The 57671-nt window shown below is 67.3% G+C and carries 44 protein-coding genes (2 of these 44 cut by a window edge); 31 read left to right on the top strand and 13 right to left on the bottom strand.

All coding sequences use genetic code 11. The annotated features are described in order from the left end of the window. From QZM67_RS23975 to QZM67_RS23925, 11 genes are all read left to right on the top strand, one after another. A protein-coding gene (locus QZM67_RS23975; RefSeq protein WP_301807075.1) for an SLC13 family permease crosses the window boundary here: on the top strand, nt 1–999 show its 3' portion. The gene continues 132 nt to the left of window position 1, outside the view; the window shows 999 of its 1131 coding nt (coding positions 133–1131); its start codon lies beyond the left edge, outside the window; its stop codon occupies nt 997–999. 568 nt (nt 1000–1567) lie between these two features. Next, nucleotides 1568–2092, top strand: coding sequence for an ATP synthase subunit I (locus tag QZM67_RS23970; RefSeq protein ID WP_301807073.1), 525 nt, complete (start codon nt 1568–1570; stop codon nt 2090–2092). Between the two features lie 109 nt (nt 2093–2201). Beyond that, nucleotides 2202–3053 carry a F0F1 ATP synthase subunit A gene (gene atpB / locus QZM67_RS23965; RefSeq protein WP_043184890.1) on the top strand — a complete coding sequence of 284 codons (852 nt, stop codon included), beginning with the start codon at nt 2202–2204 and terminating at the stop codon, nt 3051–3053. 75 nt (nt 3054–3128) lie between these two features. Next, nucleotides 3129–3401: a F0F1 ATP synthase subunit C gene (gene atpE / locus QZM67_RS23960; RefSeq protein ID WP_021160442.1), complete on the top strand. Its 273-nt coding sequence runs from the start codon at nt 3129–3131 to the stop codon at nt 3399–3401. 129 nt (nt 3402–3530) lie between these two features. Continuing rightward, nucleotides 3531–4001, top strand: a complete 471-nt coding sequence (locus QZM67_RS23955; RefSeq protein WP_011350523.1) for a F0F1 ATP synthase subunit B — start codon at nt 3531–3533, stop codon at nt 3999–4001. A 2-nt stretch (nt 4002–4003) separates the two neighbouring features. Then, nucleotides 4004–4543 carry a F0F1 ATP synthase subunit delta gene (locus QZM67_RS23950; protein WP_043184892.1) on the top strand — a complete coding sequence of 180 codons (540 nt, stop codon included), beginning with the start codon at nt 4004–4006 and terminating at the stop codon, nt 4541–4543. A gap of 44 nt (nt 4544–4587) precedes the next feature. After that, on the top strand, nt 4588–6129 hold the full coding sequence (gene atpA / locus QZM67_RS23945) for a F0F1 ATP synthase subunit alpha (RefSeq protein ID WP_021160444.1): 1542 nt from the start codon (nt 4588–4590) through the stop codon (nt 6127–6129). A 69-nt stretch (nt 6130–6198) separates the two neighbouring features. Beyond that, nucleotides 6199–7074, top strand: a complete 876-nt coding sequence (gene atpG, locus QZM67_RS23940) for a F0F1 ATP synthase subunit gamma (protein WP_175023463.1) — start codon at nt 6199–6201, stop codon at nt 7072–7074. A 66-nt stretch (nt 7075–7140) separates the two neighbouring features. Further along, on the top strand, nt 7141–8535 hold the full coding sequence (gene atpD, locus QZM67_RS23935) for a F0F1 ATP synthase subunit beta (RefSeq protein ID WP_301807066.1): 1395 nt from the start codon (nt 7141–7143) through the stop codon (nt 8533–8535). 156 nt (nt 8536–8691) lie between these two features. Further along, the gene (locus QZM67_RS23930; RefSeq protein ID WP_006477288.1) at nt 8692–9117 is read left to right on the top strand and encodes a F0F1 ATP synthase subunit epsilon; all 426 of its coding nucleotides are present in this window, start codon (nt 8692–8694) and stop codon (nt 9115–9117) included. A gap of 258 nt (nt 9118–9375) precedes the next feature. Continuing rightward, nucleotides 9376–11103 carry an AMP-binding protein gene (locus tag QZM67_RS23925; protein WP_301807063.1) on the top strand — a complete coding sequence of 576 codons (1728 nt, stop codon included), beginning with the start codon at nt 9376–9378 and terminating at the stop codon, nt 11101–11103. Nucleotides 11104–11825: 722 nt separating this feature from the next. Here QZM67_RS23925 and QZM67_RS23920 read toward each other — a convergent pair. Continuing rightward, nucleotides 11826–12626, bottom strand: coding sequence for a transporter substrate-binding domain-containing protein (locus tag QZM67_RS23920; protein WP_175023461.1), 801 nt, complete (start codon nt 12624–12626; stop codon nt 11826–11828). A 149-nt stretch (nt 12627–12775) separates the two neighbouring features. On the opposite strand from QZM67_RS23920, the gene hemE reads away from it, so the two are divergent. From hemE to QZM67_RS23900, 4 genes are all read left to right on the top strand, one after another. Further along, complete coding sequence (gene hemE / locus QZM67_RS23915) at nt 12776–13870, top strand: uroporphyrinogen decarboxylase (RefSeq protein ID WP_301807061.1); 1095 nt, start codon at nt 12776–12778, stop codon at nt 13868–13870. Between the two features lie 454 nt (nt 13871–14324). Beyond that, nucleotides 14325–16586: a primosomal protein N' gene (locus QZM67_RS23910; RefSeq protein WP_301807059.1), complete on the top strand. Its 2262-nt coding sequence runs from the start codon at nt 14325–14327 to the stop codon at nt 16584–16586. 383 nt (nt 16587–16969) lie between these two features. Beyond that, nucleotides 16970–20902, top strand: a complete 3933-nt coding sequence (putA, locus tag QZM67_RS23905) for a trifunctional transcriptional regulator/proline dehydrogenase/L-glutamate gamma-semialdehyde dehydrogenase (protein ID WP_301807057.1) — start codon at nt 16970–16972, stop codon at nt 20900–20902. Between the two features lie 84 nt (nt 20903–20986). Then, nucleotides 20987–22126 carry a branched-chain amino acid ABC transporter substrate-binding protein gene (locus QZM67_RS23900; RefSeq protein ID WP_089449654.1) on the top strand — a complete coding sequence of 380 codons (1140 nt, stop codon included), beginning with the start codon at nt 20987–20989 and terminating at the stop codon, nt 22124–22126. Between the two features lie 118 nt (nt 22127–22244). Here the strand turns inward: QZM67_RS23900 and QZM67_RS23895 are convergent, their stop codons facing one another. Both QZM67_RS23895 and QZM67_RS23890 read right to left on the bottom strand, forming a co-directional pair. Next, the gene (locus QZM67_RS23895; RefSeq protein WP_301807221.1) at nt 22245–23753 is read right to left on the bottom strand and encodes a class I adenylate-forming enzyme family protein; all 1509 of its coding nucleotides are present in this window, start codon (nt 23751–23753) and stop codon (nt 22245–22247) included. A 63-nt stretch (nt 23754–23816) separates the two neighbouring features. Further along, the gene (locus tag QZM67_RS23890) at nt 23817–25469 is read right to left on the bottom strand and encodes an acyl-CoA dehydrogenase family protein (protein WP_175023457.1); all 1653 of its coding nucleotides are present in this window, start codon (nt 25467–25469) and stop codon (nt 23817–23819) included. Between the two features lie 121 nt (nt 25470–25590). Here QZM67_RS23890 and QZM67_RS23885 point away from each other — a divergent pair, with 121 nt between their 5' ends. The 4 genes from QZM67_RS23885 (at nt 25591) to QZM67_RS23870 (ending at nt 30089) form a co-directional block, all read left to right on the top strand. Beyond that, nucleotides 25591–26268 (top strand): TetR/AcrR family transcriptional regulator, encoded by a 678-nt coding sequence (locus QZM67_RS23885; RefSeq protein ID WP_301807055.1) that lies wholly within the window; start codon nt 25591–25593, stop codon nt 26266–26268. A 376-nt stretch (nt 26269–26644) separates the two neighbouring features. After that, the gene (locus QZM67_RS23880) at nt 26645–27799 is read left to right on the top strand and encodes a pyridoxal phosphate-dependent aminotransferase (protein WP_089449657.1); all 1155 of its coding nucleotides are present in this window, start codon (nt 26645–26647) and stop codon (nt 27797–27799) included. 57 nt (nt 27800–27856) lie between these two features. Further along, nucleotides 27857–28645 (top strand): ABC transporter substrate-binding protein, encoded by a 789-nt coding sequence (locus tag QZM67_RS23875; RefSeq protein ID WP_089449658.1) that lies wholly within the window; start codon nt 27857–27859, stop codon nt 28643–28645. Nucleotides 28646–28658: 13 nt separating this feature from the next. Beyond that, nucleotides 28659–30089: an FAD-binding oxidoreductase gene (locus QZM67_RS23870; RefSeq protein WP_301807052.1), complete on the top strand. Its 1431-nt coding sequence runs from the start codon at nt 28659–28661 to the stop codon at nt 30087–30089. Between the two features lie 45 nt (nt 30090–30134). On the opposite strand, the gene QZM67_RS23865 is transcribed toward QZM67_RS23870, so the two are convergent. Both QZM67_RS23865 and cadR read right to left on the bottom strand, forming a co-directional pair. After that, complete coding sequence (locus tag QZM67_RS23865) at nt 30135–30707, bottom strand: PadR family transcriptional regulator (protein ID WP_175023453.1); 573 nt, start codon at nt 30705–30707, stop codon at nt 30135–30137. Between the two features lie 68 nt (nt 30708–30775). Beyond that, nucleotides 30776–31207 (bottom strand): Cd(II)/Pb(II)-responsive transcriptional regulator, encoded by a 432-nt coding sequence (gene cadR / locus QZM67_RS23860; protein ID WP_011350541.1) that lies wholly within the window; start codon nt 31205–31207, stop codon nt 30776–30778. A gap of 80 nt (nt 31208–31287) precedes the next feature. Here cadR and QZM67_RS23850 point away from each other — a divergent pair, with 80 nt between their 5' ends. Beyond that, nucleotides 31288–33921 carry a heavy metal translocating P-type ATPase gene (locus QZM67_RS23850; RefSeq protein WP_367620451.1) on the top strand — a complete coding sequence of 878 codons (2634 nt, stop codon included), beginning with the start codon at nt 31288–31290 and terminating at the stop codon, nt 33919–33921. A 10-nt stretch (nt 33922–33931) separates the two neighbouring features. Next, on the top strand, nt 33932–34297 hold the full coding sequence (locus QZM67_RS23845) for a zinc ribbon domain-containing protein (protein ID WP_175023451.1): 366 nt from the start codon (nt 33932–33934) through the stop codon (nt 34295–34297). A gap of 84 nt (nt 34298–34381) precedes the next feature. Here QZM67_RS23845 and QZM67_RS23840 read toward each other — a convergent pair whose 3' ends face one another. After that, nucleotides 34382–35260 (bottom strand): GyrI-like domain-containing protein, encoded by an 879-nt coding sequence (locus QZM67_RS23840; protein WP_301807045.1) that lies wholly within the window; start codon nt 35258–35260, stop codon nt 34382–34384. Between the two features lie 276 nt (nt 35261–35536). On the opposite strand from QZM67_RS23840, the gene QZM67_RS23835 reads away from it, so the two are divergent. From QZM67_RS23835 to eutC, 4 genes are all read left to right on the top strand, one after another. Next, nucleotides 35537–37000, top strand: coding sequence for a mechanosensitive ion channel (locus tag QZM67_RS23835; RefSeq protein WP_089449663.1), 1464 nt, complete (start codon nt 35537–35539; stop codon nt 36998–37000). 349 nt (nt 37001–37349) lie between these two features. Next, complete coding sequence (gene eat, locus QZM67_RS23830) at nt 37350–38762, top strand: ethanolamine permease (RefSeq protein WP_175023449.1); 1413 nt, start codon at nt 37350–37352, stop codon at nt 38760–38762. 93 nt (nt 38763–38855) lie between these two features. Beyond that, entirely contained in the window at nt 38856–40253 is a 1398-nt protein-coding gene (locus QZM67_RS23825) for an ethanolamine ammonia-lyase subunit EutB (RefSeq protein ID WP_301807043.1), read from the top strand. After that, complete coding sequence (gene eutC / locus QZM67_RS23820) at nt 40250–41044, top strand: ethanolamine ammonia-lyase subunit EutC (RefSeq protein ID WP_175023447.1); 795 nt, start codon at nt 40250–40252, stop codon at nt 41042–41044. The genes QZM67_RS23825 and eutC overlap by 4 nt, the downstream gene beginning before the upstream one ends. Before the next feature lie 89 nt (nt 41045–41133). On the opposite strand, the gene QZM67_RS23815 is transcribed toward eutC, so the two are convergent. Then, nucleotides 41134–42018: a LysR family transcriptional regulator gene (locus QZM67_RS23815; RefSeq protein WP_175023487.1), complete on the bottom strand. Its 885-nt coding sequence runs from the start codon at nt 42016–42018 to the stop codon at nt 41134–41136. 156 nt (nt 42019–42174) lie between these two features. On the opposite strand from QZM67_RS23815, the gene QZM67_RS23810 reads away from it, so the two are divergent. Then, nucleotides 42175–43788 (top strand): MFS transporter, encoded by a 1614-nt coding sequence (locus QZM67_RS23810; RefSeq protein WP_301807040.1) that lies wholly within the window; start codon nt 42175–42177, stop codon nt 43786–43788. A 99-nt stretch (nt 43789–43887) separates the two neighbouring features. On the opposite strand, the gene QZM67_RS23805 is transcribed toward QZM67_RS23810, so the two are convergent. After that, complete coding sequence (locus QZM67_RS23805) at nt 43888–44316, bottom strand: pyridoxamine 5'-phosphate oxidase family protein (protein ID WP_301807038.1); 429 nt, start codon at nt 44314–44316, stop codon at nt 43888–43890. Nucleotides 44317–44636: 320 nt separating this feature from the next. On the opposite strand from QZM67_RS23805, the gene QZM67_RS23800 reads away from it, so the two are divergent. From QZM67_RS23800 to QZM67_RS23790, 3 genes are all read left to right on the top strand, one after another. Next, nucleotides 44637–46163, top strand: coding sequence for an aldehyde dehydrogenase family protein (locus QZM67_RS23800; RefSeq protein WP_089449674.1), 1527 nt, complete (start codon nt 44637–44639; stop codon nt 46161–46163). Nucleotides 46164–46459: 296 nt separating this feature from the next. Beyond that, entirely contained in the window at nt 46460–47014 is a 555-nt protein-coding gene (locus QZM67_RS23795; RefSeq protein WP_301807036.1) for a hypothetical protein, read from the top strand. A gap of 216 nt (nt 47015–47230) precedes the next feature. Continuing rightward, nucleotides 47231–48265, top strand: a complete 1035-nt coding sequence (locus QZM67_RS23790) for a helix-turn-helix domain-containing protein (protein WP_175023443.1) — start codon at nt 47231–47233, stop codon at nt 48263–48265. A 213-nt stretch (nt 48266–48478) separates the two neighbouring features. Here QZM67_RS23790 and QZM67_RS23785 read toward each other — a convergent pair whose 3' ends face one another. Both QZM67_RS23785 and QZM67_RS23780 read right to left on the bottom strand, forming a co-directional pair. Further along, a complete protein-coding gene (locus QZM67_RS23785; RefSeq protein WP_301807033.1) occupies nt 48479–49576 on the bottom strand; it encodes a glycosyltransferase family 9 protein in 1098 nt (365 codons plus the stop codon). After that, nucleotides 49573–51276, bottom strand: coding sequence for a thiamine pyrophosphate-binding protein (locus QZM67_RS23780; RefSeq protein ID WP_301807032.1), 1704 nt, complete (start codon nt 51274–51276; stop codon nt 49573–49575). Before QZM67_RS23780 ends, QZM67_RS23785 begins: the two co-directional genes overlap by 4 nt. A 367-nt stretch (nt 51277–51643) precedes the next feature. Here QZM67_RS23780 and QZM67_RS23775 point away from each other — a divergent pair, with 367 nt between their 5' ends. Further along, complete coding sequence (locus QZM67_RS23775) at nt 51644–51880, top strand: antitoxin (protein ID WP_175023440.1); 237 nt, start codon at nt 51644–51646, stop codon at nt 51878–51880. Beyond that, on the top strand, nt 51880–52281 hold the full coding sequence (locus QZM67_RS23770; RefSeq protein ID WP_301807029.1) for a type II toxin-antitoxin system VapC family toxin: 402 nt from the start codon (nt 51880–51882) through the stop codon (nt 52279–52281). The genes QZM67_RS23775 and QZM67_RS23770 overlap by 1 nt, the downstream gene beginning before the upstream one ends. Before the next feature lie 69 nt (nt 52282–52350). Here QZM67_RS23770 and QZM67_RS23765 read toward each other — a convergent pair whose 3' ends face one another. The 3 genes from QZM67_RS23765 to gcvP all read right to left on the bottom strand — a co-directional run. Next, complete coding sequence (locus QZM67_RS23765) at nt 52351–53739, bottom strand: L-serine ammonia-lyase (protein WP_089449682.1); 1389 nt, start codon at nt 53737–53739, stop codon at nt 52351–52353. 30 nt (nt 53740–53769) lie between these two features. Beyond that, a complete protein-coding gene (locus QZM67_RS23760) occupies nt 53770–54906 on the bottom strand; it encodes an alginate lyase family protein (RefSeq protein ID WP_089449683.1) in 1137 nt (378 codons plus the stop codon). Nucleotides 54907–55057: 151 nt separating this feature from the next. Further along, on the bottom strand, nt 55058–57671 hold the 3' portion of the coding sequence (gene gcvP / locus QZM67_RS23755; protein ID WP_089449684.1) for an aminomethyl-transferring glycine dehydrogenase. Its footprint extends 314 nt past the window's final position; 2614 of the gene's 2928 nt are visible here — the last part of the coding sequence; the start codon falls outside the window, past its right edge; it ends in the stop codon at nt 55058–55060.

Here is a 57671-nt window from a genome sequence, read left to right as displayed (position 1 = left end):
GATCGCGTCGACTGGCAGACGGTCGCGACGCTCGCGGGCCTCTTGATGCTGACCAAGGCACTTGAGCTGTCCGGCTGCCTGATGTGGCTCGCGCACCGCATCGTGCATCACGTGCACTCCGAGCGCGGGCTGGCGATGCTGCTCGTCGGGTTCGCCGCGGTGCTGTCGATGTGGCTCACCAACGATGTCGCGCTGTTCGTCGTCGTGCCGTTGATGGTGTCGCTGCGTGCGCTGACGCCGCTGCCGTTCCGGCGGCTCGTGATCGTCGTCGCGCTGGCTGTCAATGCGGGGTCCGTCGCGACGCCGCTCGGCAATCCCCAGAATCTTTTCCTGTGGCAATTGAGCGGCGTGTCGTTCGGCCGCTTCGTGGTGACGCTCGGGCCGCTCGCGATCGCCCTGATGGCGCTGCTGTTCGTGCTGACTGCGTGCGCGTTTCGCGCGAAGCCGCTCGATCTGTCAGGCGACGTCGCCGCCATTCCCGTCCAACGCATGCACGCGTTGATCGCGGCGGCGCTGTTCGCGGTATTCGTGCTGCTCGCCGATGCGCATCATCCGCTGCCGGGCCTGCTTGCCGTCGCGATCGTGTTGCTTGCCATCAAACGTGACGCAGTCCTTAAGATCGACTGGCTGCTGCTGCTGATCTTCGTACTGATGTTCGTCGTGCTGCGCAGCGCGGCGGCGCTGCCCGTCATCCATGACGCGATTGCGCATGCACGTCTCGACTCACCGCTGCGCGTCTTCGCGGCGGGTGCCGTGCTGTCACAGGGCATCAGCAACGTGCCGGCCGCGATCCTGCTGTCGGAGTTCACGCATGACTGGCGCGCGCTTGCATTCGGCGTATCGGTCGGCGGTTTCGGTTTCGCGATCGGCTCGCTTGCGAACCTGATCGCGGTGCGTCTCGCGAAGGAGCCGCGCATGTGGCTGCCGTTCCACCTGGTCTCGATTCCGTTCGCGCTCGCCAGCGCGGCACTCGGCGCGTGGCTGCTCGTTCACGGTTGAGCGAGGCGGGTTCGTACGGCACAGGCGTGCCATTCGGGTGGCGGGGAGGGCGCACAGCATTCGCGCTGGTTGCGGGGCTGTGGGTAAGTGCGGCAAACCACAGTCGATCGACTGTGGTGGCATGACAACTGATTGGATAAATCCGCGCGCCAGCGTCGGTCGGGATTTCGCGTATCCGATGCGGCTGGCGGCCACAGTGTTTTGTCTGTTCGGCGTTTCGCGCGCAGCGCGAGCCCGGAGCCACGTCACAGTGTGGTTTTTGGGTGGCGATCGTGCCGCCCCGCCAGCGCCCGCAGCGGGCATCGCTTCCTCGCCATTTCATCGACACCGGATTTTTTCGAGCAAGAAATACCGGTGCAAAAAAGCGACCTTACAACTGTCATCGTACGTCGTCGAATCGCAGGTTTTTTCACATCATGAGGTGACGTTTTACGCTGGTTTTTGTCGCGTCTAAAGCCTTGAATCACTTGCAACTATCGCTTACAATCGCCCGGATTTGTTAGCTAGGCACCCCTGAAAGCTTTCAGAAAGCTTGGGGCCGGGTTCAAGGATTTTGCGGAAGATTGCGATGGCGGGTCAGGCGCCGGACGACAGGCACGATGATCAGCGCACGCAACGCACCGCTTCAGCGGCCGGCGGGCGGCGCGAATTCGACGATGACTGGGATGCCGAGCAGCAAGAAAACAATATCGTTCCGCTCACACGGGTAGAAGCCGAAAAGCTGTTCGGCCCGGACGTGAGCAAGCCCTCGCGCGTGACCCCCTATAAGGTGGTATTCGCGCAAGTGGTTCTGTCCCTGGTTGCAACGCTGGCGTGGTGGCTGTTTTCGAAGTCGCCGGGCGCCGCTGCGCAATCCGCGTTTCTGGGCGGAGCGATCGGCTGGGTGCCCAGTGCGGTTTTCGTGGCACGACTGAAGGCAGGTGGCTCGGCCACCGTGATGAGCTGGGTGATGGGCGAAGCCCTGAAGCTCGCTCTGACGATCGGGATGTTCACTGCAGTGGCGTTCGGCTGGTCCGGCGTGCACTGGGTGCCGTTCCTCGTCACGTACCTCGTCGTGCTGAAGACGTACTGGATCGTGCTGGCCTGGCGGTAAGGAACAAGCAGCGTGTGGTTTCGACAACGAACCGCACCGGCCCGTTCCCGCAATAGCGTGTTGCGGAACTGGCAAAACGATTTTCGACAATTTGGGTGGCATTAACGATATGGCAGCTAGCGAAGGCACGCGCGGTCCGGATCCGTCCGAGTACATTGCGCACCACTTGCAGAATTTCTCCACCTCGCATCAGACGTCGATTTTCGACATTCACGTCTGGAATATCGACACGCTGTTCTGGTCGATCGTTTGCGGCATCGTGACGATCCTCGTGCTGCGTCTGGCCGCCCGCAAGGCGACGTCGGGCGTGCCGGGCCGTTTCCAGTGCGCGATCGAGATGCTCGTCGAGATGGTCGAAGACCAATCGAAGGCCATCGTTCACGGCAATCGTACCTTCATCGCTCCGCTCGCGCTCACGGTGTTCGTGTGGGTCGCGCTGATGAACTCCCTCGACTTCCTCCCGGTCGACCTGCCGGGCCGCGTGATCGGCCTGCTCGGTCTGTCGGACGTGATTTCCCACCATCGCATCGTCCCGACGGCCGACCTGAACGGCACGCTCGGCATCGCGCTCGGCGTGTTCGTCCTGATGATCTACTACAGCATCAAGATCAAGGGCGCGGGCGGCTTTGTGCATGAGCTGCTGTCGGCACCGTTTGGCGCCCACCCGCTGCTGTGGATCCCGAACCTCGCGCTCAACATCGTCGAATATCTCGCGAAGACCGTCTCCCTCGGTATGCGACTGTTCGGCAACATGTACGCGGGTGAGCTGTTGTTCCTGTTGATCGCCCTGCTCGGCAGCATGTGGAGCTTCGGTGGCGACGCAACGTTCCTCGGCTTCGTTGGCCACGTGATCGCGGGCAGCGTCTGGGCAATCTTCCACATTCTGATTGTTCTGTTGCAGGCATTCATTTTCATGATGCTGACGCTGGTGTATCTCGGCCAGGCGCACGACAAGCACTAAGCGCGGCGTGCAAGAAAGAGTTTCCGTTTTAGTTTTTTAAATCTCAGTTCCAAGTCTTTTCACAAAGGAGTGATCATGCAAGCTTACATCGCCAACATCCAGGGTCTGACCGCCATCGGTATCGGCATCATCATCGGCCTGGGTGCAATCGGCGCCTGTATCGGTATCGCGCTGATGGGTGGTAAGTACATCGAAGCCTGCGCACGTCAGCCGGAACTCATCAACCCGCTGCAAACGAAGATGTTCCTGCTGGCTGGTCTGATCGACGCGGCATTCCTGATCGGCGTGGGTGTTGCAATGCTGTTCGCGTTCGCGAACCCGCTCCTGTCGAAGCTCGTCGCAGGCTAAGGTTCCTCGGAAATATGCGTCCGGCGCAAGCCGGCGCAGGGCGGAACGGAGACTTGGGGCGCTGATCGAATGCAACTCGATGAGCGCCTTACCGTTTCATTTTTCCGGAATAGCAGATAAGGAAACACCGTGAATCTCAACGCAACTCTGTTTGCGCAAATGGTCGTGTTCCTGGTCCTCGCGTGGTTCACGATGAAATTCGTGTGGCCGCCGTTGATCAACGCCCTCGACGAACGTTCGAAGAAGATCGCCGACGGCCTCGCCGCCGCCGAGAAGGGCAAGGCAGAACTCGACGCCGCGCACAAGCGCGTGGACCAGGAACTCGCGCAGGCCCGCAATGACGGCCAGCAGCGCATCGCCGACGCTGAAAAGCGTGCCCAGGCGGTCGCCGAGGAAATCAAGTCCAACGCCCAGGCTGAAGCCGCCCGCATCATCGCCCAGGCGAAGGCGGAAGCAGAACAGCAAATCGTGAAGGCGCGCGAAGCGCTGCGTGGCGAAGTCGCTACGCTGGCCGTGAAGGGCGCCGAGCAGATCCTGAAGCGCGAAGTCGATCAAACGGCCCACGCCCAACTGCTGAATCAACTGAAAGCCGAGCTCTGATCATGGCCGAACTTGCAACCATCGCCCGCCCTTACGCAGAAGCGCTGTTCCGCGTGGCCGAGGGCGGTGACATCGCCGCCTGGTCCACGCTCGTGCAAGAGCTGGCCCAGGTTGCGCGTCTGCCGGAAGTGCTGTCGGTCGCGTCGAGCCCGAAGGTGACGCGCACGCAAGTAGCCGAGTTGCTGCTTGCTGCGGTGAAGTCGCCGCTCGCGGCTGGCGCCGAAGCGAAGAACTTCGTGCAGATGCTGGTCGACAATCATCGCATCGCGCTGCTGCCGGAAATCGCCGAGCAGTTCGAGGCGCTCAAGAACGAACGTGAAGGTGCAGCCGACGCCGAGATCGTGAGCGCGTTCCCGCTGAACGGCGCGGATCTCGAGAGTCTCGTCTCGGGCCTCGAACGCAAGTTCAAGCGCAAGCTGAAACCGACGATCGCAGTCGATTCGTCGCTGATCGGCGGCGTGCGCGTGACGGTCGGCGACGAAGTGCTCGACACCTCGGTTCGCGCGCGTCTCGCATCGATGCAGGCTGCGTTGACCGCCTGAGCGCCACGCCGGCACGCAACAGAATTGACTATCAGGAGCGAATAATGCAACTCAATCCCTCTGAGATCAGCGAGCTGATCAAGAGCCGGATCCAGGGCCTTGAAGCGAGCGCAGACGTTCGCAACCAGGGCACTGTGATCTCCGTGACCGACGGTATCGTGCGTATCCACGGCCTGTCGGACGTGATGCAGGGCGAAATGCTCGAGTTTCCGGGCAACACGTTCGGCCTCGCGCTGAACCTCGAGCGCGACTCGGTCGGCGCGGTGATTCTCGGCGAATACGAACACATCTCGGAAGGCGACATCGTCAAGACGACGGGCCGCATTCTGGAAGTCCCGGTTGGTCCGGAACTCGTCGGCCGCGTGGTCGATGCGCTCGGCAACCCGATCGACGGCAAGGGCCCGGTCAACGCAAAGCTGACCGACGCGATCGAAAAGATCGCCCCGGGCGTGATCTGGCGTAAGTCGGTGTCGCAGCCGGTGCAGACGGGCATCAAGTCGATCGACGCAATGGTGCCGATCGGCCGTGGCCAGCGTGAGCTGATCATCGGCGACCGTCAGTGCGGCAAGACCGCAGTGGCGCTCGACGCGATCATCAACCAGAAGGGCAAGGACCTGATCTGTATCTACGTCGCGATCGGCCAGAAGGCTTCGTCGATCATGAACGTGGTTCGCAAGCTCGAAGAAACGGGCGCGATGGAATACACGATCGTCGTCGCCGCTTCGGCTTCGGATTCGGCTGCGATGCAGTACCTCGCACCGTACGCCGGCTGCACGATGGGCGAATACTTCCGCGACCGCGGTCAGGACGCGCTGATCATTTATGACGACTTGACCAAGCAAGCTTGGGCATACCGTCAGATCTCGCTGCTGCTGCGCCGCCCGCCGGGCCGTGAAGCTTACCCGGGCGACGTGTTCTATCTCCACTCGCGTCTGCTCGAGCGTGCTGCTCGCGTGTCGGAAGAGTACGTCGAGAAGTTCACGAACGGCGAAGTGAAGGGCAAGAGCGGCTCGCTGACGGCACTGCCGGTCATCGAAACGCAGGCTGGCGACGTGACCGCGTTCGTTCCGACGAACGTGATCTCGATTACCGACGGCCAGATCTTCCTGGAAACCGACCTGTTCAACGCAGGCATCCGCCCGGCAATCAACGCCGGCGTGTCGGTGTCGCGAGTCGGTGGCGCCGCTCAGACGAAGGTCGTGAAGAAGCTGTCGGGCGGTATCCGTACCGACCTCGCGCAGTATCGTGAACTGGCAGCATTCGCCCAGTTCGCATCGGACCTCGACGAAGCGACCCGCAAGCAGCTCGAGCGCGGCCGCCGCGTGACGGAACTGCTGAAGCAGCCGCAGTACCAGCCGCTGCAGGTGTGGGAACTGGCCGTGTCGCTGTACGCCGCAAACAACGGCTACCTCGACGACCTCGACGTCAAGCAAGTGCTGTCGTTCGAGAAGGGCCTGCGCGAAAACCTGAAGACCAGCCACGCTGACCTCATCAAGCGCATCGAAGACACCAAGGATCTCTCGAAGGACGACGAAGGCGCACTGCGCTCGGCGATCGAATCCTTCAAGAAGTCCGGTGCCTATTGATCCGCGAGTGACACACTGAGGCCGCGCGGGTGCTGATGCACCCGCGCCGCTTCGGTCAAGGAGCAAGCTATGGCTGGAATGAAGGAAATTCGCGGCAAGATCAAGAGCGTGCAGAACACGCGCAAGATCACGAAGGCGATGGAGATGGTGGCCGCATCGAAGATGCGTCGCGCGCAGGAACGCATGCGCGCCGCTCGTCCGTATGCGGACAAGGTCCGTGCCATCGCTGCGCACATGAGCCGCGCGAACCCGGAGTACCGCCACCCGTTCATGGTGGCGAACGAAGGCGCGAAGACGGCCGGCATCATCCTCGTCACGACGGACAAGGGTCTGTGCGGTGGTCTGAACACCAACGTGCTGCGTGCGACGGTGCAGAAGTTCAAGGAGCTGGAAGAGAAGGGCCAGAAGCTCGAAGCCACCGCGATCGGTAGCAAGGGCCTCGGGTTCCTGAACCGCTTCGGCGCGAAGGTGATGTCGCAGGTCGTGCACCTCGGCGACACCCCGCATCTGGACAAGCTGATCGGCGCCGTGAAGACGCAGCTCGATCTGTACTCGGAAGGCAAGCTGTCGGCGGTTTATATCGCTTACACGCGCTTCGTCAACACGATGAAGCAGGAAGCCGTGATCGAGCAGTTGCTGCCGCTGTCGTCGGAACACTTCGAAGCCGATGACGGTACGCCGGCCACGTCGTGGGACTACATCTACGAGCCGGACGCGCAGGCAGTCGTCGACGAACTGCTCGTGCGTTACGTCGAGGCGCTGGTGTACCAGGCCGTCGCGGAAAACATGGCGTCCGAGCAATCGGCGCGCATGGTCGCGATGAAGGCCGCGTCCGACAACGCGAAGACGGTGATCAGCGAACTGCAGCTCGTGTACAACAAGAGCCGTCAGGCCGCGATCACGAAAGAACTGTCGGAGATCGTCGGCGGCGCAGCCGCTGTTTAAGCGCGCGCCCGGGACGACAACTGCGCCTTTGCGCGAGTAAAGAATCAGGTATTTAAAGGAAAAGCGATGAGTACTGCTGCTTTGGTAGAAGGCAAGATCGTACAGTGCATCGGCGCCGTTATCGACGTGGAATTCCCGCGCGACAGCATGCCGAAGATCTACGACGCGCTCATTCTCGATGGCTCGGAACTGACGCTCGAAGTCCAGCAACAGCTGGGCGACGGCGTGGTCCGTACCATTTGTCTGGGTGCATCCGACGGCCTGCGCCGCGGCCTGACCGTGAAGAACACGGCAAAGCCGATCTCGGTGCCGGTCGGCAAGCCGACCCTCGGCCGAATCATGGACGTGCTTGGCCGTCCGATCGACGAAGCTGGCCTGATCGAAAGCGAAGTGACGCGTTCGATCCACCAGAAGGCTCCGGCGTTCGACGAACTGTCGCCGTCGACCGAACTGCTCGAAACGGGTATCAAGGTTATCGACCTGATCTGCCCGTTCGCAAAGGGCGGCAAGGTTGGCCTGTTCGGCGGTGCTGGCGTGGGCAAGACCGTCAACATGATGGAGCTCATCAACAACATCGCGAAGGAACACGGCGGTTATTCCGTGTTCGCGGGCGTGGGCGAGCGTACCCGTGAAGGGAACGACTTCTACCACGAAATGAAGGACTCGAACGTTCTCGACAAGGTCGCGCTGGTGTACGGCCAGATGAACGAGCCGCCGGGCAACCGTCTGCGCGTCGCGCTGACCGGTCTGACGATGGCCGAGCACTTCCGTGACGAAGGCCTCGACGTGCTGTTCTTCGTCGACAACATCTACCGTTTCACGCTGGCCGGTACCGAAGTGTCGGCACTGCTCGGCCGTATGCCGTCGGCAGTGGGCTATCAGCCGACGCTGGCTGAAGAAATGGGCAAGCTGCAAGAGCGCATCACGTCGACCAAGAAGGGCTCGATTACGTCGGTTCAGGCCGTGTACGTCCCTGCGGATGACTTGACCGACCCGTCGCCGGCTACGACCTTCGGCCACCTGGACGCAACCGTCGTTCTGTCGCGTGACATCGCTTCGCTGGGTATCTACCCGGCGGTCGACCCGCTCGACTCGACGTCGCGCCAGATCGACCCGAACGTGATCGGTGAGGAGCACTACTCGATCACCCGTCGCGTTCAGCAGACGCTGCAGCGCTACAAGGAACTGCGCGACATCATCGCGATTCTGGGTATGGACGAACTGTCGCCGGAAGACAAGCTGTCGGTCGCGCGCGCTCGTAAGATCCAGCGTTTCCTGTCGCAGCCGTTCCACGTCGCTGAAGTGTTCACGGGCTCGCCGGGCAAGTACGTGCCGCTGAAGGAAACGATCCGCGGCTTCAAGATGATCGTCGACGGCGAGTGCGACCACCTGCCGGAACAGGCGTTCTACATGGTCGGCACGATCGACGAAGCCTTCGAAAAGGCCAAGAAGATCTCGTAAGGATTCGAGTGAGTCGAACGGCGCGTGCGGGTCGGGTTGTCGGTCTTCATTGACCGATAGTCAGGCCGGTCGCGCCGACCGCAACACGCTCAATCCGCCGTGCATGGGACGAGAGCAGGCGCCGCAAGGCGTTCGCTCTCGCCGACAGGAGTCCATATGGCAACCATCAAAGTAGACGTCGTCAGCGCGGAAGAGCAGATCTTCTCGGGCGAGGCGAAATTCGTCGCGCTGCCGGGCGAAACGGGTGAGCTGGGCATTCTGCCGGGTCACACGCCGCTGATCACGCGGATTCGTCCGGGTGCGGTGCGCATCGAAGTCGAGGGCGGCAACGACGAATTCGTGTTCGTCGCGGGCGGCATTCTCGAAGTGCAGCCGGGTGCGGTGACGGTGCTCGCCGATACCGCGATCCGCGGCAAGGACCTCGACGCGGCGAAAGCCGAGGAAGCACGCAAGCGTGCCGAGGAAACGCTGCAGAACGCGAAGTCGGATCTCGACCTCGCGAAGGCGCAGTCCGAGCTCGCGACCGCGATGGCGCAGCTCGAGGCGATCCAGCGTCTGGCGAAGATTCGCAGCCGGCACTGAGCCGCGCCGCGTATCCCGCGAAAGAAAGCAGCCTTCGGGCTGCTTTTTTTTCGTCCGTCGTTTTCGTCTGTTTTTTTTGCGGGCCGGATCATACCGTCCGGTCGTGCTATTTCATCCGCGCGCCGGGGTTTGATGTCAGAGTATCGTCAGCGAAGCTGGGCATCATCCGCGATATGGCCTGGGCGTGCGGTGCCGGCGGCAGGGGCAGCGGCGGCACACGTGCCGGGCCTCGATCAGACAAAAAGGACGGAGACATTCATGGCAGCAGACCTTGGCGTGGGCGCGCTGATCGCGCCCGAAAACGGATTGTCGTACGTGCGCGGCACGTCCGACGTGCCGCTCTCGGAAGCGACGATCGGCCGGTTCCTGCTCGACACGGCCGGCCGCTTTCCCGATCGTCCGGCCGTCGTGTTCCGCGAGCAGCAGGTGCGCTGGACCTGGCGCGAGTTCGCGAACGAGGTCGACGTGCTGGCGGCCGGCCTCGCCTCGCTCGGCATCGTGAAGGGCGATCGCGTCGGCATCTGGTCGCCGAACCGCAGCGAATGGCTGCTCACGCAGTTCGCGACCGCGCGGATCGGTGCGGTGCTCGTCAACATCAATCCGGCCTACCGGCTGTCGGAGCTCGAATACGCGCTGAACAAGGTTGGCTGCAAGGCCGTGATCGCCGCCGAGCGCTTCAAGACATCCGCGTACGTCGAGATGCTGCAGACCATCGCGCCGGAGCTTGCGACCGCGACGCCGGGCGACCTGCATGCGGCGCGCGTGCCGAGCCTGCGCACGGTCGTGTCGATGGGCGACGTCGCGCCGGCCGGCATGTTCCGCTTCGCGGACCTGATGGCGCGCGGCCGCCAGGCCGTCGATCCCGCGTTGCTCGATGCGATCGGCGCGACGCTTACGGCCAACGAGCCGATCAACATCCAGTTCACGAGCGGCACGACGGGCAGCCCGAAGGGCGCGACGCTCACGCATCGCAACGTCGTCAACAACGGGCGCTCGATCGCGACGGCGATGCGTTTCACCGAGCAGGACACGCTGTGCATCCCGGTGCCGCTGTATCACTGCTTCGGGATGGTGCTCGCGGTGCTCGCGTGCGTGTCGAAGGGCGCGGCGATGGTGTTCCCCGGCGAAGCGTTCGACCCGGTTGCGACGCTCGCGGCGGTGGCCGACGAACGCTGCACCGCGCTGCATGGCGTGCCGACGATGTTCATCGCCGAGCTCGATCACCCGTCGTTCCCGACGTTCGACCTGTCGACGCTGCGCACCGGGATCATGGCCGGCTCGCCGTGCCCGATCGAGACGATGAAGCGCGTCGTGTCGCAGATGCACCTGTCGGAAATCACGATCGCGTACGGAATGACGGAAACGAGCCCCGTGTCGTTCCAGAGCTCGACCGACGATCCGCTCGAGAAGCGCACGACGACGGTCGGGCGCATCCAGCCGCATCTGGAGGTGAAGGTCGTCGATCCGAGCGGCGCCATCGTGCCGGTCGGCGCGACGGGCGAGCTGTGCACGAAGGGCTATTCGGTGATGCTCGGCTACTGGGACGACGACGCGAAGACGCGCGAGGTGCTGGTGGATGGCTGGATGCATACGGGCGACCTCGCGACGCTCGATGCGGACGGCTACTGCAACATCGTCGGCCGGCTGAAGGACATGGTGATCCGCGGCGGCGAGAACGTCTATCCGCGCGAGATCGAGGAATTCCTGTTTCGGCATCCGAAGATTCAGAGCGCGCAGGTGTTCGGCGTGCCCGACGCGAAGTACGGCGAGGAGCTGTGCGCGTGGATCGTGCTGCGCGCGGACGAGCAGATGACCGAGGACGACGTGCGTGCGTTCTGCCAGGGGCAGATCGCGCATTACAAGATCCCGCGCTACATCCGCTTCGTCGACGAGCTGCCGATGACGGTGACGGGCAAGGTGCAGAAGTTCGTGATGCGCGACCGGATGATCGAGGAGCTGAAGCTCAACGTGCAGAAGACCGCGTAGCGCGGCATGGAGGCAGGAAAAACGCGGCGGCCTGCGGGCCGTTGCGCTTTCGATGGACGAAAAAAAGCGGGCTTATTAGCCCGCTAAAAACCACACGCTACGGGGTTAGCGCGAGGAGACCAAAGATGAAACCGGATCCGGCGGGGGGCCGGAAACGACTCCAACAGGGATGCCCCTGGGAAGGGCTTCGGTACGTGACCGACTGGCTCGCAGCGCTTCGCGTCCGCTCACACTTGGCACACGAGACCGCATCCGTGTTGAAACCGTTGAGGCCATTGTGGGCGAATTAATGACCCCTCGCGGTAACAAAGTGTTTCAGGTTGTAACGCCCGCCAGATAAGGCTTTCCGGGATTTTTTGCTGTTTTTGAGGGCCCGAAAAAGGTCATTTTTACCCATATTTTCCGCAGCGTTTTCAGCGCATGCGCACGATGCGTTTTTCATGCGTATCAGGCTCGACGAACTGCCGATTTGTACGCGAGAAAATGCGCGATTCGGCCGATACCGCGCATGACGATTCATTCGTCAGAAAGATTTTGAAACGTGATTGGCCTGCGCGGAAGTTGGCCGTTCGGCCAATTTGGTGGCTTCGGGCCGATTTTGCGGGCGCGGGCATGCCGCGTCGAAGTGTAACGGCGGCGCTTCGGCCGCCGCCGTGCAGCGACTTTCGCGGGCGGCAACCGCAGGGTCGGTGCCCGCTATCGGCCGCGGTACGCGCACCCGCTTACTTCAGCCATTTGTCCGAAATCGCCTGGTATTCGCCGGTCGACAGCGCGAGATGCAGCCATTGATCGACGTACTGCTGGAACGCGACGTCGCCGCGCGGCACCATGTACGCCTTCTCGCCGAACTGGAACGGCTTGTCCGGATGCACCGAGCACAGGCCCGGATTCAGCTTTTGCTGCAGCAGCGTCTCGGACGCATCCGTCACCATCACGTCCGCCTTGCCCGCGAGGATCTGTTTGAAGATCGTTACGTTGTCCGGATAGACGGTGAGGTTTGCGTGCGTGAAATACTGCTTCGCGAAACGCTCGTTGGTGCCGCCCGGGTTCACGATCACGCGCGTTTCCGGCTGGTCGATCTGTGCGATGGTCTGATATTTGCCGGCGTCCGCGCAGCGCACGATCGGCGTCTTGCCGTCCACGACGTACGGCTGCGTGAAGAACACGCGCTTCTGGCGCTCGAGCGTCGTCGAGACGCCGCCCACCGCGATGTCGCATTTCGCGACGAAGTCGCCGGTCAGGTTCGGCCAGCTCGTCTTCACGTAGTCGGTCTTCACGCCCAGCGATTTCGCGAGCGATTCGGCCATGTCGATGTCGATGCCCTCGAAGTGGCCGTCCGCACGGTAGTACGAATACGGCTTGTAGTCGCCCGTCGTGCACACGCGCAGCGTGCCGCGCGCGAGCACGTCGTCGAGCCGCGAGCCGGCGCCCGGTGCGGCGGTGGCGCCGCCCGCGCCGGTCTGCGCGTGCGCGGCGGCGCAGCACAGCAGCGCGGCCGCGGCGAGCGTGGCGAATGTCTTCATCGGTCTCCTCCTTCGTTTCGTTCGATATGAGCGTCCGATCATAACGGAGCCATCGCGCGCGTCATATGGCCGCCATCGCGTCGGCATACGCAGCCCTGTGGCGACTGTCCGGTAAAATGCCGCTTTGCCCTCGCATCGTCGCTCCTACCGTGGCCCATAACCTGCTCAACGACACCTTCCTGCGTGCGCTTCTGCGCGAGCCGACCGACTACACGCCGATCTGGCTGATGCGCCAGGCCGGCCGCTACCTGCCCGAATACAACGCGACGCGCGCGCGCGCCGGCAGCTTTCTCGGTCTCGCGAAGAATCCCGACTACGCGACCGAAGTGACGCTGCAGCCGCTCGAGCGCTTTCCGCTCGACGCCGCGATCCTGTTCTCGGACATCCTGACGATTCCGGACGCAATGGGGCTCGGCCTCGACTTCCAGGTCGGCGAAGGGCCGAAGTTCGCGCATCCGGTGCGCACCGAGGCCGACGTCGCGAAGCTCGCGGTGCCGGACATCGAAGAGACGCTCGGCTACGTGACGGGCGCCGTGCGCGAGATTCGCCGCGCGCTCACCGACGGCCAGGGCCGCCAGCGCGTGCCGCTGATCGGCTTTTCGGGCAGCCCGTGGACACTCGCGTGCTACATGGTCGAAGGCGGCGGGTCGGACGATTTCCGCACGGTGAAGTCGATGGCGTATTCGCGCCCCGACCTGATGCACCGGATCCTCGACGTGAACGCGCAGGCGGTGGCCGCGTACCTGAACGCGCAGATCGAAGCGGGCGCCCAGGCCGTGATGATCTTCGATACGTGGGGCGGCGCGCTGGCGGACGGCGCGTACCAGCGCTTCTCGCTCGACTACATCCGCCGCGTGGTCTCGCAGCTCAAGCGCGAGCACGACGGCGAGCGCGTGCCGGTGATCACCTTCACGAAGGGCGGCGGGCTGTGGCTCGAGGAGATCGCGGCGACCGGCGTCGACGCGGTCGGGCTCGACTGGACGGTCAACCTCGGCAAGGCGCGCGAGCGTGTTGCGGGCAAGGTCGCGCTGCAAGGCAACCTCGACCCGACGATCCTGTTTGCGCCGCCCGCCGCGGTACGCGAGCAGGCGCGCGCGGTGCTCGACAGCTACGGCAACCATCCGGGCCACGTATTCAACCTCGGGCACGGCATTTCGCAATTCACGTCGCCCGATCACGTCGCCGAACTCGTCGACGAAGTGCACAGCCACAGCCGCGCGATTCGTAGCGGAGCCGCCGGCTGAACGCAAGCGCTGTCATGCTGCACTGCGGGGTGACAGCGTTTCGCTGTCGGCGCTAAACAGGGCGCAACCCCGCACCGGTTGCCGATTCAGTGCTTGTCAAGACTTGACTTATACACATTTTCCACGTTGCAGCGCGGTAGAGCCCTGTATCGGTCAATTTGTCTCGCTATGGTTCGGTAATTTGAATAGCAGCCTTATGGAATAAGGCTCTGCGGGGCACCGCGACAAGCGCGGAAAATCAGCGGAAAGCGCGGCCCCGCGTGCGTTGCGGCCCGTGAATGGCGAGTTCTCAACAAAGTTATCCACAGGCTGGGCAGGGTATACGGCGATTCCTAATGCGAATCCAAAACTTAGCGCCGAATCTGAAGTTTTACTTTAAGTCCGTCGCCTCGATGCGGGCGCGGATACTGGCCGTCCATGGCCATGCGGTGCGTGCCGTCGCCGGAGCGCTGTCATGAGCGGCACCTATTTGCGCGTCGCGCTCGACCATCCGCTCGCCACCCTGTTCGACTACCGCTGTGATGCGCAGCCGGCGCCCGTGCCCGGCACGCTCGTGCAAGTGCCGTTCGGCAAGCGCCAGGCCGTCGGGCTCGTCTGCGAAGTGACGACTCACACCGACGTGCCGCCGTCCCGGATACGGGCGGTCGACGCGATCTGCACCGATCTGCCGCCGTTGTCCCCGGACTGGCTCGCGCTCGTGTCGTTCGCCGCTGATTACTACCAGCGCGGGCGTGGCGAGGTCGCGTTGCCGGCGCTGCCGCAGGCGCTGCGCGATGCCGGGCGCTGGGGGCGCCTGCTCGCGCCCGAGGTGCGCTACCGGCCGACGGAAGCCGGCCGCGCGGCGCTGCCCGATGCGTTGCCCGCGCGCGGTGCCGCGCTGCGGCGGCTCGCGCAGGCGCTGGTCGATACCGGTTCGCTGGCGCTGCCCGATGCGCGCGCGCTGCATCCGAAGGCGGCCGCGACGCTCGACGACTGGGCGGCGCGCGGCTGGGTCGACGTCGAGGAGATCGGCTGGGCCGATGCGCCTGTGCCCAAAGCTGTGGATAACCTGTTGGCAGCCGGTGGACGAACTGTGCCCCCGGCGCTCACGGACCAGCAGGCCGAGGCGCTCGACGCGATCCGCGCTGCGCAGGGCTTCGCGCCGTTCCTGCTGCACGGCGTGACGGGCAGCGGCAAGACCGAGGTCTATCTGCATGCGCTCGCGTCGCTGCTCGACGCACGGCCGGACGCGCAGGCGCTCGTGCTCGTGCCCGAAATCAACCTGACACCGCAGTTCGAGGCCGCGTTTCGCGCGCGCTTCGCGGGTGCGCTCGCCGACGACGCGATCGTCACGCTGCACAGCGGGCTCGCCGAGGGCGAGCGTGCGCGCAATTGGCTCGCCGCGCATACGGGCCGCGCGCGGATCGTGCTCGGCACGCGCCTCGCGGTGCTCGCGTCGATGCCGACGCTCGCGCTGGTCGTCGTCGACGAGGAGCACGAGCCCGCCTACAAGCAGCAGGAAGGGCTGCGCTACTCGGCCCGCGATCTCGCCGTGTGGCGCGCGAAGCAGCTCGGCATCACGGTCGTACTCGGCTCGGCGACGCCGTCGCTCGAAAGCTGGTGGCAGGCCGAGCAGGGCCGCTACACGCGGCTCACGTTGTCGCGCCGCGCAGTGGCCGACGCGACGTTGCCGACCGTACGGCTGATCGATCTCGAAGAGGAGCGGCGGCGCGGGCGCGCGTCGATGGGCGGGCTGTCGGGGCCGCTCGTCGCGGCGCTGAAGGCGCGGCTCGAACGCGGCGAACAGAGCCTCGTGTTCCTGAACCGGCGCGGCTACGCACCGCAGCTCGCCTGCGACGCGTGCGGCTGGGTCGCGGGTTGCCCGCGCTGCAGCGCGTACGTCGTGCTGCACAAGCCCGAGCACGCGCTGCGTTGCCATCACTGCGGCTGGGAGTCGCGCATTCCGCGATCGTGCCCCGAGTGCGGGAACGTCGACATCGCGCCGCTCGGGCGCGGCACGCAACGCATCGAGGAGGCGCTCGCCGAGGCGGTGCCGGGCGCGCGCGTGCTGCGGATCGACGCGGACAGCACGCGCCGCAAGGGCAGCGCGCAGGCGCTCTTTTCCGACGTGCATGCGGGCGAGGTCGATATCCTCGTCGGCACGCAGATGATTGCGAAGGGGCACGACTTCCAGCGCGTGTCGCTCGTCGGCGTGCTCAATGCCGATACCGCGCTGTTCTCGCATGACTTCCGCGCGAGCGAACGGCTGTTCGCGCAGCTGATGCAGGTGAGCGGCCGCGCGGGGCGCGCCGGGCTGCCTGGCGAGGTGCTCGTGCAGACGCGTTACCCGCGTCATGCGCTGTACCACGCGCTCGGGCGGCAGGATTACGTCGGCTTCGCGAATTCGACGCTCGGCGAGCGCCGCGACGCGCACCTGCCGCCGTTCGTCTACCAGGCGCTGCTGCGCGCCGAAGGGCGCACGCTCGACGCGGCGCTCGCGTTCCTGCTGCAGGCCGCAGCCGCGTTGCCGGGGCTGCCGGGCGCCGATCGCGTGACCGTGTACGACGCGGTGCCGATGACGATCGTCAAGGTCGCGAACGTCCATCGCGCGCAGTTGCTGCTCGAAAGCGCGTCGCGGGCGGCGCTGCAGCATGCGCTGCGCGCGTGGCAACCGGAGTTGCGCGCGCTGAAGGGTGTGCTGCGGTGGAGCGTCGAAGTCGATCCGCTGGATATCTGAGCGGCGCGCCATGCGGCCATCGTGCCGCGTGGCGCTGCGTTGAAGCCCGGGCCGCCGCGCCGGGCGCCTCCGAACCGTCTTTTGCCGCACGGCCGCACCCGGACGCCACGTCCGCCATCACACTCAGTGCAACCCGTTTTCGTCCGCCGTCACGCCCGCGGAAGGTTGCGCACGCATGTCAAACCGGCCCGCTCAGGGAAAACACCGATCCACCGACCACGGGCAACCCCTAGGTTGCAACCGCATAAGTGGCTGATTATATTGACTAACTTGAGGGTGCAACCTATCTTGCAATTTGGTTGCACCTTTTTATTGCGTGCCGTAGGATTTCGCGCATCCTCTCACACCACATTGCCGGGCTCGCACCGGCGCACGAACCCACCATGGCAAGCACGACTCTCGGCGTCAAAGTCGACGACCTTCTCCGCTCGCGCCTCAAGGACGCCGCCGCGCGTCTCGAGCGCACTCCCCACTGGCTGATCAAGCAGGCGATCTTCGCGTACCTCGAGCGGATCGAGCACGGCCAGTTGCCGCCCGAGCTGTCGGGCCACAGCGGCGTGACGGAGCTCGCCGACGGTCAGTCCACGGACGGCGACGACGACAACTCGCCGCATCCGTTCCTCGAGTTCGCGCAGAACGTGCAGCCGCAATCGGTGCTGCGCGCGGCGATCACGGCCGCGTACCGCCGCCCCGAGCCGGAATGCGTGCCGTTCCTGCTCGGCCAGGCGCGCCTGCCCGCGAACCTGCAGGCGGACGTGCAGGCGCTCGCGACGAAGCTCGTCGAGGCGCTGCGCGAGAAGAGCTCGGGCGGCGGCGTCGAAGGGCTGATCCACGAGTTCTCGCTGTCGAGCCAGGAAGGCGTCGCGCTGATGTGTCTCGCCGAAGCGCTGCTGCGCATTCCCGATCGCGCGACGCGCGATGCGCTGATCCGCGACAAGATCAGCAAGGGCGACTGGCGTTCGCACGTCGGTCACGCGCCGTCGCTGTTCGTGAACGCGGCGACCTGGGGGTTGATGATCACCGGCAAGCTGGTGACGACCAACAGCGAAGCGGGGCTGTCGTCGGCGCTGACGCGCCTGATCGGCCGCGGCGGCGAGCCGCTGATCCGCAAGGGTGTCGACATGGCGATGCGCCTGATGGGCGAGCAGTTCGTCACCGGCGAGACGATTTCCGAAGCGCTCGCGAACAGCCGCAAGTACGAAGCGCGCGGCTTCCGCTACTCGTACGACATGCTCGGCGAAGCGGCGACGACCGAAGAGGACGCACAGCGCTACTACGCGTCGTACGAACAGGCGATCCACGCGATCGGCAAGGCGGCCGGCGGCCGCGGCATCTACGAAGGCCCGGGCATCTCGATCAAGCTGTCGGCGCTGCACGCGCGCTACTCGCGCTCGCAGCAGGACCGCACGATGAGCGAGCTGCTGCCGCGCGTGCGTGCGCTTGCGCTGCTCGCGCGCCGCTATGACATCGGCCTGAACATCGACGCGGAAGAGGCCGACCGCCTCGAGCTGTCGCTCGACCTGCTGGAAGCACTGTGCTTCGACCCGGAACTCGCGGGCTGGAACGGCATCGGCTTCGTCGTGCAGGGCTACCAGAAGCGCTGCCCGTTCGTGATCGACTACCTGATCGATCTCGCGCGCCGCAGCCGTCACCGCCTGATGATCCGCCTCGTGAAGGGCGCGTACTGGGATACCGAGATCAAGCGTGCGCAGGTCGACGGCCTCGAAGGCTATCCGGTCTATACGCGCAAGATCTACACCGACGTGTCGTACCTTGCGTGCGCGAAGAAGCTGCTCGCGGCGCCGGACGCCGTGTACCCGCAGTTCGCGACGCACAACGCGTACACGCTGGCCGCGATCTACCAGCTCGCGGGCCAGAACTACTACCCGGGCCAGTACGAATTCCAGTGTCTGCACGGGATGGGCGAGCCGCTGTACGAGGAAGTTACCGGCCGCGACAAGCTGAACCGCCCGTGCCGCGTGTACGCGCCGGTCGGCACGCACGAGACGCTGCTCGCGTACCTGGTGCGCCGCCTGCTCGAGAACGGCGCGAACACGTCGTTCGTGAACCGCATCGCGGACAAGACCGTGTCGGTGAAGGAGCTGGTCGCCGATCCGGCCGACGAAGCGATGAAGGTCGTGCCGCTCGGCGCGCCGCACGCGAAGATCCCGCTGCCGCGCCACCTGTACGGCGACGAGCGGCCCAACTCGATGGGCCTCGACCTGTCGAACGAACATCGCCTGGCATCGCTGTCGTCCGCACTGCTGGCGAGCGCGCACTTCCCGTGGCGCGCGGCGCCGATGCTCGACGACGACACGGTCGCCGACGCGCCGGCCCGCGACGTGCGCAACCCGGCCGACCAGCGCGACCTGGTCGGCACGGTCAGCGAAGCGACGGCCGAACACGTGAGCGCGGCGCTCGCGCACGCGGTGGCCGCCGCGCCGATCTGGCAGGCGACGCCGGTCGATGCACGCGCCGATTGCCTGGTGCGCGCGGCCGACCTGCTCGAAGCGCAGATGCACACGCTGATGGGCCTGATCGTGCGCGAAGCCGGCAAATCGCTGCCGAACGCGATCGCCGAGATCCGCGAAGCGGTCGACTTCCTGCGCTACTACGCCGCGCAGATCCGCGACGAATTCTCGAACGACACGCACCGTCCGCTCGGTCCCGTGGTCTGTATCAGCCCGTGGAACTTCCCGCTCGCGATCTTCATGGGCCAGGTCGCCGCGGCACTCGCGGCCGGCAACACGGTGCTCGCGAAGCCGGCCGAACAGACGCCGCTGATCGCCGCGCAGGCCGTGCGCCTGCTGCGCGAGGCCGGCGTGCCGGCCGGTGCGGTGCAACTGCTGCCGGGTACCGGCGAGACCGTCGGCGCAGCGCTGGTGGCCGATCCGCGCACCCGCGCGGTGATGTTCACCGGCTCGACCGAAGTCGCGCGCCTGATCAACAAGACGCTGTCCGCGCGCCTCGACCCGGACGGCAAGCCGATCCCGCTGATCGCGGAAACGGGCGGTCAGAACGCGATGATCGTCGACTCGTCGGCGCTCGCGGAGCAGGTCGTCGCGGACGTGATGCAGTCGTCGTTCGACTCGGCCGGTCAACGGTGTTCGGCGTTGCGCGTTCTGTGTCTGCAGGACGATGTTGCGGACCGCACGCTGACGATGCTGAAGGGCGCGATGCACGAGCTGGCGCTCGGCAACCCCGACCGGCTGTCGACGGACGTCGGCCCGGTGATCGACGGCGAAGCGAAGCAGACGATCGACACGCACGTCGCGGCGATGAAGGACAAGGGTCACGGCGTCACGCAGCTGCCGGCGCCCGAGGCCTGCGCGCACGGCACGTTCGTGCCGCCGACGCTGATCGAGATCGGCAGCATCGACGAGCTGAAGCGCGAGGTGTTCGGCCCCGTGCTGCACGTGGTGCGTTACCGCCGCAGCCAGCTCGACAAGCTGCTGGAGCAGATCCGCGCGACCGGCTACGGCCTGACGCTCGGCATCCACACGCGGATCGACGAGACGATCGCGCACGTGATCTCGAATGCGCACGTGGGCAACATCTACGTGAACCGCAACGTGATCGGCGCAGTGGTCGGCGTGCAGCCGTTCGGCGGCGAAGGGCTGTCGGGCACGGGCCCGAAGGCCGGCGGCGCGCTGTACCTGCAGCGTCTGCTCGCGACGCGTCCGTCGGGCCTGCCGCGTTCGCTCGCGCAGTCGCTGGTGGCGGACGGTGCGGTGGAAGGCGATGCGCGGGGCAACCCGGCGGCGGCGCTGACCACGCTGCGCGACTGGCTGATCGAGCAGCGCGAGCCGGCGCTGGCCGCGCGTTGCGACGGCTATCTGGCCCAGGTGCCGGCCGGTGCGACCGCGGTGCTGAGCGGCCCGACGGGCGAGCGAAACACGTATACACTCGGCCCGCGCGGCACGGTGTTGTGCGTTGCGGCAACGCCGGGCGGTGCGCGCGCGCAGTTCGCGGCGGTGCTGGCGACCGGTAACCGCGCGCTGTTCGCGGGCGCGGCCGGCGAGGCGCTGGTCGCCGCGCTGCCGGCGTCGCTGAAGGCGCATGCAACCGTGCGCAAGCAGGCCGACGCGCCGTTCGACGCGGTGCTGTTCGAAGGCGACAGCGACGAACTGCAGACGCTCGTGAAGGACGTCGCGCAGCGGCCGGGCCCGATCGTGTCGGTGCAGGGCGTGTCGGTGGGCGCGTTCGAGAACGGCGACGCGGAAGATTACGCGCTGGAACGGCTGCTGACGGAGCGCTCGGTGAGCGTGAACACGGCGGCGGCGGGCGGCAATGCGAATTTGATGACGATCGGCTGATCATCCTTGCCGTTCGGATCAAACAAAGGAAGCGGCAAGGCGATCCCGAAGCCGCTCCATTTACCCTGGTACCAAGGAGATGCTATGCAACACACGATGAAAAAGCTGGCAGGCGCGACGTTTGTCGCCGTCATGTCGCTGGCGGGGACGGCCCATGCGGATGACGTGAAGATCGGTTACGCAGGGCCGATGACGGGTGCGCAGGCGCACTACGGCAAGGATATGCAGAACGGGATCGTGCTCGCGATCGAGGATTTCAACGCGACGAACCCGAAGATCGGCGGCAAGCCGGTGAAGTTCGCACTCGACACGCAGGACGACCAGGCTGACCCGCGCACCGGCACGACGGTTGCGCAGAAGCTCGTCGACGACGGCATCAAGGGCATGCTCGGCCACTTCAACTCGGGCACGACGATCCCGGCCTCGCGCATCTACGCGAACGCGGGCATCCCGGAAATCGCGATGGCGACGGCACCGGAATACACGCAGCAGGGTTACAAGACGACCTTCCGCATGATGACGTCCGACACGCAGCAAGGCTCGGTGGCCGGCACGTTCGCGTCGAAGGATCTCGGCATGAAGAAGATCGCGATCGTCGACGATCGCACGGCCTACGGCCAGGGTCTTGCCGACCAGTTCGAGAAGGCCGCGAAGGCCGGCGGCGCGACGATCGTCGACCGCGAATTCACGAACGACAAGGCTGTCGACTTCAAGGCAATTCTGACCAAGCTGAAGGCTGCGAAGCCGGATCTCGTCTACTACGGCGGCGCGGATTCGCAGGCTGCACCGATGGTCAAGCAGATGAAGACGCTCGGCATCACCGCTCCGCTGATGAGCGGCGAAATGGTGAAGACGCCGACGTTCCTGAAGATCGCGGGCAACGCGGCCGACGGCACGATCGCTTCGCTGGCAGGTCTCCCGCTGGAAGAAATGCCGGGCGGCAAGACGTACGCGGACAAGTACAAGAAGCGCTTCGGTGAAGAAGTGCAGACGTACTCGCCGTATGCCTACGACGGCGCGATGGCGCTGTTCAACGCGATGAAGAAGGCCGATTCGACCGATCCGGCGAAGTACCTGCCGCTGCTCGCGAAGACCGACATGGCCGGCGTGACGTCGACGCACGTCGCGTATGACGCGAAGGGCGACCTGAAGAACGGCGGCATCACGATGTACAAGGTCGAGAAGGGCGAGTGGAAGCCGCTGAAGAGCATCGGCGGCAAGTAAGCAGCCGATGACGTGACGCGCGGGCGGCGGCGAATGTCGCAGCCCCGTCGATCATGCGAAAAAGCCACCGGGCCGTCGGGCCGGGTGGCTTTTTCTTTTTCCGTGGCGGGGCCAGCAACTATTCGCGACGCACGCGCAGCAGGAACTTCTGCAGCTTGCCCGTCGGCGTGCGCGGCAGCGCCTGCGCGAACGTGAATTCGCGCGGGATCTTGTACGCAGCGAGCCGCTCGCCGCAGAACGCACGGAGCGCTTCCGCGTCGGGCACCGCGTTCGCGCGCAGCACCACGTGCGCGACGACCGCTTCGCCCCAGTCGGGATGCGGGACGCCGACGACGGCCGCCTCGGCGATGTCCGGGTGCGCGCCGAGCACGTCCTCCACTTCCTTCGAATAGACGTTCTCGCCGCCGGTCACGATCATGTCCTTCAGCCGGTCGACGATGAACAGGTAGCCCTCCTGATCGATTCGCGCGATGTCGCCGGTGCGATACCAGCCGTCCGGCGCGAACGCGGCGCGTGTCGCGGCCACATCGTCGAGATAGCCGAGCATCATGCTGTCGGTCTTCAGCCAGATTTCGCCGGTCTCGCCCGGCTGCGCGTCGATGCCGTCCATCCGCACGACGCGCAGGTCGACGCCCGGGCCGCCCGTGCGGCCGATCGAACCGGCCTTCGCGATCTGCTCGTCCGGATACAGCGTCGTGCCGGCCGGGCCCGCTTCCGTCATGCCGTACACCTGGAAGAACGCGTCGCTGCGATACGCGCGCGCGAGCCGCTCGGCCTGCGCGGGGCCGATCGGGCCGCCGCCGTACAGCCAGGCGCGCACGCTCGACAGGTCGAATGCCGCGAAGCCGTCGATCGTGTCGAGCGGCAGCAGGTACGACACCGGCGCGCCGAAATACAGCGTCACGCGCTCGCGTTCAACGGTCTGCAGGAATCGCAGCGGATGGTATTCGCGCAGCAGCACGACGGTGCCGCCCGCATACAGCGTGCCGCCGAACCAGTTGTTCAGCGGCGACGAATGCCAGATCGGCATCGCCATCAGCGTGCGCTCGTTGCGGCCGATGCCGATTGCGAGCGCCGCCTGCATTGCCGCGAGCGTCACGGTGCGGTGGCTGTGCACGCAGCCTTTCGGGTGGCCGGTCGTGCCGGACGTATAGAGGATCTGCGCGATGTCGCCGTCGGCCGGCTCGATACCCGCGAGGCCGTCCCGCGTCGCGCACAGCGTGTCGAAGCACGGCACGCCGTCGAGCTCGCCTTCGGTCACGAGCCGTCGCGCGGGATGCACGAGGCGTTCGATCACCGGCGCGAGCGCCACGTCGAACAACAGCGCCTTGCTGCGGCTGTGTTCGAGCACGTAGTCGACTTCCGGCGCCTGCAGCTTGTGATTGATCGGCACGAACGTCGCGCCGAGTCGCCATGCGCCGAACATCAGGTCGACGAAGGCCGGCGTGTTAAAGCACATCGCGGCGACGCGGTCGCCGGCCGCGATGCCGAGCGCGCTCAGCACGGCCGCCGCGCGGTGCGAGCGCTCGCGCGCGGCGGCATAGGTGATCGTCGCGGATTCGCTGACGAGGAACGGCTTGTCGGGCGTCGCACGGGCGGCGCGGTCGAGGGCGGCGACGAGGTTCATCATCAGGGCTCCGGGCGGGCGAACGAAGGCGAACTGGGCGGTGCTAAGCGATCCGAAAGGGCATCAGGCCGGGTACGCGCGCTGCAGCAGCGCGGCGACGTCGATCGCGTGCGGGTCGAAGCCGCCCGCGATGCGGCCCCAGTCGGGCGCGGCGAGCCGCGTCGCGACGAATGCATCGGCGACGGCCGCCGGCGCGTCGCGGCGCAGCAGGCATGCCTGCGCGACCACCGCGAGCCGCTGCGCGAATACGCGGCCGGACGCCTCGAGCGTGTCGGCCGGCGCCGCGAGCATCGCGCGCAGCGTATCGAGCGCCGCGCGGATGCGCGGTTCGCCCGCGCCGAGGTCGGCGAGTTCGGCGAACAGCGCGGCGGCCGCGTCGGGTTCGCGCGATATCGCGCGCAGCACGTCGAGGCACATCACGTTGCCCGAGCCCTCCCAGATCGAGTTGACGGGCGCCTCGCGGAACAGCCGCGCGATCGGGCCGTCGTCGACATAGCCGTTGCCGCCGAACACTTCCATCACTTCGCCAGTCAATTCGACCGCGCGCTTGCACACCCAGAATTTCGCGGCGGGCGTGACGATGCGCTTCCACGCGCGTTCGCGCGGCGAGTCGTCGCGCTCGAACGCGTCGGCGAGACGCATCGACAGGGAAAGGGCCGCTTCGCTTTCGAGCGCGAGATCGGCGAGCACGGTGCGCATCAGCGGCTGCTCGGCGAGCGCGCGGCCGAACGCATGGCGCTGGCGCGTGTACGCGATCGCCTGCACGACGCCCTGGCGCAGCATCGCCGCACTGCCGAGCACGCAGTTCAGCCGCGTGTAGGTGGCCATTTCGATGATGGTCGGAATGCCGCGACCTTCGTCGCCGAGCATGATGCCCCACGCGTCGTTCAGCTCGATTTCGCTGCTCGAGTTGCTGCGGTTGCCGACCTTGTCCTTCAGCCGCTGGATCTCGACCGCGTTCTTCGTGCCGTCCGGGCGCCAGCGCGGCACGTAGAAGCACGACGGGCTGCCGGCTTCGGTGCGCGCGACGACGAGGTGCGCATCGCACATCGGCGCGGAGAAGAACCACTTGTGGCCGCGCAGCCGGTATTCGCCGCCGCGACCACCCGCGCCCACGGCGGTCGCGAGCGTCGTGTTCGCGCGCACGTCGGAGCCGCCCTGTTTCTCGGTCATGCCCATGCCGAACCAGATCGAGCGCTTGTCGGCGACCGGCACGTCGCGCGGATCGTAGTCGTCGCTGTAGAGCTTGTCGCGCAGCAGCGCCCACAGCGCGGGCTCCTTCTGCAGCACGGGGATTGCGGCCTGCGTCATCGTCGCCGGGCACAGCGTGCCGGCCTCGATCTGGCCATGCAGGTAGAAGCCGGCCGCGGTCGCGGCCCAGCGGCCGCGGCGCGACTCGCGGAACGCGAGCGACACGAAGCCTTCGTGGCGGTACTGGCCGAGCAGCGTGTGCCAGGCCGGATGGAAGTCGACGCGATCGATGCGCCGGCCGCGCCGGTCGAACGTGTTCAGTTCCGGCGTGTGGCGGTTCGCTGCGTCGGCGAGCCGTGCGGTGTCGGCGCTGCCGAGCCGCGCGCCGTACGCGTCGAGCTGCGGCATGGCCCAGTCGGCGCCCGCGCGGGTGAGCGCGTCGCGCAGCGCGATGTCCGTCGCGAAGAGGTTATAGTCGACCAGTTCGTCGAACTGGTTCGTGACGGCGTGAGTCGATTCGGTCATCGAGGTTGTCTCCGGTCTCATGCTTCGCGGGCGGCCGGCGCCATGCCCCACGAATGGCGCGTCGGCGCCGGTTCCGGCCCCCGGTAAAACGCATTCCCTGCTGATTTCCAGAGTAGCAAATATGCCGCCGCGACATGTTCAGGTTCCGGCGCCGCCCGGCCAGCCGGCGGCGCAACCCGCGCCCGCCTTGCGCCGCCGGCCGCGCCAGTCGCGCGCGCAGGCGAGTTCGGACGCGCTGCAGCAGGCGTTCGTTCAGCTTTTGCTCGAACGCGGCTACGCGAAGGCGACGATTCGCGAGATCGCGGCCGTCGCGGGTGTCAGCATCGGCACCTTCTACGAGTATTTCGGCGACAAGCAGAGCCTCGCGGCGCTCTGCATCCACCGGCACGTGCTGGCGTTGGCCGACCGGCTGCGCGACACCGTGGCGCGACGGCGCGGTGCGCCACGGGCCGAACTCGCCGCCGCGCTCGTCGACTTGCAGGTCGAGGCGATCGGCGCTGACGCGGCGCTGTGGGGCGCGCTCTTCGCGCTGGAGCGGCAGGTGTCGCCGCTCACCGCCTACCGCCGGCATTACGACGCGTATGTCGCGCTGTGGCGCGACGCGCTCGCGCACGCGGCCGATCCGCCGCCGGCCGCGCGGCTCGACGGGCTCGCGCGGATGGCGCACACGATCTGCTACGGCGGGCTCTCGCAGGCGTTGCTGACGCTCGGGCCCGCATTCGACCTCGCCACGCTGCGCGACGAACTGCGGGCCGTGCTGCTCGCCTATCTGGCGGCGGCTGGTCAGCCCCACGAATGAATTTTCCCGAACAGGGGAACGTGCCTTTCCGCCCGCATTGCGGCGTCGTTCGTCGCTTGTCCCCCAAGGGGACTTCCTTCGGGGCGTTTGGCACGGCCAAACGGCGCTCCTCACTTCTTGCATTGCGAGCGGAAAGGCGCGTTCGCAAGCCCGTCATTAGCGTGAACAGGCCCTAGGGGAAATGCCTGATTCGCATGTCAGCCTGGCAGGTGAGCCCTGCCGCTGCATGCCCCTCTTCGCGAGCCATGAGAAAAATGCATGGCCGCCATGACGAACTTTCGATTGTCCGCCGATATTGGCTCGGGCTAAATCATGCGGCAGATGCAGGCCGCGCGCGCCGCGCGGGGCCGCCCGAAGGACATCAGAAGGAGGAGTCATGCGAAGCGCCACCGCGCCCCGTTCGAAACTGCCCGACGTCGGGACGACGATCTTCACGGTGATCGGCCAACTGGCTGCTCGGCACGATGCGTTGAACCTGTCGCAGGGTGCGCCGAATTTTGCGCCCGATCCGGCGCTCGTCGAAGGCGTCGCGCGTGCGATGCGCGACGGGCACAACCAGTACGCGCCGATGGCCGGCGTGATGGCGCTGCGCGAGCGGCTCGCCGAAAAGACCGAGGCGCTGTACGGCGCGCGCTACGACCCGGCGACCGAGATCACGGTGATCGCGAGCGCGAGCGAAGGGCTCTACGCGGCGATCAGCGCGCTCGTGCATCCGGGCGACGAGGTGATCTACTTCGAGCCGTCGTTCGACAGCTATGCGCCGATCGTGCGGCTGCAGGGCGCGACGCCGGTGGCGATCAAGCTGTCACCCGAACATTTCCGCGTGAACTGGGACGAGGTGGCCGCGGCGATCAACCCGCGCACGCGGATGATCATCGTGAACACGCCGCACAACCCGACCGCGACCGTGTTTTCCGCCGACGATCTCGAACGGCTCGCGCAGCTCACGCGCGACACGGGGATCGTGGTGCTGTCCGACGAGGTCTACGAGCACGTCGTGTTCGACGGCGCGCAACACCAGAGCGTGGCGCGCCATCGCGAGCTGGCCGAGCGCAGCGTGATCGTGTCGTCGTTCGGCAAGTCGTTCCACGTGACGGGCTGGCGGGTCGGCCATTGCGTCGCGCCGGCCGAGCTGATGGACGAGATCCGCAAGGTGCACCAGTTCATGGTGTTCGCGGCCGACACACCGATGCAGGTCGCGTTCGCGGAAATTCTCGCGCGGCCGGACAGCTATCTCGGCCTGTCGGCGTTCTACCAGGCCAAGCGCGACCTGCTCGCGCGCGAGCTGGCCGATTCGCGTTTCGAGCTGCTGCCGAGCGAAGGCTCGTTCTTCATGCTCGCGCGCTTCCGGCACTTCTCGGATGAAAGCGACAGCGATTTCGTGCTGCGCCTGATCCGCGACGCGCGTGTCGCGACGATTCCGCTGTCGGCGTTCTATACCGACGGCACCGATGCCGGCGTGATCCGGCTCAGTTTTTCGAAAGACGACGCGACGCTGGTCGAAGGCGCGCGGCGGCTGCGTTCGCTGTAAGGCCCGTACGGGAACCGGCGACGGGAGCGTCGCACCGACCAGACACAGGAGATCACGATGAAGCACACGGCCACCCTGAAACTCGCATTCGCACTGGCGTGCGCCCTCGGCTCGGGCGCGGCGCTCGCCGACGCGCAGACGCTGCGCTTCGGCCTCGAGGCGCAATATCCGCCGTTCGAATCGAAAGCGCCGAGCGGCGACCTGCAGGGCTTCGACATCGACGTCGGCAATGCCGTCTGCCAGACGGCGAAGCTGTCGTGCAAATGGGTCGAGACGTCGTTCGACGGCCTGATTCCCGCGCTGAAGGGGCGCAAGTTCGACGCGATCAATTCGGCAATGAACGCGACCGAGCAGCGCCGCCAGGCGATCGATTTCACGACGATCATCTATCGCGTGCCGACCCAGCTGATCGCGCGCACCGGCAGCGGCCTGCTGCCGACGCCGGAATCGCTGAAGGGCAAGCGCGTCGGCGTGCTGCAGGCATCGATCCAGGAAACCTTCGCGAAGGCTCACTGGGAGCCGGCCGGCGTCGCGATCGTCGCGTACCAGGACCAGAACCAGGCGTATGCGGACCTCGTGTCGGGCCGCCTCGACGCGACGCTCGTGCTCGCGCCGTCCGGCCAGCGCGGCTTCCTGTCGCGTCCGGACGGCAAGGGTTTCTCGTTCGTCGGCCAGCCGGTGCACGACGACAAGATCCTCGGCAGCGGCATCGCATTCGGGCTGCGTAAAGGCGACAGCGCGCTGAAAGCGAAGCTCGATGCGGCGATCGACAAGCTGAAGGCGGACGGCACGGTGAAGTCGCTCGGCCTGAAGTATTTCGGCGATATCGACATCTCGGCGAAGTAAGCGGGGCCGCGCGATGCAGAACCGGAATACGGCCGCCGCGGGTGGCGAACAGGGCGGCGCATCGCTGTCGGGTGACGCACTCGAAGCCGTGCTCGTCGCCGAACTGGGCGATGCACTCGTCACGCGCGCGGCCGACATCGATCCGCGCTATTTCACCGCGTACAACGAGCCGGCCGGCGTGCGGCCGCGCGCGCTGGTGCGCCCGCGCAGCGTCGACGATGTGTCGCGCACGCTCGCGCTGTGCGCGCGGCTCGGCCAGCCGGTCGTGCCGCAGGGTGGCCTGACGGGGCTCGCACGTGGCGCGGTCGCGCTCGGCGGCGAGGTCGTGCTGTCGATGGAACGCTTTGCGGGTATCGAAGCGCTGGACGCGGCGGCCGGCACGATGACGGTACGCGCGGGAACGCCGCTGCAGACGGTGCAGGAAGCCGCGGAAGCGGCCGGTTTCACGTTCGGCGTCGATCTCGGGGCGCGCGGCTCATGCCAGATCGGCGGCATGCTGGCGACCAACGCGGGCGGCACGCGCGCGATCCGCTACGGAATGATGCGCGAGCAGGTGCTCGGGCTCGAGGCCGTGCTCGCGGACGGCACGGTCGTGTCGTCGATGAACCGGATGCTGAAGAACAACGCGGGCTACGACCTGAAGCAGCTGTTCATCGGCAGCGAAGGGACGCTCGGTGTCGTCACGCGCGCCGTGCTGCGGCTGCACCCGTTGTTGGCCGCGCCGTCCACGGCGCTGTGCCGCGTGCGCGACTACGACGCGGTGGTCGCGCTGTGGAACCGCGTGCGCATGCTGCCGGAAGTGGTCAGCTTCGAGGCGATGTGGCCGGCGTTCTACGACTACGTTGCACGTCATACGCCGGGTGTTTCGGCGCCGTTTGTCGGCGACGATGGCTTCGCGATCCTGATCGAATGCGCGACGAGCGCACCGGGCGGCGACGCGCATCATGCGCTGGAAACCGGCCTCGCGGCGGGGTTCGACGCAGGGCTCGTGGAGGATGCGGTGCTCGCGACGTCGGAGCGGCAGGCGCGCGACCTGTGGACGTTGCGCGAAGGCCTCGCAATCGATGCGCTGCCGCATCTCGTCAACTTCGACGTGAGTCTGCCGACCGGCGAGCTCGGCGCGTTCGCCGAGCGCTGCGAGGCGGCGTTGCGGGCGCGCTGGCCGGACGTTACGTGTCTGTTCTTCGGCCATGTCGGCGACGGCAACGTGCATATCGGCGTGTCGCTGGCCGGGATGACCGACGCGGACCTCGACGCGCTCGATCACTGCGTGTACGCGGTGGTGCGGGACATGGGTGGTTCGGTGTCGGCCGAGCACGGGATCGGCGTGCTCAAGCGTCCTTATCTCGCGCACACGCGCAGCGACGCGGAAATCGGGCTGATGCGACGCCTGAAGGCCGCGCTGGATCCACTCGGCATCCTGAATCCCGGCAAGGTGCTTTAACGGGGCCGATCCCCCTGGTTCGTGTGGATCGGCCTGCGCGACCCGTCAACCATTCACCCAGCGCAGCGCGCCGATCTTCAGGTGTTCGACGACGCTGCGTGCCCATTCGAGTTCGGCATTGAGCAGCACGAGCGCGTGCTCGTTCTGCAGCAGGAACAGGCGCGGCACCTGATCGGCCTGCGCGGTGGCGCGCAGCGTTTCGAGGCGCTCGCGCTCGGCGTCGAGCCGGGCGATCCGAAGCTCGAGCTGATGGCGTGCATCTTCCGCGTCGAGCAGCGGCAGGAACGCGAGACCGGCGCCGAATGCCGGGAATTCACGCGCGGGCTCCGCGAGCAGCGCATGCAGCCACGCCTGCCCGGCCGTGTGCCCGGCTTCGGTCAGCGCATACAGCGTGCGCTCCGGAAACGCGCCATCCCGCTCGGTGTCGTGCACGGCGATCATCCCGTCGCGCAGCAGCCGGTCGATCGTCTGATAGAGGCTCGTGCGCTGCCGCACGTTGACGACTTCGTCGTACCCGCGAGCCTTCAGTTGCTGCAGCATCCCGTACGGATGCATCGGCGTTTCGGTGAGCGTCGCGAGGACGGCCAGCGCGAGCGGGGACGGACGGCTAGTGGACATGAATAGTTATGATAGATCTAGTAAGAATATAACTATTCTCAACCAGACTATCATATTTCACAAGGGTTTCAGCCGAGGTGCGAGCGCTTCGCAGCCGGGGCGACGGTTTCCATCGTCGCGAGACCGTGCACGATGCCGCAATCCTCGACCGAATGCTCGCCGACGCACTGGCGGCGCAATTCAGTGAGCTGGTCGCGTAGATGCGTGAGTTCCGCGAGGCGCGCATCGACATGTCCGATGTGTTCGTCGAGCAGCGAATTGATCGAATCGCACGGATCGGCCGGCGTGTCGGTGAGCTGCAGCAGCGCGCGGATTTCGTCGTGTGCCATGTCGAGCGCGCGGCAGTTGCGGATGAAGCGCAACCGTTCGACGTGCACGTCGGTGTAGTTGCGGTAGTTCGAGTCGGTGCGCTCTGCATCCGGCATCAGACCCTCTTTCTCGTAGAAACGGATCGTCTCGGGTGTGCAGCGGGCCGCTTTGGCCAGTTCGCCGATCTTCATGCCTTTCTCCCGTGTAAGGGTTGACCTTGTAGTGGCTTCAGGGTGTTAACTCTACACCGTTAGCCATTGAGGAGGTTGTCATGACCGACGCCCAGCGTACCCACGACCCACGACACCGTCATGCCGGCGGCGCCGCTCCGTGCTGCGCCGACGCGCACGATACGGATACGGCCACCGTCGCCGATGCGGCGCCGGTGGCCGGCGAGCACGCGCACGGCGAGGTCGCCGCAGCGCGCGACGCGCAGTCGCGTGTCCATAGCCACGACCACGATCATGAACATGATCACGGGCACGTGGGGCGTGACGATGGTCACGTCCACGGCGCCGGTTGCAGCCACGGCAGCGGTAAGGAACACGACCACGACCATGCGCACGAGCACGAGCACGAGCACGAGCACGAGCACGAGCACGAGCACGGCGACGGCCATGTCCATGGCGCCGCCTGCGTACACGGCAGCGCCGCGCACGACCATGCCGGTCACGACCACGACCACGACCACGCGGCCGGCAACTGCTGCGCGCCTGCCGCGCTGACGCTCGCGCCGCTGCCGGTCGCGCAGGCGACCGCGTCGGGCCACGTGCGCTCCGCGTTCCGGATCATGCAGATGGACTGCCCGACCGAGGAAACGCTGATCCGCAAGAAGCTCGGCGGGATGAGCGAAGTGTCGGCGCTCGAATTCAACCTGATGCAGCGGATGCTGACCGTCGAGCACGTGCCGGGCGCCCAGCTCGCGATCGACAGCGCGATCCGCTCGCTCGGCATGACGCCCGAGGCAGCAGCGCCCGGCGCGCCGGCCGCGCGCGTCGCCGACGCACCCGCGAAGCCGTGGTGGCCGCTGGCGCTGGCCGGCGTTGCCGCGATCGCGTCCGAGGGCGCGACCTGGGCCGGCCTGCCCGTGTGGTTGTCGGCGGCGCTCGCGCTCGCGGCGGTGCTCGCGTGCGGGCTCACCACGTACAAGAAGGGCTGGATCGCGATTCGCAACGGCAACCTGAACATCAACGCGCTGATGAGCATCGCGGTGACGGGCGCGATGGCGATCGGCCAGTGGCCGGAAGCCGCGATGGTGATGGTGCTGTTCACGATTGCCGAGCTGATCGAAGCGAAGTCGCTCGATCGCGCGCGCAATGCGATCCAGGGCCTGATGCAACTCGCGCCGGACACGGCGACCGTGCAGGACACCGACGGATCGTGGCGCACGATCGAGGCCGCGCAGGTGGCGCTCGGCGCAGTCGTGCGCGTGAAGCCGGGCGAGCGGATCGGGCTGGACGGCGAAGTCGTCGCGGGCCGCTCGACGGTGAACCAGGCGCCGATCACCGGCGAGAGCCTGCCCGTCGAAAAGACGACCGGCGACGCCGTGTACGCGGGCACGATCAACGAATCGGGTTCGTTCGAATATCGCGTGACGGCCGTCGCGGCCAACTCGACGCTCGCGCGGATCATCCACGCGGTTGAAGAAGCTCAAGGTGCGAAGGCGCCGACGCAACGCTTCGTCGACCAGTTCGCACGCGTCTACACGCCGATCGTGTTCGCGGTCGCGCTGCTGGTCGCGGTCGTGCCGCCGCTCGTGATGGGCGGGGCGTGGCACGACTGGATCTACCGCGCGCTGGTGCTGCTCGTGATCGCATGCCCGTGCGCACTGGTGATCTCGACGCCGGTGACGATCGTGTCGGGGCTCGCGGCCGCGGCGCGGCGAGGGATTCTCGTGAAGGGCGGCGTGTACCTGGAAGAAGGGCGCAAGCTCGCGTGGCTCGCGCTCGACAAGACCGGCACGATCACGCATGGCAAGCCGGTGCAGACCGACTTCGACCTGCATGCGGACGACGCTGATGCGGCACGTGTACGGCACCTCGGTGCGAGCCTCGCGGCGCGTTCCGATCACCCGGTGTCGCAGGCGATCGCAACTGCCGCGCGCGACGCCGGCACGACGGCCTTCGCCGATGTACAGGACTTCGAAGCGATCGTCGGGCGCGGCGTGCGCGGCACGATCGACGGCACGCGCTACTGGCTCGGCAACCATCGCCTCGTCGAGGAACTCGAGCGCTGCTCGACGGCCCTTGAAGCGAAGCTCGATGCGCTCGAGCGGCAGGGCAAGAGCGTCGTCGTGCTGGTCGACGAAGCGCGCGTGCTTGGCATCTTCGCGGTGGCCGACACGATCAAGGACACGAGCCGTGAAGCGATCGCCGATCTGCACGCGCTCGGCATCCGCACCGCGATGCTGACGGGCGACAACCCGCATACCGCGCAGGCGATTGCGCAGCAGGCCGGCATCGACGACGCCCGCGGCAACCAGTTGCCGGAAGACAAGCTCGCGGCGGTCGAGGAACTGGCGGCCGGCGGTGCGGGTGCGGTCGGGATGGTCGGCGACGGCATCAACGATGCGCCGGCGCTCGCGCGCGCCGACATCGGCTTCGCGATGGGCGCGATGGGCACCGACACGGCGATCGAGACGGCCGACGTCGCACTGATGGACGACGACCTGCGCAAGATTCCCGCGTTCGTGCGGCTGTCGCGCGCGACGCATCGCGTACTGGTGCAGAACATCGGCTTCGCGCTCGGCGTGAAGATCGTGTTCCTCGGCCTCACGGTCGCGGGGCTCGGCACGATGTGGATGGCGGTCTTTGCGGACGCGGGCGCAAGCCTGATCGTCGTGGCCAACGGTTTGCGGCTGCTATCGTCCTCGGGGGCGTTCCGCGGCGCGCAGGCCAAGCGTTGAGGAGCAGGCGATGAGCTTTCTGAAACGAATCCTGGGCGGCCACGGCGGTGGTCATGGCGGCGGGCACGGCAACAGTGGGCACGGTGGCGGGCATCACGGCGGGCAGCGCCAGGACGGGCATGGCGGCCATGATGCGCGCGGCCGCGATCGCCACGGCTGGGGCTGGCAGGCGCCGGCCGACAGTCGAAGCGGGCAGGGCGGTAACGTGCCGCTGAGCCGGCTTGCCTGTGCGGGCTGCGGCGCGCTCAATGCGACCGATGCGCGCTTCTGCGCGCAGTGCGGTGCCGCGCAACGCGGCAAGTCCTGCAGCCGCTGCCACTCGGCGCTGGCGGACGACGCGCGGTTTTGCCCCGGGTGTGGGACGCAGGCTGCGTAAGTCAGTTTGTCCGCGCATGCGCGCCGGCGGCGTGGGAACGCCGGCCGGCGCGCTTCGTTTCAGGGCCGGCGCACGGCCCGTCGATCAGCGCAGCGGCAGGTAGAGCTCGGTGCGCAGATCGGCTGGCGCGGTATCCATCGGCGAATTGAGATACAGCTCGAACGGCGGCGCGTTGGCGGCTTCGCGGCCCGAGTGACGCAGCCAGTCGCCGTAGAGCCACTGGTAGGCCGCCTTCAGGTCCGCATACGGCCCCGTATGCAGCAACACCGCGTATTCGCCGCCCGCCACAGTCGCGCGCTCCACCGGCGGCGCGGGTTCGACGTCCGGCGCGCCGTTGGCCGGCATGAAGCAGGCTTTTGCGCGCAGCTGCGCTTCGGGCGTCGTGTCTGGGTCATCGTAAAAAATGCCGATCATCTTCGCGCCCGGGCCGATCAGCCCGTGTTGCCCGACCCATCCGCCGATTCGCATGAATGCGTCGCTGACCTTCATGTACGGCCCGGTGTGCGCCACGGCATAGCCATGCAACTCCGGCAATCGCCGGATCTCGACTTCATGCTTGAACATGTCTTCTTCTCCTCGTTGTAGCGGATAGATGGGCCGGTGGCTGCCCGTGCGCCGGTGCTGCACGGGCGGCACGCCGTATGCGTCGCGAAACGCCCGCGCGAACGCGTGCGTCGAACCGTAGCCCGCGCGCCGTGCGATCTCGTCGATCGGCCGCGTCGTGCATACGAGATCCTCGGACGCGCGCACGATCCGCATCCGCCGCACCGTCAGCACGATCGATTCGCCGTACAGCGCGCGATAGACGCGCTGCCAGTGATACGGCGACAGGCATGCGACTTCGGCGAGCCGGTTCAGGTCGAGCGGGCCGTCGAGGTGCGCGCGGATGTACTCGTGGCCGCGCGCCACGCTGGCCGCGTAGCGGATCCAGGCGGGCGGATCGGGCTTCGTTTCGACGGTCATCGGCGTGTCCGGGCAGGAACCGACGTCACGGTAGCACGGCCCGAATTGATAAATCTTGCGGAAATGCGTGGGCGGCCGACAAGTCAGGCCCTTTTTATTTCGACGAAATAGGGTCTTGTCCCTCTGCGATCAATGACTAAAGTTAAAGACGGTGAAATCGGGTGATCGCGTCATTTTTCTCGGGTAAGTTGCTCCGTCGGGGCAGCACGCTTTTCGAAGTACGCAGGTAGTTCGTCGATGTTCAATCGCAACACCACGTTTTCGGGAGAAGAAGAAATGGATGCTTCCAGCTTCATCACGTCGCTGCAGACCACGCTAGGGGGGTATCTGCCAAAGATCGCCGGCGCGATCGGCATCCTGGTGATCGGCTGGCTGATCGCCGTCGTGGTGCGGGCCGGCGCGATGCGCCTGCTCGGCGCGCTGAAGGTCGATCAGCGGATCAACGAAAGCACCGGCCAGGGCGCCTATGTCGAGCGCATCATCGCGGGCGGCCTGTTCTGGCTCGTGCTGCTCGTCACCGCGGTGGGCATCTTCAACGTGCTCAACCTGTACGCGGTCTCCAATCCGTTCTCGCTGCTCGTCACGCACATCGTCAACTACCTGCCGAACCTGATCGGCGGCGCGGCGCTGACGCTGATCGCGTGGCTCATCGCGTCGCTGCTGCGCAGCCTCGCGAACCGCGCGCTGAAGGCGAGCAAGATCGACGACAAGCTGTCCGAAGGCGCCGGCATGCAGCCGATGAGCGGCTATCTCGGCGACGTGCTGTTCTGGCTCGTGATCCTGATGTTCCTGCCGGCGATCCTCGCATCGTTCGCGCTGTCGGGGCTGCTGTCGCCCGTGCAGGGGATGGTCGACAAGCTGCTCGCGATCGTGCCGAACCTGTTCGCGGCCGCGGTGATCGGCATCGTCGGCTGGATCGTCGCGCGCGTGCTGCGCGGCCTCGTGACGAACCTGCTGGTCGCCGCCGGCGCCGACCGCCTCACGCAGCGCCTCGACAGCCCGACGCCCGTGCGCGTGTCGAGCCTGATCGGCACGATCGTCTACGTGTTCGTGTTCGTGCCGACGCTGATCTCCGCGCTCGACGCGCTGAAGATCGACGCGATCTCGGTGCCGGCCACCAACATGCTGAACCAGTTCCTCGGCGCGGTGCCGGACATCGTCGCGGCGATCGTGATCGTGCTGGTGACGTTCTACTTCGCGCGCTTCGTCGCGTCGCTCGCGCAGAAGCTGCTGGAAGCCGCGGGCGCCGACGGGCTGCCGGCCGTGCTCGGCGTCGAGCGCGTGTTCTCGGGAATCCTGCAGCCGTCGGTGCTGGTCGCGCGGCTGATCGTGTTCTTCGCGATGCTGTTCGCATCGGTCGAAGCCGCGAACCGGCTCGGCTTCTCGCAGGTGCGCGACGTCGTCACGCTGTTCATCGAATTCGGCGGCCACGTGCTGATGGGCGGCGTGATCCTCGTGATCGGCGTGTGGCTCGCGGGCCTCGCGCGCCGCGTGATCGAGCAGGCCGACCGTGAGCACAGCGTACTGTTCGCGCGCATCGCGCAATTTGCGATCCTGGGCCTCGTGTTCGCAATGGGGCTGCGCGCGATGGGCATCGCGAACGAGATCGTCCAGCTCGCGTTCGGCCTCGTGCTCGGCGCGATCGCGGTGGCGGTGGCGCTGTCGTTCGGCCTCGGCGGCCGCGAAGCGGCCGGCAAGCTGCTCGACCGCTGGTTCAACCAGCGCAGCGGCGGGCAGTAACGCCACGCTCGTGCAGCCGTCCGGTCGCGTCGGGCGGCCGGATGGTGCTGCACACGCCAGTGCTTGCATCCCATGGCGCGCGAACGGCACGCGACAGCGTCCGTTCGCGCGTCGTCTCGCATGCGTACGACCACTCGGCCGGAACCGGCGCAGGCCGCAACGGCGTATCCGGCTGCGCGCGGGCGCCTTGCCGATCGGCTTCGTCCGTCGCGCCGCGTCCGCGTTTCCGTCAGCGAAATGTCAGTCGCGATCTTTGCCGAATTTCGATAACACGTCGTTTAATGACTCTCTAGCATCGATTCTCAGTCGCGCAGGCCGGCAGGCCCGGCGCCTTTGAGGAGAGAGTCCGATGAAAGCAGAGTCGAATGGCCGGCCCGCCGCCGGCGCCAAGTCGTCCGGCCAGCCCGCGCTGCAGCAGACGCTCGGGACCTGGCAACTGTGGGGCATCGCGGTCGGCCTCGTGATTTCCGGCGAATACTTCGGCTGGAGCTATGGCTGGGCGAGCGCCGGCACGCTGGGCTTCGTCGTCACCGCGCTGTTCGTCGCGGCGATGTACACGACCTTCATCTTCAGTTTCACCGAGCTGACGACGTCGATCCCGCACGCGGGCGGCCCGTTCGCGTATGCGCGGCGTGCGTTCGGCCCGACCGGCGGCTATCTCGCCGGCGCGGCGACGCTCGTCGAGTTCGTGTTCGCGCCGCCCGCGATCGCGCTCGCGATCGGCGCGTACCTGCACGTGCAGTTTCCGGGGCTGGAGCCGAAACATGCGGCGATGGGCGCGTATCTCGTGTTCATGGCGCTGAACATCGTCGGCGTGCAGATCGCGGCGACCTTCGAGCTCGTCGTCACGCTGCTCGCGATCTTCGAGCTGCTGGTGTTCATGGGTGTCGTGTCGCCGGGCTTTGCGTGGAGCAACTTCATGAAGGGCGGCTGGTCGGGCGCCGATCATTTCAGCGTGGGCGCGTTCCACGGGATGTTCGCGGCGATCCCGTTCGCGATCTGGTTTTTCCTCGCGATCGAAGGCGTCGCGATGGCCGCCGAGGAAGCGAAGAACCCGAAGCGCTCGATCCCGATCGCGTACGTGGCCGGGATCCTGACCCTCGTTGCGCTCGCGGTCGGCGTGATGGTGTTCGCCGGCGGCGCGGGCGACTGGACCAAGCTCGCGAACATCAACGATCCGCTGCCGCAGGCGATGAAGTACATCGTCGGCGCGAACAGCGGCTGGATGCACATGCTCGTGTGGCTCGGGCTGTTCGGGCTGGTCGCGTCGTTCCACGGGATCATCCTCGGCTATTCGCGCCAGATCTTCGCGCTGGCCCGCGAAGGCTACCTGCCCGAATGGCTCGCGAAGGTGCATCCGCGCTTCAAGACGCCTTACCGCGCGATCCTCGCGGGCGGCGTGGTCGGCATCGCGGCGATCTACAGCGACGAGCTGATCCAGTTCGGCGGGCAGACGCTGACCGCGAATATCGTGACGATGTCGGTATTCGGTGCGATCGTGATGTATATCGTGAGCATGGCGTCGCTGTTCAAGCTGCGCCGCTCGCAACCGAATCTCGAACGGCCGTTCCGCGCGCCGTTGTACCCGATGTTCCCGGCGTTCGCGATCCTGGCTGCGCTCGTCTGTCTCGGGACCATGATTTACTTCAACGGGCTGGTCGCGCTGGTGTTCGTCGGCTTCCTCGCGTTCGGCTACGCGTACTTCCTCGCGACGCGTTCGCAGCGCGCGAGTGCGCCGGGCGACGCACTGCTGGAGGAGTGAGCGGGATGAAAGTGAAGGGCCGTTTCTGACGGCATCCGGCGCGCCCCGTCGAACGGGCGCGCCGTCGGCTTTTGGCATGGAGGAGACTCGCAGATGTCCTATACGGAGACGATCGGTCCGCGCACGTACCGTTTCGCGGATCTGAAGACGCTGCTCGCGAAGGCGAGCCCGCTGCGTTCCGGCGACCAGCTCGCCGGTGTCGCGGCGGCGAGCGAGGAGGAGCGTGTCGCCGCGAAGATCGCGCTCGCGGGCGTGCCGCTGAAGGCATTCCTGAACGAAGCGGTGATCCCGTATGAAGACGACGAGGTCACGCGCCTCATCGTCGACGATCACGACGCGCAGGCATTCGCGGAAATCTCGCATCTCACCGTCGGCGATTTCCGCAACTGGCTGCTGTCGCCGGCGGCCGACGGCGCGGCGCTCGAACGGATCGCGCCGGGCCTCACGCCCGAGATGGTGGCGGCCGTGTCGAAGCTGATGCGCAACCAGGACCTGATCGCGGCGGCGCGGAAGCGCCGCGTCGTCACGCGCTTTCGCAACACGGTCGGGCTACCGGGCCGGATGTCGGTGCGGCTGCAGCCGAACCACCCGACCGACGACGTGAAGGGGATCGCCGCATCGATGCTCGACGGGCTGATGTACGGCTGCGGCGACGCGATGATCGGCATCAACCCGGCCACCGACAGCCTCGCGGCGATCGTGAAGCTGCTCGCGATGATCGACGGGTTTCGCGAACGCTACGGCGTGCCGACGCAGTCGTGCGTGCTCACGCACGTGACCAACACGATCGCGGCGATCGAGAAGGGCGCGCCGGTCGATCTCGTGTTCCAGTCGATCGCGGGCACCGAGAAGGCGAACGCGAGTTTCGGGATCTCGCTCGCGCTGCTCGGCGAGGCCCGCGAGGCCGCGTTGTCGCTCAAGCGCGGCACCGTCGGCAACAATCTCATGTACTTCGAGACGGGCCAGGGCAGCGCGCTGTCGGCGAATGCGCACTTCGGGGTCGACCAGCAGACCTGCGAAGTGCGCGCGTATGCGGTGGCGCGCAAGTTCGAGCCGTTCCTCGTGAACACGGTGGTCGGCTTCATCGGGCCCGAATACCTGTACGACGGCAAGCAGATCATCCGCGCGGGGCTCGAGGATCACTTCTGCGGGAAGCTGCTCGGCGTGCCGATGGGCTGCGACATCTGCTACACGAACCACGCGGAAGCCGACCAGGACGACATGGACACGCTGCTCACGCTGCTCGGCGCGGCCGGCATCAACTTCATCATGGGGATTCCGGGCGCGGACGACGTGATGCTGAACTACCAGAGCACGTCGTTCCACGATCAGCTCTACGTGCGCGAAGTGCTCGGGTTGCGCCGCGCGCCGGAATTCGAGGAGTGGCTGGAGACGATGGAGATCGCCGACGCGCACGGCGCATTGCGCACCGCGACGTCGCGCGTGCCGCTGCTCGCGGGCGCGAGCGACTGGATGGGGATTTCGGCATGAGCGACGCCGTCGAGAAGAACCCGTGGGCGCAGTTGAAATCGTTCACGAATGCACGGATCGCGCTCGGCCGCGCGGGCAACAGCCTGCCGACCGCGCCGCTGCTCGCGTTCAACCTGTCGCACGCGCAGGCGCGCGACGCGGTGCACCAGCCGCTCGATGCGGATGCGCTGCGGCGGGAGATCGAGGCGGCCGGCCTGCTGCCGACGCTCGGTGTGCAGAGCGCCGCACCGGATCGCGACCATTATCTGCGCCGGCCCGACCTCGGCCGCAAGCTGTCGAATGACAGCCGCGGCCTACTTGCCGGCTATGGCGCGGCGCTCGACGATGCGCCCGACGTCGTGTTCGTGGTCGGCGACGGGCTGTCGGCGTTCGCGGCCGCGAAACAGGCGCTGCCGTTGTTGCAGGCCATAAGGCCGCGGCTCGATGCGGACGGCTGGCGGATCGGCCCGGTGGTGGTCGCGACGCAGGCGCGCGTCGCGCTCGGCGACGAGATCGGCGAATTGCTGCGCGCGAAGGTCGTCGCGATGCTGATCGGTGAACGGCCGGGGCTCAGCTCGCCGGACAGCCTCGGCGTGTACCTGACCTGGGCGCCGAAGGTCGGTTGCCACGACGCATTGCGCAACTGCATCTCGAACGTGCGGCCCGAAGGGCTGCCGTACGCGGGTGCCGCGCACAAGCTGCATTACCTGATGACGCACGCGCGTCGCCTCGGGCTGACGGGCGTCGGGTTGAAGGATGACAGTGATGCGTTGCTGCCGCAGGCGGAAGCGGAGCGGATCGCGGCGGACTGAACGGCGCGCGCGGGATGCCGCCGCACAGCGGCGTTCTGTCGTGCCGTACGGGCGGCGTGTTGGACGCTGGTCGAGGCGTCCGTCCGCGGCTACTTGAACAGCCGCTCGCACAGAAAATCGACGAGCACGCGCAGCTTTGGCGACAGCTGCCGGCTCGACGGCCACACGATCGAGAATTGCCCCGGCGCGATCCGGTAGTCGTCGAGCACGGTGACGAGCAGGCCTGTTTCGAGCGCGTCGCGTGCGAGGAAGTCGGGCATGTAGCCGATGCCGAGCCCTGCGAGCACGGTGCCGCGCAGGGCCTCCATGTTGTTGCAGGTTATCGCGGTGCGCAGCTTCAGCGGCGTGCCGTCGTCGGCCGCGAGCGCCCAGTCCTGCAGCTTGCCGGTGGTCGGGAAGCAGTAGCGCACGCATTCGTGCGCTTCGAGATCGCGCGGCGCGCGCGGCGTGCCGGCCTGCGCGAGATAGGCGGGCGTTGCGCACAGCACGAACGCGAACGGGCCGAGCCGCCGCGACATCAGGCTCGAATCGGACAGTGGGCCGCTGCGGATCACTGCGTCGAAGCCACCTTCGACGACATCCACCATCCGGTCGTTGAAATCGAGATCGAGCTCGACGTCCGGGTAGCGCTGCCGGAATTCGGGCAGCACCGGCAGCAGGAACCGGTAGCCGATCACCGGCAGGCTCACGCGCAGCTTGCCGCGCGGGCGCTGCGCCGATGCCGTCACGGTCGCCTCCGCATCGCGGAAATCCTCGAGGATCCGCTGGCAGCGTTCGTAGAAGTGCCGCCCCTCGTCGGTGAGCGTGACGCGCCGCGTCGTGCGGTTGAACAGGCGCACGCCGAGCGACTGCTCGAGTTTCGCGATCGTCTTGCCGACCGCCGACGCCGAGATGCCGAGCGCGCGGCCAGCCGCGACGAAGCTCAACGCCTCGGCGGTGCGGACGAAGGCGACGATGCCGGTGAGGTTTTCCATCGATTCGAAGAGCATGCGCCCACGGCGCGTAGCTGAGTAGATTGCGGAATTTTAGTCCGTTATATCTGGAGCTTTGCGTGGTTTTTCGCCGATTGAATCGGATTTATCTTCTGTCGCTCTGACGGCGCATCCGCGCCGGCTTTTCGAGGAGCGATGATGGATCAGCCTTTTTCAGCCGCTTCGGCTCAGTCGGCACGCCGGCGTGCGTGGGTGCTGGCCGCCGTCTGCCTGGCCGCCGTCGCGCTGCCGCTGTCGTTTTCGGGCGGCGCGGTCGCGACGCCCGCGATTGGCCGCGACCTGCACGGCGGCACGGTCGCGATGAACTGGATCACCAACGCGTTCATGCTCGCGTTCGGCAGCTTTCTGATGGCGGCGGGCGCGCTGGCCGACCAGTTCGGCCGCAAGCGCCTGTTCGCGATCGGCGTTGGCGGCTTCACGCTGATGTCGGTTGCGCTCGCGTTCGCGCCGTCGATGCTCGCGGTCGACCTGCTGCGCGCTGCGCAAGGGCTCGCGGCGGCCGCGGCGCTCGCGGGCGGCACGGCCGCGCTCGCGCAGGAGTTCGACGGCGCGGCGCGCACGCGCGCGTTCAGCCTGCTCGGCACGACCTTCGGGATCGGGCTCGCGTTCGGGCCCGTGCTGGCCGGCGCGCTGATCGGGCATTACGGCTGGCGCGCGATCTTCGTGACGAGCGCGGTGGCCGGCGTGCTGTCGCTCGGCGTCGGGCTGCCGCGCATGCACGAGTCGCGCGACCCGCACGCGACGGGGCTCGACTGGCCCGGTACGACCGCGTTCACCGCCGCGCTGACGCTGTTCACGTTCGGCGTGATCGAGGCGCCCGCGCGCGGCTGGTCGAGCACACTCGTGATCGCGCTGCTGGCTGGTGCCGCGCTCGGCGCCTGCGCGTTCGTGATGATCGAGACGCGGGTCGCGCGGCCGATGCTCGACCTGTCGCTGTTCCGGATCGCGCGCTTCGTCGGCGTGCAGGTGCTGCCGGTGTCGACCTGTTGCTGCTACATCGTGCTGCTCGTCGTGCTGCCGCTGCGCTTCATCGGCATTGACGGCTTCAGCGAGATCGACGCCGGCTGGCTGATGCTTGCGATTTCCGCGCCGATGCTGGTCGTGCCGCTCGTCGCGGCGACGCTCACGCGCTGGCTGTCGGCCGGCGTGATCTCGGGGCTCGGGCTCCTGATCGCGGCGGGCGGGCTCGTGTGGCTGGGCATCGCGCTGCGCGGCGGCGCGGGGCCCGCAGCGGTCGCGCCGATGCTGGCGATCGGCGTCGGGGCCGGCATGCCGTGGGGGCTGATGGACGGGCTGTCGGTGAGCGTCGTGCCGAAGGAGCGTGCGGGGATGGCGACCGGGATCTTCAGTACGACGCGCGTGGCCGGCGAGGGGATCGCGCTCGCGATCGTCGGGGCGGTACTGGCCGCGCTCGCGCGGACGGGGCTGACGCAGGCAGCAGGCGCTGCCGGCACGCCGGACGCGACGCTGCGTGCGGCCGCGCGGCTTGCAACCGGCGATCTCGCGGGTGCGGCGGCTGCGCTGCCGGGTGTCGGGCATGCGGCGCTGCTCGCGAGTTACACGCATGCGTTCGATCGGTTGTTGGTCGGGCTGGCGGTCGTCACCGTGCTGTGTGCGGGGGTGGTGTTTGCGTTTCTCGGTGGGCGGCGGGCGGCTACCGAAGCGGGTGACGACACCGACGGGCACGCGCATGCCGACCTGTCGGTGCGCCGCCGGATCGAAGCGGCTTGCGCGGAGACGCAGGGGCATTGAGTGTCCCGTCGTCGCGCACGGGTGCCTCGGCCACGGCGGCCGGGGCGCCTTCGTATTACGTCATCGCCGGATTCGCACGCCGACGATCCGCCACGCGGATCACGCCAGCACCAGCGGCGGCAGCGCTGCATCCGCCCGTACCTGCGCCTGTTCCACTTCAACCACCACATAGCGTCGCGCGTCCGGCCACAGATGCGAGCGGCTTCCCGCCGCCTCGTCGATCGTCGCACGGCCCTGCACGAGCCAGGTCGTCTGGCGCACGAAGTCGACGAACAGCAGCGCGATGGCCGGATTCACGAGCAGGTTGCCGATCGTGTTGAACAGGTTGTTGCCGGCGAAGTCGGGCAGGACGAGCGTGCGGCGGTCGGGCAGGTCGACGAGCGGTTCGAACGAACCATCCGCGCGTGGCTGGCGGCCGCGGTACGAGCAGTCGCTGTTGCCGGCCGCGTCGGCGGTCGCGACGATCAGGAACGCCTGCTCGCGGATGAACGCGATCGCGTCGTCGGTCAGGGGGCCGCAGTCGTTCATGGTGTCGGTCGGCGCACACGCCGTTGCGTGGGAATGCGCGATGCGCACGCAAGCGACATGCCACGCGTCGCGGCCGGCACCGGCACGCAGGCGCGCCTGCGCACTGTGGAAATTTCGAACATCGGCCCGGCCACTGCGCAGCCACGCTGTTCAGAATCGACACACCCGCCGTGCTGCATCGGTGAACACGGCACGGTGCGCACGCGGGCCGGCCGTGGTCGTGGCGCTTTCCTCCTGTTTGGCACGCATGTTGCGTAAACGGGGGTAGCGCAATCCAATCGGCGCTGTACTCACACAAGCACGATGAACAGGAGACATGTATGAACCCGTTTGACCTGAAGCAACTGGGCCTCGACGTCGAATACCCGTACCGTCAGCAATACGACAACTACATCGGCGGCAAGTGGGTTCCGCCGGTGAAGGGCGAGTATTTCGAGAACGTGTCGCCGATCAACGGCAAGCCGTTCTGCCGCGTGCCGCGCTCGGGCGCCGACGACATCGAGCTGGCGCTGGACGCCGCGCATGCCGCGCGCCGCAAGTGGGGCAAGACGTCGGTGGCCGAGCGCGCGAACCTGCTGCTTGCCGCTGCCGACCGGATGGAAAAGAACCTGAAGCTGCTGGCCGTGGCCGAGACGATCGACAACGGCAAGCCGCTGCGCGAGACGATGGCAGCCGACCTGCCGCTCGCGATCGACCACTTCCGCTACTTCGCGGGCTGCATCCGCGCGCAGGAAGGCGGTATCTCCGAAATCGACGACAACACCGTCGCGTACCACTTCCACGAGCCGCTCGGCGTCGTCGGCCAGATCATCCCGTGGAACTTCCCGCTGCTGATGGCCGCATGGAAGCTCGCACCGGCGCTCGCGGCCGGCTGCTGCGTGGTGATGAAGCCGGCCGAGCAAACGCCCGCGTCGGTGCTGGTGCTGATGGAGCTGATCGGCGACCTGTTTCCGGCCGGCACGCTCAACATCGTGAACGGCTTCGGCAAGGAAGCGGGCGAAGCGCTCGCGACCAGCAAGCGGATCGCGAAGATCGCGTTCACGGGCTCGACGCCGGTCGGCAAGCACATCCTTCGCGCGGCGGCCGACAACCTGATCCCGTCGACGGTCGAACTGGGCGGCAAGAGTCCGAACATCTTCTTTGCCGACGTGCTCGACCAGGACGACGCGTTCCTCGACAAGGCGCTCGAAGGGCTCGCGATGTTCGCGCTGAACCAGGGCGAAGTGTGCACGTGCCCGTCGCGGATCCTGATCCAGGAATCGATCTACGAGAAGTTCATCGAGAAGGCGGTTGCGCGCGTCGAGCGCATCAAGGCTGGCCACCCGCTCGACCTGCAGACGATGATCGGCGCGCAGGCGTCGCAGCAGCAGCTCGACAAGATCCTGTCGTACATCGACATTGGCCGCGACGAGGGCGCGCAATGCCTGACGGGCGGCGAGCGCACGGCGCCTGCGGCGGAACTTGGCACGGGCTACTACGTGAAACCGACGATGCTGCTCGGCAACAACAAGATGCGCGTGTTCCAGGAAGAGATCTTCGGGCCGGTCGCGTCGGTGATGACGTTCAAGGACGAGCAGGACGCGATCGAACTCGCGAACGACACGTTCTACGGGCTCGGCGCCGGCGTGTGGACGCGCAACGGCACGCGTGCGTACCGGATGGGCCGCGAGGTCGAGGCCGGCCGCGTGTGGACCAACTGCTACCACCTGTATCCCGCGCACGCGGCGTTCGGTGGCTACAAGCAGTCGGGGATCGGCCGCGAGACGCACAAGATGGCGCTGTCGAACTATCAGCAGACGAAGTGCCTGCTGGTGAGCTATCAGGCCGAGGCGCTCGGGTTCTTCTGATCCGCGCGTGGGCGTCCTGGCCGGTCGACGGTGGGATGCGTCGGCCGGTCGGGGCGCCGCCTCGAGCGGCGAAGTTTCGGATACCGGAGAGTCGTCGAACGCGTGTCGCGCCGGGTGACGGTGGTGCGCGGATGCGTGCCGCGCGGCCGACCGGTGATCCGGCGGTTCGCCGCTTCCGCCCATTCGCACTCGCAACCCGGCATCGGCTGCGCATCGCCACGACTTTCGCCGGAAACGATACCGATTACCGTCCGTTTGCAGCGGCAGCTTGAGCCGGCGCGACGGACGCAAAACCCATGTCAGAACCGCCCCGATCCTGTCCGCGCCATCCCGTGTTCCACGCGGGCGAACTCGACGCGCATCGCCGCTTCGGCGTTGCCGACGAAGCCGAGCGGATGAGCGATGTCGTGACGACGCGGCTGAGCATCGGCGTGCGGCAGTTCATCGAGACGCAGCCGTTCATGTTCGCCGGCACCGCGTGCGGCGGGCAGGCTGGCGTGACCTGCGACATCGTGCAGAGCCGGCGCGACGCGAACGGCGACCTGTTGCCGGTCGTGCGCGTGATCGACACGAAGACGCTGCGCTTCGCGCTGCCGGTGTACGACGCGGGCGCTGGCGGCCGGATCGATGCGGCGCAGTGTGACGGCAGCGGCGTCGGGCTGCTGTTCGTCGATTTCCTGCGCGGCATCCGCTACCGGATCAACGGGCGCGCGACGCTGCGCATGGATCTGTCCGAGGCGGACGCGGCGCCGTGGTCGGCCGACAGCGCGATCGTCGAGCTGGCGGTGACGCAGGCATACGGCAATTGCGGCACGCGGGTCGTGCGGTTGCGGCCCGCGAACGGTGGCTAGCCGGCCGCCGCGCATTGCCGGGCGGGCGACGCGTACCGGATGCGCCGGCGCGGCGCGTGCCGCACCGGCGGGGTGCGTGCGACAAGGCGCTCGGGCATGCCCGCATGGCGCGCCCGTGCCGCGCAGCGTCGAATCACGGGCTTTGCGCGGGTCGTGCACGGTTCGGCACGGGACTTGCGTGACAGGCGCGGTTCCAGGCAGGTGAAGGAGGACACGATGGACCAACACGTGGCGTGCAGCGAAGAACCGACGGCCGAAGACACGCGGCGCAACGCGCAGGGCGACGATGCGCTGGCCGGGCAGGCGGTCGTCAGCGTCGCGCATGACGCCGACGAGCAGGCGCGCAACCTGATCGGCTGGCGGCAGACCTACGACCAGCTCGCGGCCGGCCGCTTCGTCGGCACGCTGACCGAGCTGCCGCTCGACACGATGAAGCTGTTTCGCGAATCGACGAGCCACCTGCTGCGCCAGGCGTGCGAGGTGCGCGGCGATGCGTACTGGTTCGGCATCCCGCTCGTGTGCGACGGCACCGCGCGCGTCGATGCGTGCCGCATCGGGCCCGGCGCGCTCGCGTTCCGGCCCGGCAATGTCGAGTTCGAGCTGGTGACGCCCGCGCAGTTCTCGATCTACGGCGTGGTCGTGCGCGGCGACGTGCTGCGCCGCTATGCGGAGGAGGTCGAGCGCCACGCGCTCGACGAACGGCTGTTCACGCAGCGCGTGATGCAGGTCGGCGATGCGCGGCTCGCACGCCTGTGCGCGCTGCTCGGCCGCCGGCTCGACGGGGCGGCGGCAATGGCCGGCCCGCTCGCCGATGCACAGCGCGACGACCTGCAGGCCGAGGTGCTGGCCGCGCTGTTCGACGCGTGCGCGCAACCGGCCGCCGACGACGCCGGCCGTGCGCCGTCGATGCGCCGCTGGATCGTCGAACAGGCGCGCGACTACGTGCTCGCGCACCGCACGCGCCCGGTCGGCGTGCCCGAGCTGTGCGAGCAGTTGCTCGTGAGCCGGCGCACGTTGCAGTACTGCTTCCAGGACGTGCTCGGCATGGCGCCCGCGACCTACCTGCGCACGCTGCGGCTGAACGGCGCGCGGCGCGATCTGTGCGGCCGCTCGGCCGGTTCGGTGCAGGACGTGGCGGAGGCGTGGGGCTTCTGGCATCTCAGCCAGTTCGCGACCGATTACCGGCGGCTGTTCGGCAAGCGGCCGTCGGAGACGCTGCGCGATCGCGCGGTGATGGTGGCGGTGGGGTGAGTGCGGGGTGGTAGTCGACGCGGTTCTGGCTTCGACGCCGACTCAGGAACCAGCACCGACTCCGGCTCCGGCTCCGGCTCCGACTCGGACTCGGACTCGGACTCGGACTCGGACTCGGACTCGGACTCAGGCACCAGCACCGGCTCAGGCTCAGGCTGCACGTACATATAGCTACGCTTTCGGCCTCGCAATTGCCCGCCGCACCCTGTTTCCCTATTCGGCCGTAGCCGCCGCCTCGCGCGGTGCGGGCCACGCTAGCCCATCCCAGTCGATCGTCCGGTAAGCGGCCTCGACCGCCGCGAGATCGGCCGGCCGCTCGCTGCGATGCAGCCCGCGCAATTCGGCGGGCACGTCGAGCGCGACCGGCACGCAATGCGGATAGTCGCGCACGCGCAGCGCCGGCGCGATCGTCGTGAAGCACGCGAGCGTCGGCACGTCGAAACCGTCGGCGAGATGCAGCGCGGCCGTGTCGGACGCGAACAGCAGGCTGGCGCCCTTGACCCATGCCATGAAGCGGGCCGTATCGCCGGCCGCATCGGCGCTCACGTCGAGATACGCGGGATGCGCAACCGGCCCGAACCCGGCCACCGGCAATCCGTAGCGCTGCGCGAGCTGCTCGACGAACGTTGCCTGCAGCGCCGGCGGCACGCTGCGCAACGCGGTGCTCGCGGTCGGGCAGAACAGCGCGTACGGACGCCGCCATTGCGCAGGCAACGCAGGCAGCGTCAGCCGCGCGAGCCAGCGGTTGCGCTTGGCTGATGTCGGCACCGACGCGGGTTCCACGCCGAGCGCGTCGAGGAAGAAATCGATCATTGGCAGCCGCGCGAACGCGGGCCAGTACAGGTGATTGCCGACGTCGATGCACGGCGCGTCCGCAGGCAGCGCGTCGGCGGGGTACGGCAGCGTGCGCGACGGCGCGACGAGGTCGGCCGCGAGGGCATACAGCGCCTCGACATAGCGCGGTGCGCGGGCCGGCCGGTACAGCGTAAAGCGCAGGCCCGGGTGCGCGGCGCGCAGCGCGGCGAGGGCGGTGAGCCCGATCACCGAATCGCCGAGCGTGACGCCCATCCCGTTGATCACGTGCACGTGCCGTGCGCGGTCATAGTCGAGCCGGAACGGCTGGTGCGCGGCGTGCAGCAGGCCGCACGCGGGCGCGGCCGGCACGTGGCCGGCGGCACGCACACCGCCGTGCTCGAGGTCGTAAGGCGCGACGAGCGTGCCGTCCGGTGCGAGCAGCGTGCCGGGGAGCGTGAGCGCGTCGTCGTGCGACAGCGCGACGGCGGGCGGCGCGGTGCGCGTGTCCACCGTCATCCGCCGCGCGCGCGGCGCCCCTGTTCGCGGATCTGCTCGAGTGTCGCGGCCGGTGTGCTGGCGTCCTGCGGGATGCGGATCTCGATCAGCGCGGGTAGCCCGCAGGTCAGCGCGCGTTCGAGCGCGGGCGCGAACTCGGCGGTGCGCTCGACGGTTTCGCCATGTGCGCCGAACGCGCGCGCATACGCGGCGAAATCGGGATTCGTGAGCCCCGTTCCGTGCACGCGCCCCGGGTAGTTGCGTTCCTGATGCATGCGGATCGTACCGAAATGACCGTTGTTGACGACGATCACGACGATGTTCAGCCCGTACTGCATTGCGGTCGCGAGTTCGTTGCCGGCCATCATGAAGCAGCCGTCGCCCGCGAGCGCGACGACGGCGCGCGACGGGTACAGCGACTTCGCGGCGAGCGCGGCCGGCACGCCGTAGCCCATCGCGCCACTGGTCGGCGCGAGCTGCGAGCGGAAGTGCCGGTACGCGAAGTGGCGATGCAGCCAGATCGCATAGTTGCCGGCGCCGTTGGTGAGGATCGCGTCGTGCGGCAGGCGCTCGCGCAACTGCACCATCACGTCGCCGAGCTGGACGTCGCCGGGCATCGGCAGCGGCGCATGCCATTCGCGATACGCGCGGTGCGCGTCGGCGGCCGTGCCGGCCCAGGCGGGGTGCTCGGGCGGCTCGAGTGCGGCGAGCGGTGCGGCGATCTCGGGCATCCCGGACACGATCGGCAGGTCGGCCGCATACACGTGGCCGAGCTCGTCCGCGCCCTGGTGCACGTGGATCAGCGTCTGGCGGGTCTTCGGGATGTCGAGCAGCGTGTAGCCGGCGGTCGTCGCTTCGCCGAGGCGCGGCCCGATCACGAGCAGCAGGTCGGCGTCGCGGATGCGCTGCGCGAGCGCGGGGTTGATCCCGAGCCCGACGTCGCCCGCGTAGTTCGGGTGCGCGTTGTCGATCGTGTCCTGATAGCGGAACGCACAGGCGACCGGCAACTGCCAGCGCTCGACGAAGGTGCGCAGATTCGCGCACGCGTCGGGCGTCCAGCCGCTGCCGCCGACGATCGCGAACGGCCGTTCGGCGCGCGCGAGCCGTTCGCGCAGCTCGTCGAGCTGCGCGGCCGACGGCGCGGCCGCGACGCGTTTCGCGGCCGGCACGACGGGTTGCGGCGCGCACGCTTCGGACAGCACGTCTTCCGGCAGCGCGAGCACGACCGGGCCGGGGCGGCCGGACGTCGCGACGTGGAACGCATGGCTCAGGTATTCGGGAATGCGGCGCGGATCGTCGATCTGCGCGACCCATTTCGCCATCTGGCCGAACATCCGCCGGTAGTCGATTTCCTGGAAGGCTTCGCGGTCGAGGTGCTCGCGCGCGCACTGGCCGACAAACAGGATCATCGGCGTCGAATCCTGGAACGCGGTGTGCACGCCGATCGACGCATGGGTCGCGCCGGGCCCGCGCGTGACGAACGCGATGCCGGGGCGGCCGGTCAGCTTGCCGACGGCCTCGGCCATGTTCGCGGCGGCCGCCTCGTGGCGGCAGACGACCGTCTGGATGCGCGCGGTGTCGTCCGCCAGCGCATCGAGTACGGCGAGGAAGCTCTCGCCCGGCACGCAGAACACGCGTTCGACGTGATTGGCGAGCAACGCATCGACGAGCAGTCGCGCGCCGGTGGTGGCGGGCTGCTCGAGATCCTTGGAATGCGACATGGGTTGCCGTCTCCCTGGGTAGCGGGACGTACAGCTTACGCCCGTTGGCGGGGCACCGGCGCACCGGCCGCTGAATAGTGTCGGAACGCGGGGGGATTCGGGCGCGCGCCGGGACTTCGGCTGGCCGAACGGCCGGCTTGTACGTGCGAGCCCGACGGTGAAAAGTGAGCGCTATGGGTGTCGAGCCGAATCACCGGCCCGCTCACCCGCGTGTAGACAGGGTGGAGTTCGGAACGGAAAGATCGGCATGACGGCGTTCACGTTCGAATCGATACGCGGGCGGTGCGCCATGTACACACATGGATTTACATCGCCGGCTGCGCGATATAATGTACATCCAACGTACATCCGGATGCGGGAGATCGACATGCATACCACTAGGGTATTTCGGAACGGCAACTCGCAGGCCGTGCGGATTCCCGCGGACCTTGCTTATGAACGCAGCGATATGGAACTCGAAATCGAGCGGGTGGGCGACGAAATCCGTATTCGGCCTACTCGGCGACCTTTGACTCGCGTACTCGAGAAGTTCGCAAAATTCGGGCCGGATTTCATGGCCGAAGGGCGGGGCGATCAGGAACAGGCTGATCGCGAGGGCTTGTGATGCCGCGTTACATGCTCGACACCAACATGTGCGTCTATCTGATGAAAAATCAGCCGGAGCAGGTCGCGAGGCGTTTTGCGCAGTGCTACACCGGAGATGTCGTGATGTCGGCGATTACCTATGCCGAACTCGAGTACGGTGTCGCGGTGTGCATGAATCCTGTCCGCGAGCGTCGCAATCTTGCTGCGCTGATCGAGGATATCCCCGCTGCCCCGTTCGACGTGGCGGCCGCGCAAGCGTACGGCCCGGTCCGGGAAGCGACGCGTGAGCGGAAGAAGGATCATCTCGACAAACTGATCGCCGCTCATGCGGTATCGCTCGATGTCGTCCTGGTGACCAACAACGAGCGGGATTTTGCGAGTTACCCGGGATTGCGGGTCGAGAACTGGCTGAACGATTGATGCGTGCCCGCAGGCGCCCGGCGGTCATGCGAGACGTCGAAGCGTCCCGCATGACCGCCCGATCCGGCATCAGCACTCGACGATATTGACCGCGAGCCCGCCGCGCGACGTTTCCTTGTACTTCGTCTTCATGTCGGCACCCGTCTCGCGCATCGTCTTGATCACGGAGTCGAGCGACACATAGTGCGAGCCGTCGCCGCGCAGCGCCATGCGCGCCGCGTTGACCGCCTTCACCGATGCCATCGCGTTGCGCTCGATGCACGGGATCTGCACCATCCCGCCGACCGGGTCGCAGGTGAGGCCGAGGTTGTGTTCCATCCCGATTTCGGCCGCGTTCTCGACCTGCTGCGGCGTGCCGCCGAGCACGGCCGCGAGCGCGCCGGCGGCCATCGAGCATGCGACGCCCACTTCGCCCTGGCAGCCGACTTCCGCACCCGAGATCGACGCGTTCAGCTTGTAAAGAATGCCGATCGCGGCGGCCGTCAGCAGGAAGTCAATCACGCCCTGTTCGTTCGCACCGGGTGTGAAGCGCGTGTAGTAGTGCAGCACGGCCGGGATGATGCCGGCCGCACCGTTGGTCGGCGCGGTAACGACCCGGCCGCCGGCCGCGTTTTCCTCGTTGACCGCGATCGCGTACAGGTTGATCCAGTCGATCATCGACAGCGGATCCTGCAGCGCGCGCTCCGGGCTGCCCGTCAGCGTGCGGTACAGCTGCGGCGCGCGGCGCTTGACCTGGAACGGGCCGGGCAGGTTGCCGTCGGCCTCCGGGTTGCCGATCCCGCAGCCGCGCGACACGCACGACTGCATCACGGCCCAGATCTTCAGCAGGCCGTCGCGCGTCTCTTCCTCGGTGTGCCACGCGCGCTCGTTTTCCCACATCAGCTGCGCGATCGACTTGCCGGTCGATTCGGTCAGCGCGAGCAGCTCGTTGCCGGTGCGGAACGGGTGCGTCATCTGCTCGGCCGCGCTCAGCACCTTCGTGTTCGGTGCGCCGGCGGTCACGACGAAGCCGCCGCCGACCGACAGGTAGGTACGCTCGACCAGCACGTTGCCGTCCGCGTCGGACGCGCGCAGCTTCATGCCGTTCGGATGCTCGGGCAGCGCCTGGCGGTAGAACGCGATGTTCTCCTTCAGCACGAACGGCACCGGATGCGTGCCGAGCAGCGCGAGCTGCTTCGATTTGCGGACGTCTTCCAGCCGCGCGTCGATCGTGTCGGGATCGACGGTGTCGGGCGCGTCGCCGAGCAGGCCGAGCATCACGCCGCGGTCGGTGCCGTGGCCCTTGCCGGTTGCACCGAGCGAGCCGTACAGCTCGACCTTCACGTGCGCAGTGGCGTCGAGTTGCCCGTCGCGCTCGAGGCCCTGGACGAACATCAGCGCCGCGCGCATCGGTCCGACCGTATGCGAACTGGACGGACCGATACCGATCTTGAAGAGGTCAAAGACGCTGACTGCCATGTTGATTCCTGCCTTGCTTTAAGAATAATGCTAGCGCGCCTGCAATGGCAGGCACGCGGCGAGCCATGCGGGCGGCGTTGGGGAAAGCTGTTGCGCGACGCGGGCATAGCGCCCGTCGAGCCGCGCGGCCAGATGAAAGAGTTCGGTGGCGTTTTTCGGGTCCCACTGCCCCGTGTAGCCCGGCAGGCCGGCCTCGCGGCGCTTCGCGTCGAACGGCACCGGCGAATTCACGAATTCCTCGTGCGTCTTCTCGCCGAGCGCGTACGGCACGAGCCAGTCGAGCGCGACCGCGAGCGTCGCGCCGTTCGCGCCCCGTTCGCGCAGCCAGTTGCGGTTGAAGCGGCGCGCGGCGAGCGCGGCCGTCACCAGCGGCTGCAGGTCGTAGACCGCGTAGTGCAGCGCATCGCGTTCCTCGAAATCCCAGGTCTTGCCGTCCGGGCCGATGTTGTCGGCGAGATGCTCGACGAACAGCCGCTGCGCGGCGTTCATCATCTTGCGATCACCGAGCGTGAACGCGGACAGCGCGATCAGCTTGATCCGGTGGCTCTGCCAGTTGTTGCGCCAGGTGCCGGTGAGCGGGCGCTTCTGCGCGTCGATCTGCGCGACATAGCCGGCGCCGAGCTTCGCGATGAACGCGGCCGTCGCGTTGCGGGTCTTCACCGGCAGCGCGCTCGCGGTCATGTCGTACGCGACGATCAGGCTGTCGAAACGCGTTTCGTCAATCGGGTTGAAGCTCGGCTGGTAGGTCGCGACCCACGCGGACAGGAACCGGTCGACGAGCTGCAGGTAGCGCGGCGCGTTCGTCACGCGCCACGCGAGCGCCGCGTCGCGCATCAGGTCGAGATCCTTCAGCGCGGCGGCGCTTTGGTCGTAGATGCCTTCGTGCGGCAGCGTGCCCTCGGTGTGCACCCGCGCCATCGCCTTCGGCTGTTCGCCGATGCGTGCGTCGACGCTGCGGATCAGCGCCTGGACACCCGGCTCGGCCTGGGTCGTCTCGCTCGCCTGCAGTGCCGGCGCCGCGCAGAAATTCATCGCCGCGCGCGCGCTGCCGGCCGCGCCGAGGCCAGCAGCGGCGAATGACAGCGACGCGACGAGCATCGGCACGAAGCGGCGCGCACGCGGCCGCCTTTGCATTGCACCATGGCCCGGAAACATCGGACGCACCATGCGGAACTCCTTCATTGGCTGGATCGCGTGTGATGTTAGCCGGATTGGCGGGCGAACGTGAACCGGTTCGAGCGGCGAACAAAAAAACCGCACGCAACTCCGGGTTGCGTGCGGTGCGGTCACCATCGGGCGGCTCCTGGCCTGGCGCGCGTTATGCGTATTCCGACATCGGCACGCACGAGCAGAACAGGTTGCGGTCGCCGTAGACGTTGTCCGCGCGGCCGACCGGCGGCCAGTACTTGTTCGTGCCGAGCGACGCGACCGGGTACGCAGCCTGCTCGCGCGAGTACGCGTGCGGCCATTCGTTCGCGGTGACGACGGCCGCCGTGTGCGGGGCGTGACGCAGCGGGTTGTCCTCGCGGTCGGCGCGGCCTTCCTCGACGGCACGGATTTCGTCGCGGATCGCGATCATCGCGGCGATGAAGCGGTCGAGTTCTTCCTGCGATTCCGATTCGGTCGGCTCGACCATCAGCGTGCCCGGTACCGGGAAGCTCATCGTCGGCGCATGGAAGCCGTAGTCCATCAGGCGCTTCGCGACGTCGTCGACGGTGATGCCGCTCGATTCCTTGATCGGACGCAGGTCGAGAATGCACTCGTGCGCAACCAGCCCGCCCGGGCCCGAATACAGCACCGGGTAGTGCGGCGCGAGGCGCTTCGCGATGTAGTTCGCGTTGAGGATCGCGGTTTCCGTCGCGGCGGTCAGGTTCTTCGCACCCATCATCGCGATGTACATCCACGAGATCGGCAGAATCGACGCCGAGCCGTACGGCGCGGCCGATACCGCGCCGATGCCGTCTTCTTCGCGCGTGTAGCCGGTCGAACGCTGGTTCGGCAGGAACTTCGCGAGGTGCGCGCCGACTGCAACCGGGCCGACGCCCGGGCCGCCACCGCCGTGCGGGATGCAGAAAGTCTTGTGCAGGTTCAGGTGCGACACGTCGCCGCCGAACTGGCCCGGCGCGGTCAGGCCGACCATCGCGTTCATGTTCGCGCCGTCGACGTACACCTGGCCGCCGTGCGCATGGACGATCTCGCAAATCTCGCGGACGTTCTGCTCGAACACGCCGTGCGTCGACGGATACGTGATCATGATCGCTGCGAGGTCCTTCGCGTGCTCGTCAGCCTTCGCCTTCAGGTCGGCGATGTCGACGTTGCCCTGCGCGTCGCATGCGACGACCACGACCTTCATGCCGGCCATGTGCGCGGATGCCGGGTTCGTGCCGTGGGCGGACGCCGGGATCAGGCACACGTCGCGGTGGGCTTCGCCGCGCGATGCGTGATAAGCGTGGATGATCAGCAGGCCCGCGTACTCGCCCTGCGAGCCCGCGTTCGGCTGCAGCGACACGGCCGCGTAGCCGGTGGCCGCGACGAGCATCTGCTCGAGCTGGTCGATCATCTCGCGGTAGCCGACGGTCTGGTCGGCCGGTGCGAACGGGTGGATGCCGCCGAATTCGGGCCACGTGACGGGCAGCATTTCCGACGTCGCGTTCAGCTTCATCGTGCACGAGCCGAGCGGGATCATCGAGCGGTCGAGCGCGAGATCCTTGTCCGACAGGCTGCGCAGGTAGCGCAGCATTTCGGTTTCGGAGTGGTGGCGGTTGAACACGTGGTGCGTCAGGTACGCGCTCGTGCGCTCGAGGCCGGCCGGCAGCGCGGCGACGCCGGCGAGGCCCGCGTCCAGCGCGTCGACGGCCGGTGCGGTGCCGCCCGCGGCTTGCGCGAACACGGCGAGCAGATCGGCGAGGTCGTCGCGCGTCGTCGTTTCGTCGACCGACACGCCGACTTGCGTGTCGCTCACGCGGCGCAGGTTGATGCGCTTCGCCTTCGCGAATTCGTGAACCTGCGCGGTGCGCGCGCCGGTGTCGATCGTCAGCGTGTCGAAGAACGTGTCGTTGACGGTCGCGAAGCCGAGCTGCTTCACGCCGGCGGCGAGCAGCGCCGCGATGCGGTTCACGCGCAGCGCGATCGTCTTCAGGCCGTGCGGGCCGTGGTAGACCGCGTACATGCTGGCCATGATCGCGAGCAGCGCCTGCGCGGTACACACGTTCGACGTCGCCTTCTCGCGGCGGATGTGCTGTTCGCGCGTCTGCAGCGCGAGGCGCAGCGCGGGCTTGCCCTGCGCGTCGACCGTCACGCCGACGAGGCGGCCCGGCATCTGGCGCTTGAATTCGTCACGCACCGCGAGATACGCGGCGTGCGGGCCGCCGAAGCCCATCGGCACGCCGAAGCGCTGCGTGTTGCCGATCGCGACGTCCGCGCCCCAGTCGCCGGGCGGCGTGAGCACGGTCAGCGCGAGCAGGTCGGCCGCGACGACCACGTGGCCGCCGGCCGCGTGGATCGCTTCGGTGAGCGCGCGGTAGTCGCGCACGTCGCCGTTCACGCCCGGGTACTGGAGCAGCACGCCGAATGCATTCGCTTGGGCAGCGTCGGCGGCCGGACCGGTCTTGACCTCGATGCCGACCGGCAGCGCGCGCGTGCGGATCACTTCGAGCGTTTGCGGCAGCACGTCGTCGGCGACGTAGAACACGTTCGACGTCGGCTTGCCGGTGCGCTGCAGCAGCGTCATCGCTTCGGCGGCGGCGGTGGCTTCATCGAGCAGCGACGCGTTCGAGATCGCGAGGCCGGTGAGGTCGGCGACCATCTGCTGGAAGTTCAGGAGCGCCTCGAGGCGACCCTGGGAAATTTCAGGCTGGTACGGCGTGTAAGCCGTGTACCACGCCGGGTTTTCGAGCACGTTGCGCAGGATGACGGCCGGCGTGTGCGTGTCG

Source organism: Burkholderia sp. AU45251, from assembly GCF_030482905.1.
Lineage (GTDB): Bacteria > Pseudomonadota > Gammaproteobacteria > Burkholderiales > Burkholderiaceae > Burkholderia > Burkholderia aenigmatica.
The sequence above is the reverse complement of the archived record's forward strand: the minus strand, read 5'-3'. Positions and strand labels throughout refer to the sequence as shown.

What these genes read in the sequence shown, in the direction of transcription:
- atpB (WP_043184890.1), top strand. Translation starts at nt 2,202, where the DNA reads ATGGCAGCTAGCGAAGGCACGCGCGGTCCGGATCCGTCCGAGTACATT.
- QZM67_RS23920 (WP_175023461.1), bottom strand. Translation starts at nt 12,626, where the DNA reads ATGAAGACATTCGCCACGCTCGCCGCGGCCGCGCTGCTGTGCTGCGCC.
- QZM67_RS23760 (WP_089449683.1), bottom strand. Translation starts at nt 54,906, where the DNA reads ATGGTGCGTCCGATGTTTCCGGGCCATGGTGCAATGCAAAGGCGGCCG.
- QZM67_RS23925 (WP_301807063.1), top strand. Translation starts at nt 9,376, where the DNA reads ATGGCAGCAGACCTTGGCGTGGGCGCGCTGATCGCGCCCGAAAACGGA.
- atpD (WP_301807066.1), top strand. Translation starts at nt 7,141, where the DNA reads ATGAGTACTGCTGCTTTGGTAGAAGGCAAGATCGTACAGTGCATCGGC.
- QZM67_RS23765 (WP_089449682.1), bottom strand. Translation starts at nt 53,739, where the DNA reads ATGGCAGTCAGCGTCTTTGACCTCTTCAAGATCGGTATCGGTCCGTCC.
- QZM67_RS23875 (WP_089449658.1), top strand. Translation starts at nt 27,857, where the DNA reads ATGAAGCACACGGCCACCCTGAAACTCGCATTCGCACTGGCGTGCGCC.
- atpA (WP_021160444.1), top strand. Translation starts at nt 4,588, where the DNA reads ATGCAACTCAATCCCTCTGAGATCAGCGAGCTGATCAAGAGCCGGATC.
- QZM67_RS23815 (WP_175023487.1), bottom strand. Translation starts at nt 42,018, where the DNA reads ATGGAAAACCTCACCGGCATCGTCGCCTTCGTCCGCACCGCCGAGGCG.
- atpE (WP_021160442.1), top strand. Translation starts at nt 3,129, where the DNA reads ATGCAAGCTTACATCGCCAACATCCAGGGTCTGACCGCCATCGGTATC.
- QZM67_RS23810 (WP_301807040.1), top strand. Translation starts at nt 42,175, where the DNA reads ATGGATCAGCCTTTTTCAGCCGCTTCGGCTCAGTCGGCACGCCGGCGT.
- putA (WP_301807057.1), top strand. Translation starts at nt 16,970, where the DNA reads ATGGCAAGCACGACTCTCGGCGTCAAAGTCGACGACCTTCTCCGCTCG.
- atpG (WP_175023463.1), top strand. Translation starts at nt 6,199, where the DNA reads ATGGCTGGAATGAAGGAAATTCGCGGCAAGATCAAGAGCGTGCAGAAC.
- QZM67_RS23950 (WP_043184892.1), top strand. Translation starts at nt 4,004, where the DNA reads ATGGCCGAACTTGCAACCATCGCCCGCCCTTACGCAGAAGCGCTGTTC.
- cadR (WP_011350541.1), bottom strand. Translation starts at nt 31,207, where the DNA reads ATGAAGATCGGCGAACTGGCCAAAGCGGCCCGCTGCACACCCGAGACG.
- QZM67_RS23895 (WP_301807221.1), bottom strand. Translation starts at nt 23,753, where the DNA reads ATGAACCTCGTCGCCGCCCTCGACCGCGCCGCCCGTGCGACGCCCGAC.
- QZM67_RS23770 (WP_301807029.1), top strand. Translation starts at nt 51,880, where the DNA reads ATGCCGCGTTACATGCTCGACACCAACATGTGCGTCTATCTGATGAAA.
- QZM67_RS23970 (WP_301807073.1), top strand. Translation starts at nt 1,568, where the DNA reads ATGGCGGGTCAGGCGCCGGACGACAGGCACGATGATCAGCGCACGCAA.
- QZM67_RS23900 (WP_089449654.1), top strand. Translation starts at nt 20,987, where the DNA reads ATGCAACACACGATGAAAAAGCTGGCAGGCGCGACGTTTGTCGCCGTC.
- QZM67_RS23865 (WP_175023453.1), bottom strand. Translation starts at nt 30,707, where the DNA reads ATGTCCACTAGCCGTCCGTCCCCGCTCGCGCTGGCCGTCCTCGCGACG.
- QZM67_RS23780 (WP_301807032.1), bottom strand. Translation starts at nt 51,276, where the DNA reads ATGTCGCATTCCAAGGATCTCGAGCAGCCCGCCACCACCGGCGCGCGA.
- QZM67_RS23795 (WP_301807036.1), top strand. Translation starts at nt 46,460, where the DNA reads ATGTCAGAACCGCCCCGATCCTGTCCGCGCCATCCCGTGTTCCACGCG.
- QZM67_RS23930 (WP_006477288.1), top strand. Translation starts at nt 8,692, where the DNA reads ATGGCAACCATCAAAGTAGACGTCGTCAGCGCGGAAGAGCAGATCTTC.
- QZM67_RS23835 (WP_089449663.1), top strand. Translation starts at nt 35,537, where the DNA reads ATGGATGCTTCCAGCTTCATCACGTCGCTGCAGACCACGCTAGGGGGG.
- QZM67_RS23775 (WP_175023440.1), top strand. Translation starts at nt 51,644, where the DNA reads ATGCATACCACTAGGGTATTTCGGAACGGCAACTCGCAGGCCGTGCGG.
- QZM67_RS23800 (WP_089449674.1), top strand. Translation starts at nt 44,637, where the DNA reads ATGAACCCGTTTGACCTGAAGCAACTGGGCCTCGACGTCGAATACCCG.
- QZM67_RS23870 (WP_301807052.1), top strand. Translation starts at nt 28,659, where the DNA reads ATGCAGAACCGGAATACGGCCGCCGCGGGTGGCGAACAGGGCGGCGCA.
- QZM67_RS23845 (WP_175023451.1), top strand. Translation starts at nt 33,932, where the DNA reads ATGAGCTTTCTGAAACGAATCCTGGGCGGCCACGGCGGTGGTCATGGC.
- QZM67_RS23790 (WP_175023443.1), top strand. Translation starts at nt 47,231, where the DNA reads ATGGACCAACACGTGGCGTGCAGCGAAGAACCGACGGCCGAAGACACG.
- QZM67_RS23910 (WP_301807059.1), top strand. Translation starts at nt 14,325, where the DNA reads ATGAGCGGCACCTATTTGCGCGTCGCGCTCGACCATCCGCTCGCCACC.
- QZM67_RS23850 (WP_367620451.1), top strand. Translation starts at nt 31,288, where the DNA reads ATGACCGACGCCCAGCGTACCCACGACCCACGACACCGTCATGCCGGC.
- QZM67_RS23890 (WP_175023457.1), bottom strand. Translation starts at nt 25,469, where the DNA reads ATGACCGAATCGACTCACGCCGTCACGAACCAGTTCGACGAACTGGTC.
- QZM67_RS23785 (WP_301807033.1), bottom strand. Translation starts at nt 49,576, where the DNA reads ATGACGGTGGACACGCGCACCGCGCCGCCCGCCGTCGCGCTGTCGCAC.
- QZM67_RS23825 (WP_301807043.1), top strand. Translation starts at nt 38,856, where the DNA reads ATGTCCTATACGGAGACGATCGGTCCGCGCACGTACCGTTTCGCGGAT.
- QZM67_RS23885 (WP_301807055.1), top strand. Translation starts at nt 25,591, where the DNA reads ATGCCGCCGCGACATGTTCAGGTTCCGGCGCCGCCCGGCCAGCCGGCG.
- QZM67_RS23880 (WP_089449657.1), top strand. Translation starts at nt 26,645, where the DNA reads ATGCGAAGCGCCACCGCGCCCCGTTCGAAACTGCCCGACGTCGGGACG.
- QZM67_RS23805 (WP_301807038.1), bottom strand. Translation starts at nt 44,316, where the DNA reads ATGAACGACTGCGGCCCCCTGACCGACGACGCGATCGCGTTCATCCGC.
- eat (WP_175023449.1), top strand. Translation starts at nt 37,350, where the DNA reads ATGAAAGCAGAGTCGAATGGCCGGCCCGCCGCCGGCGCCAAGTCGTCC.
- eutC (WP_175023447.1), top strand. Translation starts at nt 40,250, where the DNA reads ATGAGCGACGCCGTCGAGAAGAACCCGTGGGCGCAGTTGAAATCGTTC.
- QZM67_RS23840 (WP_301807045.1), bottom strand. Translation starts at nt 35,260, where the DNA reads ATGACCGTCGAAACGAAGCCCGATCCGCCCGCCTGGATCCGCTACGCG.